This window comes from Pararobbsia alpina, assembly GCF_965118125.1.
Classification (GTDB): Bacteria; Pseudomonadota; Gammaproteobacteria; order Burkholderiales; family Burkholderiaceae; genus Pararobbsia; species Pararobbsia alpina_A.
The window spans coordinates 1,036,040-1,093,710 of sequence record NZ_OZ221287.1 but is presented as its reverse complement, the minus strand read 5'-3'; the positions used below and the strand labels follow the sequence as shown (position 1 = coordinate 1,093,710).

Here is a 57,671-nt window from a genome sequence, read left to right as displayed (position 1 = left end):
TCTCGCGCGTGCACGGCAACAAGATCACCGCGCGCAAGGAAATCCGGATCGCGTCGCTATTCAAGGATGTGCCGCCCGAATTCCTCGAAATGATCGTCGTGCATGAGCTCGCGCACCTCAAGGAAAGCGAGCACAACAAGGCGTTTTACCGGCTCTGCGAACATATGCAGCCGGGCTACGCGCAGTACGAGTTTGATCTGAGGCTGTACCTCACGCACCGGGACATGATGCGTGAGCGTGAGAGAGGGCAAGCGCCGGGCGAGAATCACAGCCCGGCTTAACGCGCCTTATTCGACGAAGAACCGCTCCTTCATCTCGTCGAGCGCGAGCGTCTGGAGGATGTCGTGCATGCGATCGGCCGGACGCTTGCGCGGCAGATCCTTGAAGGTCGCGACGATGAGTTCGTTCTTCATCGAGTGCTCCCAGCCGACCAGCTCGGTCACCGTCACCTGATAGCCGTGCGCCTCGAGCTGCAGACAACGCAGCACGTTCGTGATCTGGCTGCCGAACTCGCGCGTATGCAGCGGATGCCGCCACAGCTCCGTCAGCGGATTGCGCAGGGCCTGCTGCTTGTTCTTGCGCAGCACCGCGGCGACCTCGGCCTGGCAGCACGGCACCAGCACGATATGTTTGGCCTTCTTCTTCAACGCAAACTGAATCGCGTCGTCGGTCGCAGTGTTGCACGCATGTAGCGCCGTCACGATATCGACGGTCGCGGGCAGCTTGTCCGACGTGATCGAATCGGCGACCGACAGATTCAGGAACCCCATGCCCGGGAAACCGAGGCGCGTCGCGAGTTCGCGCGATTTGTCGACCAGCTCGTCCCGCGTCTCGATGCCGTAAATCATCGGGCCGGCCGGTAACGACTTGAAAAACAGGTCGTAAAGAATAAAGCCGAGATACGACTTGCCCGCGCCGTGGTCGACGAGCGTCAGGTCAGGGTGTTCCGCGCGCACGGATTCGAGCAGCGGCTCGATAAACTGGTACAGGTGATAGACCTGCTTGAGCTTGCGACGGCTATCCTGGTTCATTTTCCCGTCGCGCGTCAGGATATGAAGCTCCTTCAGCAGCTCGATCGACTGACCGGGCCTGATCTCGGGGGGCGTAGACATGATGGGACCTCGATGCGCGCGGGCCGGAACCGAAGCGGAACCTGATTCACCGGGCGGCGCGCCATGAATATTCTGCAGGGGGCCGATGATAGCAAGTTCCGGCGAGCCTTGCCCCGAGCCGCGCGCAGCAAGGCTTAGCGGAAGAAGACGCTTTTGAGGGCGTTCCGATATTCGGGCAAACCACTCAGACCGCCTGCGTACCCGGCGGACAGACGCACCCGTCACTGCACCCCGAAACGCCCGTCCCGCCTGCGCGACCCGGTGCGGAACGTGCCTGGACGCCCCATCCGCCCTATTTTCAGTGGCGTCCTGCGCCCCCTCCCCGGAGCCGGGCTCTCCGCTTCCGGTAAAATGCCGGCTTTCCTGCCGTTTCGTCCCCCTGCCGCGCCCAGCGCGCCGTGGTCTTCGTGACGCCGGCACGCCCACTATTCAACGCATTCGACGGTTTCAATGTCACTTTCAGAAGTCCAACGGCGACGTACGTTCGCGGTCATTTCGCACCCTGACGCCGGTAAAACCACGCTCACCGAAAAACTGCTGCTGTTTTCGGGCGCCATCCATATCGCCGGCACCGTCAAGGGCCGCAAGAGCAATCGCTATGCGACCTCCGACTGGATGGAGATCGAAAAGCAGCGCGGGATCTCGGTCGCGAGCTCGGTCATGCAGTTCGAATACCGCGACGCGGTCATCAACCTGCTCGACACCCCGGGCCACCAGGACTTCTCGGAAGATACCTATCGCGTGCTGACCGCGGTCGATGCGGCCGTCATGGTCATCGACGGCGCCAACGGCGTCGAAGAGCAGACGCTCAAGCTGCTCGAGGTCTGCCGCAGCCGCAAGACGCCGATCGTGACGTTTATCAACAAGCTCGACCGCGAAGTGCGCGAGCCACTCGATCTGATCGACGAAATCGAGCAGCATCTTGGCGTGTCGGCGATCCCGTTTACGTGGCCCATCGGCATGGGCAAGGAATTCCAGGGCGTCTACGACATCCAGGCCGATCAGGTTCGCGTATTCCGCCCGGGCGACAGCACGCTCGGCGGCGACGTGCAGACGCTGCAGGCCCTGAACGATGACGACGGCGTGGCGCGCTTTGGCGAAAGCTGGCGCAAGGCCAAGGAAGAGGTCGACCTGATCACCGGTGCGACACCGAGCTTCGATCGCGCCGCGTTTCTCGAAGGTAACCAGTCGCCGGTGTTGTTCGGTTCGGCGATCAACAACTTCGGCGTGAAGGAAATTCTCGACGCGCTGATCGATCTCGCACCGCCGCCGTCGGGCCGTATGGCCGCGCAACGTGAAGTGTCGCCCGAAGAGCCGAAGTTCACGGGCATGGTGTTCAAGGTCCAGGCCAATATGGACCTCGCGCACCGCGACCGCGTGGCCTTTATTCGTGTGTGCTCGGGCCATTTCGAGCGCGGCATGGCGCTGCGCGTATCGCGCTCGGGCAAGACGTTCCGCGCGAATAACGTGGTGACGTTCCTGTCACAGCGCCGCGAGACGGTTGAAGACGCGTATCCGGGCGACATCATCGGCATTCCGAACCACGGCACGCTGGCCCTCGGCGACACGCTCTCTGAAGGCGAAGCGCTGCAGTTCCTCGGCCTGCCCTTCTTCGCACCGGAAATCTTCCAGACCGTCGAAGCGAAAGACCCGATGCGCGCGAAGCAGCTCGGTGAAGCGCTCAAGCAGCTCGGCGACGAAGGTGCGATTCAGGTGTTCAAGCCGATGCTCGGCGGCATGACCGTGCTCGGCGCCGTCGGGCAACTGCAGTTCGAAGTCGTCTCGCACCGCCTGTCGAACGAATACAAGGTCGACGTGCGTATGGCTCCTGCGCGCTTCCGTCTCTCGCGCTGGATCACCGCAGAAGACCCGGCGCGTCTGAAGAAGTTTGTCGACTTCTACACCGACCGCCTCGCGCTCGATGCGTCCGACGCACCGACCTTCCTCGCCGGACACGTTGCGGAAATCAACGCCGCGAAAGAATCCTGGCCGGACATCGTCTTTAACGAACTGCGCGAGCACTCGGGCGCACCGTTTCAGAAGCGCCGGTAGTCCGCCTGCCAAGAGGTCCCACTCGCCGCCCGCCCGTGAGTCAGTTCGCATGCGCGACTCCCCGGCCAGGCGGGAGTGGTTCATCGCGACCGGCACTCGGATTCGCGATTCAATATCCAGCACCTGCCGGGACGCGCGTCGCCGAACCGAACACCCCTGCGTCAGCCGCGTGCGCTTCGGCAACCGAAGCGATGATGTCTATCGCTTGCTGAACCTGCTGACGCGATATGTTGAGGTACGGAATCGCGCGCACGCCATCCGCTCCTGACGGCAACACGTACAAGCCCTTGGCGTGCAGCGCTTCGACGAATTCGCCGGCGGGCAACGACGTAACGCCAAATCGCACGATATTGGTTTCCACCGTCGAGACATCCAGAGCGATGCCAGGCAACGATGCAATACCGCGTGCGAGCATCCGTGCGTGTTCATGATCTTCCTCCAAGCGAGCGCGATGATGCCTCAACGCGTAAAGCGCGCCGGCCGCGATGATGCCCGCTTGCCGGAACCCCCCGCCGATTTGCTGCTTGAAGCGCCGCGCCCGCGCAATGAAGTCGCGCGGGCCCGCAAGCGCGGATCCGACAGGCGCGCCGAGCGCCTTGGAAAAACATACGCTCACGGTGTCGAAATGTTTTGTGTAGTCTCGCTCGGGAATGCCGGTCGCCGCCGTTGCATGCCAGAGACGCGCTCCGTCGAGATGCAGTGCCAAGCCCATTGAGCGGCCCGCATCGCAAACACTGACCAGCTGATCAATCGGCCAGACTTTGCCCCCGCCGATGTTGTGCGTGTTCTCCAGGCAGAGCAGCTTGACGGGCGCAGGTATCGTGGCGGGGAAAAACCGATGGGGAACGCCTAGAGCGTCAAACACATCTTCCGGAGAAAACACGCCACGAATGCCGGGCAACAATCGCGGAAGCACGCCAGAAAACGCGGCGGGCGCTCCACCTTCGAGGATGTAGACGTGAGCGTTCTGATCGAACAGCACGGCGTCTCCCGGTTCCGTGTGAGCGCGGATCGCGACCTGATTGGTCATGGTTCCGGTCACCATGTACACGGCGTCTTCCTTGCCAAGCAGCTCAGCGACTTCCCGCTCGAGCTCCTTTACGGTCGGGTCGTCCCCGTAGACGTCGTCTCCCACCTGCGCGGCCATCATGGCCTCGCGCATCGCCGCTGTCGGTTGGCTGCAAGTGTCGCTGCGCAGATCGATCATGTCGTGCTCCCTCAGTACGTGACTCGTACTCGGAAGTCTGCGCGCTCAGACTTGTAGTCTTTTGGATAAAGTTGCGCCTTTTATCGCTGGGAACGGCTCGGAGGAACGCCAAAGAAGCGCTTGAATTCGCGACTCAGGTGACCTTGATCGCAGTATCCGACTTCGATCGCCACATGCCGAAGGGTCTGCCCTTTTAGCAGAAGATGCTTCGCCATCTCCACGCGCCTCTGAATCAGATACGCGTGGGGCGCGACACCCACCGTGCTTTTGAATGCGCGGATCAGGTGATACGGACTCATACCGGCGACTTCCGCAATCGCGTCGAGTGCCGGACTTTCAACGAAGTGCGCGTCGATGTAGTCTCGCGCCCGTTTGACAGCGCCCGGCATCAGCCACTTGCAGTCAATCCCACGAGCCGTCAGCGCATGACGATGAACGAGTTGAAAGAGCGCGGCCGTCAAACGAGAGGCCTTTTCTAACGGATGAACATCCGGGGACTCGGAGCACCGATGCGCCTCATACAGCAGCTTCATTGTCTGCGGATCATCGATCACCGTCTCAGGAAAATAGACTGACCCTGCGAACGGTTCGCCGTCTTGTTTGAGCGCGTCGATAAGATCACGCATCGGGATATACATCATCCGATAGTCCCAACCACCCTCAAGCGCCGGACGCCCTTCGTGCACGCTGCCGGGGTTAATGACGCAGATCGTGCGCTCCGGCATCACCAGACGATGCCCGCGCCCGTCGAGGAACGCTTGCGCACCGCGTTCGATGACACCCACGGCGAATTCGTCATGCGCATGAGGCGGAAAGCGATGCGTGCGGTACGTGGCTTGCAGCATCTCGATACCCGCAAACGCGGGCTCGCGCCAGAACTTCGCACGGTTCGGACGGCGAGTAGGCAGAGGTTCCATACGAGAATGTCTGTGAGCCGACGTCGGCTAATTAGCCGCAGCATACTCTCCGGTAAGGTACAACAGTGCCCCGAGCGAGCCCGAGTGCGCGTCAGGGACGAGTCAACTGCGCAATGAACGCCTTCGTAGCCGCGGTCAGCACGCCGCCGCGCTTCGTGCCGACACAAATCCGGCGAACGGCCCACGGCTCGTCTAGCGGCACCGTGATCACCTTGTCGAAGTCCTCTCGGGGCACCATGCTCTCGGGGTGAATCGTCACACCGAGGTTCTCTCTGACCAACGCACGCGCGGCGTCCATCGTGCCCACGCTGTATTTCTCCCGCAACTCACGGCCCAATGCCGTCGCCGCGTTGCGTAGCTGCTTCATCATCGACGTCGAGGGCGAAATGCCAATGACATTCTCTTCAAGCAGATCCGCGGTTGTTACGCTCGCGCGCTCGCCAAGCGGGTGACCGCGAGGTACCACGGCAACCAGATAGTCGGTGCGGTACTCGACAATGTCGAGCGTTTCGCTGTCGACATCATCCGAGTCGTAAAACACGGCCATCTCGGCATTGCCGGCCACGACAGCGTTGATCACGTTGACGTTCGCGTCTTCGTATAACTCGATATCCACCAGAGGGAAGTCCCGCTCGAACTCGGCAATTTCCCGTGCGAGAAAGTGAACAATGATTGTGCTGGTGGAACCGATGCCGATATGTCCGCGTACGCCCTCGGTGAATTGCGCGAGCTCGCCGCGCATCACATCGAGACCGGCGAACATCAGGCGCAGGTGCCGCGCCAACACGTCGCCTGCGGCGGTAGGCGTCATCCCGTTCGGGAACCGATCGAAAAGCGGAATGCCGGCGACCTCCTCAAGGTCCTGAATCCGCCGGGTCGCCGCCGACGGCGTGATGCTCTCGCGCGACGCGGCACGACGAATCTGCTGCTCCTCGATTACGGTCAGAAACAACCTCAAGGTGAACAGGTCAATCCGCCTCGTCAGAGTATGGACGCTGAGTCCGGTCATGGCTTCTCCTCGCTCCTTGCTCCGCGCTGTCGAGCGCCTCTCCCGTTGACAGAAAGTCAACGCAGCGTTCGAAAAACGGCAATCGCCTTTCGCAACGTCGCTTTCTACCATGGCAACAGACTCGGTGAGGATCGACAAACCCGATCTGGATCACCACTCACTGCCTGGATCCGTACCGCCATGAATGCCGCTTCATCACGCCCCCATTCAGTCGGGCCGTTGCCCTACGTGGTGGCTGCCACCTTTTTTATGGAGTATCTCGACACCACGGTGATCACCACCGCACTGCCGCAGATGGCCCACTCTTTTGGAGCGAACCTGAACGCGATCAGTCTGGGAATGAGCGCTTACATGATCGCACTCGCAATCTTCATCCCCGCAAGCGGCTGGGTCGCCGACCGCTTCGGGTCGCGCAGCGTGTACTTCGCCGCCATTGTCGCGTTCACCGTCGCGTCGTTGCTCTGCGCCATCTCGCAGAATGTGGCCGAGTTTACCGCCGCACGGGTGTTGCAGGGTCTCGGGGGGGCGTTGATGGTGCCGGTCGGACGCTTGATCGTCGTACGCACCACCGAGAAAGGACTTCTCATGAAGGCCATCAACACGATCACGTGGCCTGCGGTCGTCGCGCCCTTGATCGGACCGCCGTTGGGTGGATTCATTACGACGTACGCGTCGTGGCGCTGGATTTTCATGCTCAATCTGCCGGTCTGTCTCGCCGCAATGGCCGCCGTGCTCAGGTGGGTGCCGAATCTGCGCAACGCGCAGCGTCGCCCCTTCGACATGGTGGGCCTTGTGCTGAGCGGGCTGGCGTTGACGGCCATCGTGTATGGATCGGACATCGCGAGTCAGCAGGGCACGAATCCGTTCATGGGTCTGGGCGTTGTCGCAGCCGGGATCGTGGTCGGGTGCATTGCGGTCTGTCACGCGCGCCATCAGGCACATCCGCTGATCGATGTCACCACCCTCGACATCCCGACGTTCTCGGTAACAGTCGTGACCGGAACGCTGACGCGTATCGCGATCGGCGCGGTACCGTACTTGTTGCCGCTGATGTTTCAGGTCGCGTTCGGGCTGTCTGCATTCAACGCGGGTTTGCTGCTGATCGTCAGTGCCGTCGGCAATCTCGCCATGAAGGCGTTCACGACGCCGATCCTGCGGCGCTTTGGATTCAGGCGCGTCGCCACCATCGGCTGCGCGGTGGGCGGTGTGTTTATCGTCGCGTGCGGGCTGCTGACGCCAGCGTCTCCGCTGTCGTGGATCGCGTTGGTGGTCTTCGTGTATGGCGTAACGCGGTCGACGCAGTTCGCGATGCTGGCCATGCTTGCGTATGCCGATGTTCCGCCCGCACGCATGACGGCCGCCAACACGGTGTGGAATTCGGCCTACCAGTTGAGCATCGGTCTCGGTATCGCGTTCGGCGCGCTGGCACTACGCGCGGGTTCGGCGCTCGGTGGCGGCGACACTGCGACCCTGCAGACCTTTACGCTTCACGATTTCCGGTTCGCTTTTCTGTGCGCAGGAGCCTTGTTGACCGCATCGATATACGGGTACATGAAACTTCCGCGAGACGCCGGTGCCTCGGTGATCGGCGAGTCAGCGCCCGAGTCTTAGAGACACGGGCGTTCCTTGCGAATCGCCAGTGAACCGCTATTGAACCGCCTGAGAATCGTTTCTTAACCCGATAAACCGAAGCTTCACACCTCGGCGCCATGCTTTCGCTTCAAAACAGGCGTCATCGCGAGCGTCACCACGCTGACGATCAACAACGTCACGAACGAATAAGAAAACGCCCCGGTGTGGTCACGCAGATATCCGAATACAAACGGACCTAACGCGGCGATCAGATAACCGACAAACAACACCAGCATGGTCCATGCGTGTGCGTCTTCCGGTGTGTCGGCGAAGTCGAGCGGCAGTGTCATGCCCAACGCGAAACAGATTCCCTGACCGAACGCGATCAGCGCCACGAACACGACAGGGAATGAAGTCGGCGCGAACACCAGCCCCGCAAAGCCGATCGCCGTCATCCCGGTTCCGATCGCCAACAGGATTCGACGGTCCGGTGTCTTACGCGCCAGCGCGCCGGCAGCAAAGCTCCCTGCCGCCAGCAACAGCGTGAACGTGCCGAGCATCAGCCCACTCGGAATGCGACTCGCATGCACTTCAAAATTCCACGGTGCAATCCACGCTAAGCATGCGTAGGCGATGAACTGGCACAAGCCGAAGAAAATGGCGATCAGCCATGCCCGTCCGTGGGTCCACGGCAGTTTGATCGCGGCACGAGCGGTATTAGCGGTACTCGCGGTACGCGTAACCTGATGCGATGTGTTACCGGCATCCGCACTCAGTCTGCGACTCAGGCTCAGCCAGCTCAGAACCGCCGTCACGCCCAGAATGCACCATGTGCCAATGCCGATTCTCCAGCTGCCCGTCACGTTTGCGATCAGCCCCGTGCCTCCGGCCGCGACCGTCGCGCCGATGCTGAGTCCACCCGCATAGAGCCCCATAAACAGCGACGACTCATCAGCGAAGTGCTTCTTGATCCATCCGCCCATCAAGCCGCCCGCGATGGCGATACCCATGCCGACCATCGTCGTCCAGAAAAGCAGCGACGGTGTCGAATGGCTCAAGGCACGGCAGAACGTCGCCACGGTCAGCAGAAGCAGCGAAAACAATATCGTTCTGTCCACGCCCAGCCGTCGGCTGATGGCGGGTACGCAAAGCACAAACAAACCCATGCACACATCAGGGATCGACGTCAGCAGCGACGATTCAGAGTAGCTCAGCCCGAACGCGTGCTGGATCTGCGGCAACGCCGGCCCGATCGAAACGATCCCCGGGCGCAACGCAAACGACAGCACCAGCAGGCACGCAACGATGGCGAATCGTCCCGTATCCGCACGGCGGCTGGCAAAAGTAACGGAGTTCATGGAGTATTCCTCGTTAACACCACGCAACGGCCACGGCTCTGCTACCTAATGAGCCACGCCAGGCTTTGAGCGATCATAGGTTTCACGGCCGCACGAGGAAATCACGATGCCTGACAAGATTCGTCGCGGAAGTGACAAGCTGGGCCAGATGGGAAAGAGCATCGACCACACCGAGTATCAGACGGTGCCCCGGGTCATGACTGCCCTTGCGCGTGACGAGCCAACGGGTACGTACATCTCCCCGCACTCGCACCCGCGCGGTCAACTCCTCTATGCAACGACGGGCCTGATGCGTGCGGCGACGGAGTCCGGCATCTGGCTGCTGCCACCGCAACGCGGGCTCTGGATTCCGGCCGGCATCGTGCACGACCAGAAAATGCTGAGTCCGACTTCGATGCGCACGATCTATATCGAGGCCGAAGCGGCCCGGAGGCTTGGCGACACCTGCCGCACGATCGAGGTCAGCCCGCTGCTGAGGGAACTGATCCTCGCGCTATTGGCACAACCCATCGAATATCCGGCCGACGCCAGAAACGAACATATCGTCGCGTTGATCGCGCTCGAACTGGAAACCGCCAGGACGATGGACCTCGAAATTCCCTGGCCGCGGGATCGTCGTCTTGTCAGCATCTGCGAGGCGATTCTCGACAAGCCTCATGAGCCGATGACACTCGAGTACTGGTCAAAGATCGTGGGTGGCAGTTCGCGGACCCTGATCCGCCTGTTTATCAAGGAGACGGGGCAGACGTTTCGCCACTGGGTGCAGCAAGTCCGCCTCGCCGAAGCGCTGCGCAGACTCGAGAGCGGAGCCCCGGTCACCGAGATTGCGAACGACCTGGGCTACGCGAGCCCGAGCGCATTCGCAGCGATGTTCCGCCAGGCCATGGGACAGTCGCCGACGGATTACCTCGCCGCGAACGGATAAAGTAAAGCGGTCGCCACGCCGCCCGACACATGAGTGCGCAACGGCGTGACGACCTGCGGCAAGAACACGGCCTATCCCGGACACGAACCAACCGTCACGCGCGCAGCAGCTCCACCTGCCTGCCGGTCAGCATCGGAATGATGCGTCCGACGACAAGCTCCTGATAGTGAGCCGAGTTGCGATGGGCATCGATGGCCTCGGCGTCGCGATAGCGCTCGATCAGCAGCACCGTGCCGGTGTCTTCGGTGCTGCGGAACACTTCATAGCCAAGGCACCCTGGTTCGGCCAGCGAGTGCTGGCGCAGCGTGCTGACGATGTCGAGCACATCATTCACCTGGTCTTGCGCGACATGCCAGCGCGCGACGACGACAATCTGTTCCGATGCGTTCATCGTGTCACCCCCTGAAGTGCCTCGACCAGTGCTTCGCCGATTGCCGTACCGGAACCGGGGTTCTGTCCGGTGATCAAGCGCCCGTCGACCACGACCTTCGACTGCCACGGATCCGTCGACGAATAGTCGGCCCCCGCAGCGCGGAGCGCGTCTTCGAGCATGAACGGCACATCGGCCTTCGCATAGCCCTCCTCCTCAGCGTTCGAGAAGGACGTCAGCCGACGCCCCTTGACGAGCGGCGTGCCGTCTTCAAGTGTCACCCCGAGCAGCGCAACCGGACCGTGGCACACGGCCGAGACGATCTTGCCGGCGTTCCATGCCCGCAGCACGGCGCGCTTCACGTCCGGGTCGTTCGCGATATCGACCATCGGCCCCAATCCGCCCGGGAAGAAGATCGCGTCGTAGTCGAGCACATCGACTTCCGACAGCTTGCGGCTGTGGGCCATCCGGCGAATCGCCGCGCTCTGGCTGAATGCGCGCTGAACCGGATCGGTCTCGTCGTAGCCGTCGAACGGCGGGTTCCCGCCCAGCGGCGACGCGTACTCGACTGCGATGCCCGCCGCATCGAGCACTTCGAACGGATGCGCGACTTCGGGATAGAAGTAACCCGTGGCGCGCTTGTTGGGACCGATCTCTGCGGCGTTTGTCAAAATAAACAGCACATGCTTGACTGTCATGATGAGCTCCTTTGAGTATTCAGCTTCCCGCTCGGGTTGGTTTCTCACGGGGTTGAGTGAACTTTAAGGAGTGTTGGGCTGCGGCGGTAGATAGCTCCGGGTTGACGCATTGGCTCATCAAATTAGACAATCAGGACATGGACACCCTCCACCCGACCCTTCCCATCCTCGATGAACTCCGCGGGATGGCGATCTTCGCGACCGTCGTTCGCTGCGGCAGCTTTGCGGCTGCGGCCCGGTCGCTGGGTCTCACGCGTGCCGTCGTCAGTCATCACGTTCGCCTGCTCGAAGCCCATTTGGGCGTGCCGCTTGCGCAGCGAAGCACGCGCAGCTTCAGTCTGACGCCGGCCGGTCAGGCATTCCGGGTGCATTGCGAGCGCATGCTCGACGAGGCCGCCGATGGCTTGCGCAGCATGGAGCTGTTGCGTGCCGAGCCGCGGGGCGAAGTGCGCTTGACGTGCTCGCATCACTTCGGCACGAAATGGATACTTCCGGCGCTGGTGGCGTTCCGGCGGCGCTATCCGGCAGTCAATCTGCATGTAGCGATGTCGGACTCGAATGTGGATATCGTCCAGCACGGCGTCGAGCTGGCCGTGCGGGCCGGTCCGCTCGCGGACTCGTCGCTGCTTGCGCGTCCGCTGCTGCGCGAGGCCACGATGCTCTGTGCAGCGCCGGCCTATCTGCGCAAACAGGGTGCGCCGGCCTCGGTCGAAGAACTGGGTCGTCACCGATGGGTCGTCTATCCGCCGAGCCAGCGCAACGTCACTGTGCGCGTGGGCGAACAGAACGTGGATGTCCCCGTGCAGGGCGACATCGTCACCGATAGCGCGGCATCGCGCCTCGCTTTCGTGCTGGCCGGCGATGGCATCGCCAGACTGCCGGCCTACGATGCTGCGGCGCTCCTCGCTTCAGGTGATCTCGTACGTGTGCTTCCCGACGTTGAAACTGCACCGCTGGAAATCTTTCTCGTCCATTCGAAACGCATCGGGCCGAGTGCGAAACTGCTTCGCGACTTTTTGCTCGACACCGCGCATGAGGAACACGCATAGGGAACACGCGCGGGCCGTGTCGTGAAAGGTCCTAGCCTTTTGCGTCGACCAGCACCGCCATCAACAGCGCGTCTTCGGTTCCGCGATTGACCCATGCATGATTGGTGCCGCGCTGAACGACGCAATCGAGCGGCTGGAGGTCGACCTCTTCCTTGTCGAGCACCAGGGTGATCTGACCTTTGAGCAGGATGATGTAATCCGTCGTCTCGGTGGCATGCATCCCCGGGTCGCGACTCGTATCCGGCTGAGCACCGGACGCGTTCCAGCTTTTGAACAGGTCGCTCCAGATCTTCTGTTTTTCCTCGATCGAGAGATGGGCGCTGGCAGATTCCGGCGGGATCTGGAAGTAGCGGAACACCGTGCCGCGCGAGACCGGACCGAGACTCTTGGATGATGCACCCGCGTCGTCAGTTGTGGCATGCGTGTGGGGACCGCCCGCTGTGGTCCAAAGCTCCGTCAACAAGCCGATCGTATTCGTGGCGTGCCCATCCTTGAGCACGTAGGACTGCCCTGCTTCGTCGTTGTGCGTGACGATTCTGCGAACCGGAACCAACATGGCGTGTCTCCTGGATCGTGTTGTGGTCAACTTCGCGTTTTGCTAAACAGTTCCGCACGACCATTTGCCAGCGTCGGTCGCTGCGTCAGTCGCTGCGTCGGTCGCGGCCTCGATCGCCAGACGTCACGCGCGGCGCTTCTCCCGCATGGCCACCACGGCCAGCAGCACCACGGCGCCATAGACGATGCTCCGGGCGGCCGGAGGCAGCGTCGAACTCGATAACAAGGTCGCGAGCGCCGTGAGCATCAGCGCACCACCGAGCATCCCCGCGTAGTTGCCCCGGCCGCCTGTCATCAAGGTCCCGCCGACAACGACCACGGCAATCGAGGTCAGCAGATAGGGGTCTCCCATATCGTTGAACGCTTGCCCCGTGAACCCGCTCAACATCACGCCGACCAGGGCACTGCACAGACCACTCAACGCATACGTCGCGACAAGGATTCGCTTAACCGGCACGCCCGAAAACTCCGACGACACCGGGTTGCTGCCGACCGCAAAGAGCCGTCGTCCAAATACGGTCGAATGAACGACGAAATACGCGAGCACAACGAAGACTGCGAGAGCAAAGATCACGGGTGTCACGCCCAGGAGGCGCCCCGTCATCAGCCATCGCAAGGCGGGCGGAGCAAATCCGGTGGGTGCGCCATCGGTATAGACGAGCGCCGCGCCTTGCAGCATGCCGTTCATGGCGAGCGTCATGATCAGAGGCGAAATGCGCAAGTGCGCGACACCGAAGCCGTTGAGCGCACCGATACACGCGCCCAAGAGCAGAACCAGCGGTATCGCGATCGCGCCCGCTGCGTCGGAGCCGTTCGTCACACCCGTTAACACGACCCCTGCAAGTGTGATCGTGAACGGCACAGATAAGTCGAGCCCGCCGCTGAGTACCACCGCACCCTGCCCGAGCGCCAACACAGCGAGAAACGAGCCAAGAACCAGCAGCGACTGAAAGTACGCGCCGATGCTGATGCCTGCGTTGATGGCCAGCGTCAGGACCACGATCACCAGCAAGCCCACGAACGACGGCAACGCAATGCGCAGGGTGTCCATGCCGTAATGGATGCGCTGGCGCAGGCTCAGCGCGGGTACGGACGCCGAAGCAGCCGTGCGCACGCGGACGGCCGGCCGTCGCGGCACGCGCAAAGAAAAGCCATGCAAGGGATTGCGCAGATCCGATGAACCGAGCACGGCCAGGATCAGGATCGCACCCTCGACCACCGTGCTGTAGTACGTCGACACGTTAAGCACCAGCAACATGTTGGCGATCAGGGTGACGGAGAACGCGCCCGCTACGGTGCCCAGGCATCCGCCGCGCCCCCCACCGAGTGGCGTGCCACCGAGCACCACAGCGACGAAGATGGGCAGCAGCATGCCCGCACCGGCAAGCGGGTCTCCACCACCCGTCTGCGCGGAAAAGAACACGCCGGCAGCCCCGTAGAAGCATCCGGCCGTGACATAGACCCAGAATTTCACGGCGCGCGTCGGGATCGCCTTCAGATGCGCGGACGACTCGTCGCTACCCACGGCGTAGATCGCCGTCCCGAAGCGCGTCTTCCGGATGAGTAGCCAGATCAGCAGACCCACAGCAATCACGATCAAGGGCATCGGTACGTGTCCGCCCAGCACATCGCCGCCAAGCGCCGCAGTAAAGTCCTGCGGCACAGCGCCGCCCGGCTGCTTCATGATGAGCAGCGTGATGCCCTGTGTGATGAACATCGTCGCGAGCGTCACGACCACGGGCTGCAACCTGACATACGCCACAAAGAAGCCATTGACGGCACCCACCACGCCGCCCGCACCGATTGCGATCACCGCCCAGGCCAGGAACGAACCTGTGGAGTCGCCGACATGCGTGACGAACAAGCAATTGCTCAAGGAGAGCACCGCGCCAGTCGACAGATCCAGCCCGGCGCTCACGATCACGATCGTCTCGCCGATCGCGGCAAGCGCGAGACTGGCCGTGCTGGCGGCGGTCGAGCTCAGATCGCTATAACCGAATGGCTGTGCAAGGTTGATGTCGAGCGCAGCGAATACGAGCGCAAGGACCGCAAGCGCAACCCAAAGCCCCCGGTGAAGCCGAAAGTGAAAACGCATAGGTCGATAAGGACGATCGTGTCTCGCAAGCGAAGCCATCAGGCGTACTCCCCAGCCATAGGCGCATGCGCATGAGACGATGCGCCTCCGAGCATCGCGGCCGTGATTTCATGCACGGACGCGCGACGCCCATCCATCTCAGCCACGACCCGTCCCGCATACATCACGAGAATGCGGTCGCACAGATGCGCCACCTCGGGGACTTCCGTGGAGTGCAGCAGAATCGCCCCGCCGGACGACAGGTAGTCATGCATCACGCGATAGATCTCCACTTTCGCGCCGACGTCGACACCTCGCGTCGGATCGAACAGCAGCAATACACGGCTGTCGGCAAGCAGCCACTTCGCAATGACAAACTTCTGTTGATTGCCTCCGCTGAATGCCGATGCCGGCTCATACAGCGCACGCGGATTTCCGCTCACGCGTTGCAAGGCCTCGGAGACTGCGGCGGCTTCGGCCTTCTTGTCGATCCTTCCCCAGCGCGAGAACTGCGCGAGGGTCGGCAGCGAGATATTCGCGCGTCCCGACAGGTTGAGCGCCAGTCCCTCCGTCTTGCGTTCCTCCGGCACCAGGCTCAGGCCCACGTGCGCGGCGATCGCGTCCTGCGGAGAGCGGATCGTGACCGGCTTGCCATCGACCGCGATCGTGCCCGCCGTGCTTCGCTCGAGTCCGAATAGTGACTTGAAGAGCTCGAGCTGCCCCATGCCCTGCAATGCGACCACGCCGAGGCACTCACCAGGCCGGAGTTCGAACGAGACATCAACAAGGCGCTTGCCCGCGCCGAGCTTGTCGACCTTGAGGCGCGGTTGTGCCGTCGCCTCGGGAAGCGGAAGCCGCTGCGGAAATGCAGAGCCCAGCGTGCGCCCCATGATCAGGCGGAACACGTCATCGTCCGGGATCTCCGATGCATTGAAGGTGCCGACGCAACTTCCGTTACGAAGAATCGACAGGCTCGAGCACCATGCGCGCACCTCGGGCATGCGATGCGTGATCAGTACGATCGTGACACCTTGCCTGCTGCATTCGGCGATGCGTCGGCCAAGCCATTCAACGTCTTCGCTGGTGAGTGCCGAGGTCGGCTCGTCGAGCAGAAGCACGCTCGAATTGCGCGATATCGCATACGCGATCTCCAGCTTCTGGCGCACGCTCAGATCCAGTTCCTTGACGGGCATCGTCGGATCGATGTCGCCGAGCTCGAATTGATCGAGCAACGCCTGAGCACGCTTGAGGCACTCACGACCGCGCCGTATGCCGAAGCGCGATGGCTCGTCGGGCAAGAGCAGGTTCTGCGCGACGGTCAGATCGGGCACCTGCGACAACTCCTGGAACGCCGTGGCAATGCCGGCTCGCTGCGCGTCCTTGGGGCCGCCGAAACGGACGTCGGCATCCATGACACGGATCGTCCCTTCGTCAGGATGCGTCATCCCGCTCAGCACTTTGACGAGTGTCGACTTCCCCGCGCCGTTCTCTCCGAGAATGGCGTGAACCGCGCCGCGCCGGATCTGCATGCTGACGCGGTCGAGTGCGACGGTGGGACCAAAACGCCGGGTCACATCTTCAATCGCGATGGCGCAGGCGTCGTTCACTTCGGTTCCGGCTCGCGTTTGAGCGCAGCCGCGAGACCGGTCTCCGGCGTATCGGCGCTATAGATATTGGAGAACCAGCCCGGCGGCACGAGCGAAGGATCGAACGTGTTGCAGCCGTCCTTCATTTCTGCCCACGAGCCGGTTTTGCAGAGCTTCACCGTGTCGGGTGTGACTTCGACGAGCGGCATGACCGTCACTTTCGGCACAGTTCCGCCCTGCAGCACCTTGAGTGCGAGCTTGAGCGCCAACGCGCCGGCTGCCGGGTGGCTCTCGATCGAGATACCCGGTGCACCGTCCGGCACGTAGTCATCTTTGCCCGTCGTCTGGGTGCCGGGCTTGAGCATATTCACGCGCATGCCGTTCGTGCCTTCCGAACCACACGGCACGAGCTTGTCGGGCGATACGCCGGCTTCACGTTCCATCGACCACGAGACGTAACACGCGGCGCCACCCCAGATGCCGTTGATATCCGACCACTTGCGCGTCGACATGACCTCGGTCAGCGCCTTGCGAGCCACTGCGGCGGACCACATGCCGTTGGGCTCGGCAACGATCTTGATGTCCGGATACTTCTTGAAGACTTCATGCGCGGCATCGTTGCGCTCGGTATCGACGGTCGTACCGGGAACGCCGGTGATAAAGATCAGATTGCCTTTGTGGCCCATCTTATCGGCGACCCATTCAGCACTGTCCGTCGCGAGTTTCTTCTGGTCGGTGTAGACGTTGTACGCGCAGGGCTCGGTCACCTTCGAGTCATAGGCGAACACCACGACGTGCTTCGCGCAGGCATTCCTGATCGCCGTGTTCAGCGCGGTCGGCGAAATCGGATACACGATGATGGCGCTCGCACCGGCCTGGACCATCGCATTGATCTGCTGGATCTGGCGCTGCACATCCGTGCCGGCGATCTGCGTTTTCAGATCGACCTTGTCGCTGTTCGCCTTCGCCATGGCCTCGATCATGTTTTGCGCTTCGGTCTGCCAATCGTTTCCCGAGTAGCTCATGCTCAGGAAGATTTTGTATTTGTCTGCGGCGTGCGCTGTGCCAGGGATCGCAATCGCCACCGTCATGCAAAGGGCGCCTGCCACTACCAAGACCTTACGAAAGAGTCGCATCGATGTCTCCGTGTGTCGTTGTTCTTGTCGAATCGCTCACGGATGCTGCGCGCGCCGTGTGCATGCGATTCCCCTCGATCACGATCGATGAGGTACATCGATGGTACGAAGCGCTCACGCGACAAACGAGGTCATTTCCGGCCAGCAAAATGTCCGATGTGGACAGACTGCGTGCAAAGCTTTATTGGGCCTGGTTTTGATCACGGATCAGTGCTTTCCCTACAGCGATGCGCTTTGAATTAACAAGCCGCAGACATCTGCTATTAATGAACGAACGTGCGTTAAGGAAGGTCCATTCAGAGCGTCGCTCAGTGCATCGCAAAGGTCATCAGTAACGTCATCATTAAGGTCATCCATCAGATTGTCGTTACAGTCGTCGCTAAGGACATCCACGCAGGATCGTCTATTCACGAACAGGAGACAGCAGTGCAGAACACGTTGAACGTCGCGGTCATCGGCGCCGGGCTCATGGGCCATGGCATCGCGCAAGTCTTTGCCGCTGCGGGCCATCAAGTGGCCATCACGGATACGAGTGCCGAAGTGCTGGCGGCCGCGCCCGCGTATATCGCCCATAACCTCGAGCAGATGGGTCTGGCAACCGATCCGGTGCTCGCACGCATTGAGCGGTTCGATCAGCTCGCCGACACGGTCAGGCACGCGGACCTCGTGATCGAAGCAGCGTTGGAGAAAGTCGAACTCAAGCAACGGATCTTTGCCGAGCTTGCGAAGTTCGCGCCGGCTCACGCAATTCTTGCGAGCAACACCTCCGTGATTCCGATCATCGACATCGGCCTGAAGCTCGACGATGCGGCACGCTCACGTGTCGTCGGCACGCATTGGTGGAATCCGCCGCATCTGGTTCCGCTGGTCGAAGTCATCCGCACGCCGTTCACGTCCGACGAGGTGTTCGAGAAAGTATTCGGAATCCTGGAGAGCGTCGGCAAGTGCCCGGTGAAGGTCAACAAGGACGTGCCGGGATTTATCGGTAACCGTCTTCAGCACGCACTCTGGCGTGAAGCAATATCGCTCGTCGAGCGCGGCGTGTGCGATGCGCAGACCATCGACACCGTGGTCAAGCAAAGCTTCGGCATGCGGCTGCCGGTGCTCGGGCCGATGGAGAACGCCGATCTTGTCGGGCTGCCGCTCGCACAGGATATTCACCGGCTCGTGTTCCCGGACCTCGACTGTTCGAAAACGTCGTCACCGCTGCTCGACAAGCTGATTGCACAAGGGCATACAGGCATGCGCGCAGGTGCGGGATTCCAGACGTGGACGGATGAAGAAGCCAACGAGGTCCGGCGCAGGCTTGCCTTGCACCTGATCAAGGTCACCAGGGGGTGAAGCGACGCGCCCAGACCGTACGAGCCGCAGTTCGCGGCGGCCCGTGCGGACTCGTGCTCACTTGCGTGCTAGCGGACGTAACGCGACGCTGCTCCGCTGTCGCGCTTTGCCGTCCCGCGCGAGGTCGCAGCGTGCTCGTACACTACAGGTATTCGACGTTCCCGCAGACGCTGATCGCCTGACCCGAGATGTTGTGCCCCGCCGGCGAAGCGAGGAACAGCGCCATCGCTGCGATATCGTCGACGGTCACCATGCGTCGCAGAGAGATCTTGCGCAGATACTCGTCGCGCATCGCTTCGAACGTCACACCCGTCGATTCGGCTCGCGCGGCGATGACGCGGTCCATGCGCTCGCCCTGCACGACACCCGGCAGAATCGCATTGACGCGGATATTGCTCGGTCCGAGCTCGATCGCAAGCGACTTCACCAGGCCGACGATCGCCCATTTCGTCGACGAATACGGCGTGCGATACGCGTAGCCGAGTCGGCCCGCGACGGAAGAGATCGCGATAATGGCCGGCGCGTCCGAGGTTTCCTTGAGGATCGGAACGGCCTTGTTCAGGAAGTAGTACTGGCTGTTCAGGTTCGTCGAAATCGTCCGCTCCCAATCCGCGGCCGCGATGTTCTCGACTTCACCCGTTGGCCCTGCGATACCCGCATTGTTGATCAGGAGATCGAGGCCACCGAGTTTTTCGCGCGCGTCGTCGACAATAGCGTCGACTTGCTCACGCACTGCCACGTCGGCGACACCCGTATGCAATGCCGGGTTCTTCTGCTTCAATGCTTCGAGCGCCGACGGCACCACATCGCAGACATAGACGTTTGCGCCCGCCTGCAGGAACGCCTCCGCCATGGCAGCACCGATGCCCGCTCCCGCACCGGAAATCAGCACGCGAAGTCCGGGTCTGGGTTTGAGCAGTTCAAACGTATTCATGCTTCACACCATTCAGGCTAGTCAGATAAAGAAATTCCCGCCGGCGCGCTTACCAATGGACCATCGGCAAACCGGCGACGGGTGATTCGAAATACGGCACGTAGCTCTTCTTCAAGCTGCCGAGATAGACGGTCTTGAGATCCGGGCCGCCAAACGTAACGCTTGTGATCCAGGTCGCAATATTGCCGCCCGTGGCACCCATCACATCCCCGGGCACCACTTCACCCGTCGCAAACGCGGCTTCGAAGCGGGCCGTCGCATCCTTGTCGCCGTCGTCCATCAAGGTCAGCACATCACCATTCGGTTCGATCGCGACGATACGGTCCGAAAAAATCATCGCGCACCACAGGTTGCCGTAGGCATCGAATGCAATGCCGTCAATGAGTCCCACACCCAGATCACTGGGCCCGTAGGTTTCGCGCGGGCCTAACGTGCCGTCGTCCAGCACCCTGAACCGGCTGACGCGCTTGCCCGTGGTCTCCGCAACATAGAGAAATTCTTCGCGTGCATCGAGGCGCACTTCGTTCGTGAATGCGAGGCCGTCGGCCACGACGCGCGCACCGCGCTCATCGATCAGCACGATATAGCCGTCGGCGAGATTGTTGCGAATCGCATTGGGCCACGGATTGACGCACGTCGAGACCGTCACCCACAGCCGGTCCTTGCGATCCCGAAGCACGAAGTTGACCTTGCCCATCGGCTTGCCGTCGATGCGGTCGAGCAGCACGCTCAGGTCGCCCTTGCGCGTGAGCATTTCGACCTTGTCGGTGCCGATGTTTGCGATGATGACATTGCCCTGTTTGTCGAACGCCAGACCGTTCGGCAATGAACCGCTGGTCAGCCCGTCGCTCGCGCCCGGCTGTGCCGCGTCCTTCGGCAACACCAGCGTCTGTTCGCCGTTCGGTAACAGATGCACCAGACCGCCACGCGCATCCGCTGTCCAGATCGATCCGTCGCGTTCGGCGAGAATGCACTCGGGACGTTTCAGGTCCTTCCCAATGGTCTTGATGGCCGATGCGTCGACTACAAAATGCTTGAGCGGATTCATCTGTCGTCTCCATGACACCCTCGCCCGACGTCGAGAAGGGACAATTTTTTGCGTGCCGCCTGTTTCGCTGATTACGCCGCATGCACCGAATGCGTCGATTACGCGTTCAGGACCTGCGCTCGCGCATCGACACTACAGCGTCATCCCGCCAGACGCCTCGATCACGGCACCATTGATATAGCTGGCTTCGTCGCTCGCCAGAAAGGCGTAGATGTTCGCGATCTCTTCAGGCGTGCCGAGCCGACGCAAGGGTACCTGGCTTCGCATCTTGTCGAGCACTTCGTCGGGCACGGTCGACAGAATCGGCGTATCGATAAAGCCCGGTGCAATCGCGTTGACGCGGATGCCCTTCGGACCGAGTTCGCGACTCCACGTCTTCGTAAAGCCGATCACGCCAAACTTCGCAGCCGCGTAGTTCGTCTGACCGTAATTGCCATAGATACCCACCACCGAGCTTGCATTCAGGATCACGCCCGATTCCTGGCTGACCATGCAATCGACGACGGCCTGCGCTGCATGGAAGACGCCTCGCAGATTCACGTCGATCACATCATCGAACTGCTGCAGTGTCATCTTCTGAAGCCGCGCGTCGCGCGTGATGCCGGCATTGTTGACGAGGATGTCGATGCGCCCGAACTGCCTCTGCACCTGCTCGACCATCTCCGACACCGCTTCGCGATTCGCGACATCGATGGCGTACCCCGCTGCAGTCGCACCCGCATCCCGGCAAGCGTCCACCACCGCGGATACCGCCAGCGCGTTCAGATCGCACACCGCCACCACCGCGCCTTCGCGTGCGAACTTGAGTGCGGTTGCGGCACCGATGCCCTGGCCCGCCCCCGTGATGATGGCCACTTTACCTTCGAGTCTCATTGCTCTTACACCCTGGTGAATATTGACGTTGAATCAAGCGCTCAGGCCCGTGCGTTGAGCACGCGGTTGCCCGCACCGGCCGGATGATCCGCGGCTCGAATGGCCCTGGCCAGCAGCGGAACCAGACACAGCCCGAGGATCGACGCGACGACGACGACATTGAAGCCCGCGTCGCTGCGCCCTGTCATGGTCTCTGCGAGGCCGAAGAGGTAAGGCCCGACAAAGCCGCCCAGCAGTCCGACCGTGTTGATAAATGCCAACCCGGCCGCAGCCTGGATGCCCTGAAGCCGCTTCATCGCGACGTGCCAGTAAGACGGCAGAATCCCGCCAGCGAAGAAACCGGTCACGGCAAGCAAGACGATCTGCACATCCTGATTGCCGCTCGATGCCATAAACGCCAATGCGCTCGCGACCAGGCCCGCCGTCAGTACGCCGAGGAACATGCAGCCACTGGTCAGACGACGATGAATGCGCGGCAGCAGCAGCACACCAATCAGGAAGCCGATACCCACGCTGCTCGACAGCACGCCGACAAGCAGCGGCGACCTCACATGCATCTGCGCAACGATCGACGGCGTGAAGAAGTAAAGCCCGACGAACGCGACCTGATTCAGAAAGTAGATGAGCGCGATGAGCAACGTCGTCGGTCGCTTGACGGCTGCAACCCAGTCCGACGAGAACAGCTCGACGTGACCATGTGTATCGATGACCGCGTGCTTCTCGAGCGTTTGTGCCTCTTGCGTTGAGAGCCACTTTGCATCGGTCGGCCGATCCGGCAGCACGAAGAACAGCACGACGCCGTACAGGATGGTCGGCAGGCCTTCGAGCAAGAACATCCATTGCCATCCGTGCAAGCCGCCAACACCGTCGAATTGCATCAGCGAAGCGCCGAGCGGTGTTCCGAGGCTCAACGCCACAGCGGGCGCCGTATAGATCCAGCCGACCACGATCGCACGGTCTTTCGGCGCGAACCAGAGCGTGACCATATACATCAGCGCCGGAAAGAGCCCTGCTTCAGCAATGCCGAGCAGCACGCGCAGCGCGTAGAAGGACATATTGCCCTGGACGAACATCATCGCGGTCGACAACACGCCCCACGTCACGGCGATTCGCGCGATCCAGCGACGCGGCCCGAAACGGTGTGCGGCAAGGTTGCTCGGCACTTCGAGCAAGGCGTAACCGATAAAGAAAATCCCCGCGCCAAGTCCATACGCCGCGGCGCTGATACCGAGGTCGGCGGCCAGATGGATCTTGGCCAACGCGACGTTGGTGCGGTCGATAAACGACAGGAAGTAAATGGCGACCATCAGCGGAATCAACCGCATCATGGCCTTGCGTGTCGCAAGCCGATGCGCCTCGGCCATTACAGGGTCTACGGTAGTGGTACTCATGATGTCTTTGTCTCTGTTCGCACTCTGCGATGTCGTTGTTATGTGTAGCCCGTGAGGCGTTCTCACGGCGCGGCATGGCGGCCGCTTCAAATCTACGATCAACGTCATGCGTCGGATCAAGCCCTCCGGCGGAAGCGCATGACAATCGAAGCCTGCGCGCGACGATTCAATACGCCGCGCGCCGAGTTCGTTACAGCGAGACCTTGTCGCGGCCTTTCAATCCGAGCATGGCTCGCGCATCTGCCGGCGTGGCAATCTCGAACGACAGCTCTTCGAGAATCCGGCGGATCTTGCTGACTTGCTCGGCATTGCTTTTCGCCTTGACGCCCTTCGACAGATAGACACTGTCTTCGAGGCCCACGCGAACGTTGCCGCCGAAAATCGCGCCCATGGTCACGAGCGGCATCTGGTGACGGCCCGCGGCGAGAATCGAGAAGTGGTAGTTCTCGCGCCCGAACAGACGGTCTGCGGTCGAGCGCATGACCGATACGTTCTCGGGGTCGGCGCCGATACCGCCGAGAATCCCGAACACGGACTGGATAAAGAACGGCGGCTTGATCAGCCCCTGATCGATGAAATGCGCGAGGCTGTAGAGGTGGCCGACGTCATAGCATTCGAACTCAAAGCGCGTGCCGTAGTCGTCGAACTCGGTCAGGATGTTTCGGATGTCCCGGAAGGTGTTCCGGAAAATCATGTCTTCCATCCCTTCCAGATAGTCCTTTTCCCAATCGAAGCGCCAGGACGGGATCTTGGCCGCGATCGGATGCAGCGAGAAATTCATCGAGCCCATGTTCAGCGAACACATCTCGGGCTTGGCGACGCGTGCGTAGGCAAGGCGCTCGTCGAGCGTCATCCGCGTGCTGCCACCCGTCGAGATATTGATCACGGCATCGGTCTGCTGCGCGATCGCGGGCACGAACTGGCGAAACACGTCGGGAGACGGTGTCGGGCGCCCATCTTCGGGGTTGCGTGCATGCAGATGAAGAATCGCGGCGCCAGCCTCGGCGGCCTCAAGCGCTTGTGTGCGGATCTCATCAGGGGTGATCGGCAAATACTCCGACATCGAAGGCACATGGGCCGACCCCGTGACGGCACACGAAATAATGACTTTGCGATCTTTGGCGGCGCGCTCTTGCGTCGGCGCGTCTGTGATGGAACGGCTCATGCTGTCTCCGGATAGTCGTGAGCCGTCCGATCATCAGACGGACTCATCTCTTGTGCCGTCGATAGTAGTGCGATAGGCTCGCGTTTATAAGGTTATTTTCGGACAAGAGAATGTCCCATGCGGACATGGTGCGGAGGTGCAATGTCATCGAGATATCCGCTGCTTAACGAGCGCATCTACGCGCCGTACAAGATCGCCGCTTTAGTCGAGGTCCTCGCGGAGCAAGGCATCCCCGCGGAGAAGAGTCTTGACGGCAGCGGCATCGAACCCGATCAGATCTACGATGCGTCGGTCATGACGTCGGTCCGTCAGTACATGACCGTATGCCGCAATGCGATCGAACTGTCGACGGATCCGGCCACGCCGTTCAAGACGGGCTCGCGCCTGCATCTCGCCGCATATGGCATGTATGGCTATGCGCTGATGTCGTGCCTGTCGCTGCGCGACTACTTCCGCCTCGGCGTGAAATACCATCGTCTTGCGACGCCGACGCTCATCATCGAATGGACCGAATTCCCGGACCGCGCGGTCTGGACGTTTCCGAATGCGTTCGCTTCAAACCCTTCGCGTGAAGTGCAACGGTTCTTGCTCGAGCAGCAATACACGCAGCACGTCAATCACTTGCAGGATGTCGCGGGACACACCAGCCCGCCGATGCTCGCGCGGTTTTCTTATCCGGCGCCGGCGCATGCATCGATCTATTCCGAGTATCTCGGCTGTCCGTGTGAATTCGACGCCGAGCAGTGCGAGCTGGTCTACGACAGCGCGATCCTCGAGCAAAAGCCTCAGCTCGCTCACAAGCATTCCGCGGCCATGCTGCAGGAAACGTGCGACCGCCTGATCGGACAGTCGAAGACGTCGGTCGGTGCGTCGGGCGAGGTGTATCAGGTGTTGATGAGCAAGCCCGGTGAGTTTCCGGACATGGAACGCGTCGCGGCGACGCTGAAGATGACGAGTCGTACGCTACGGCGCCGGCTCGAGTCGGAGGGAACGTCGTTCCTCGCGATCCTCGACGATGTCCGGTCGTCTCTCGCGATGGAGTATCTGAGAACGACCAAGTTGACGACCGAGGACGTCGCGATGTTGCTGGGTTTCAGCGACACCGCCAACTTCCGTCGCGCATTGAAGCGCTGGACGGGGAAGGCGGCGACGGAGATCAGGGAGCAGTAGCGTTACAGCCCTTCAGGGCTGCGGCGCCACGGGCACGCCGGAATCTCGGCCTGCGGCAGGCGCGAGTCGGGCAACTCGAGTTCAATAACCGACTGCCGTTCGCAGGCCTTGTCCAAACGATGCACGCTGTGCCGAAGTCTGCGCGGCGCCCGAACCGGGGTTCGAGACGCGGAAGGTGTTGACCGCATCACGCAATTCATTTGCCTGCTCCTCAAGCGATTTGGCAGCCGCGGCGGCTTGTTCGACCATCGCGGCGTTCTGCTGGACAGCTTCGTCCATATGGGTGATGGCGAGATTCACTTGCCCGATTCCGGTGCTCTGCTCTTCAGAGGCGGCGGAGATCTCGCCCATGATGTCGGTCACGCGGCGCACGGCTTGCACGACCGACTCCATCGTCGTGCCCGCCTGCTCGACGAGCGATTCACCGTCGTGCACTTGCTGAACCGAGTTTTCGATCAGCGACTTGATTTCCTTCGCGGCATCGCCACTGCGGCGAGCCAGTGAACGCACTTCGCTTGCGACGACCGCGAAACCGCGGCCTTCTTCGCCGGCACGCGCAGCTTCCACAGCGGCATTCAGCGCGAGGATGTTCGTCTGGAATGCGATGCCTTCGATCACGCCGATGATGTCGACGATCTTCTTCGAGCTCGCCGAGATGTTGTGCATCGTGTCGACGACCTGTCGCACCACCGTGCCGCCTTCGAGTGCAATGTCGGAGGCGTTGGCTGCCATCTGGCTCGCCTGGCGCGCGTTGTCGGCGTTCTGTTTGACCGTCGCGGTCAGCTCCTCCATGCTCGACGCGGTTTCCTCGAGCGAAGCCGCTTGTTGCTCGGTGCGGCCCGACAGATCGTCGTTGGCTGCTGCGATTTCCTGCGACGCAACCGTGATCGCGTCCGTGCCCATACGAATGCGTGAAATCGTCGATGCGAGCGTCTGCTGCATGCGGCTCATCGAGAAGAGCATCGAATGCTCGTCGCTGCCGTTGAGCGCCACGGTGCCCGTCAGGTCGCCGCCCGCAATCGTTTCAGCGATCTGGCCGGCATAGTCCGGTTCGCCGCCCAGGCTACGCCGCACGCTGCGAATGATCAGCATCATGGCGACGGTGATCACGCCGCCGATCACGAGGACCGTCAGCAGGTACTGCACGAGCATGGAGTAGAACGCGGCGCTGACGTCGTTCAGATAGAGACCGGATTCGATGTACCAGTCCCACGGCTTGAATTGCTTGACGAAGGTGACTTTGGGCGCGGGCACCGTGCTGTTGGGCAGGCGGCCGACGTAATCGACGTAGCCTTCGCCGTGGGTCTGGGCGACCTGCACCATTTCGACAAACAGCACCTTGCCCGAGGCGTCCTTATAGGCGCTGACGTCCTTATGCCGGAGATCGGCGAGCGTCGGATGCATCAGGACCGTCGGATGCGAGTCGGTAATAATGAAGTAACCGTTCCCGCTGAAGCGCATGACGCTCAGGCGCTCCATGGCTTGCTTCTGCGCCTCGTCGACGCTGAGTTCATGGCGTTCGGCGCGGCCCGCGTAATCGGCGACCACGCCGTATCCGCTTTCGACCACTTGCTTGATCGCCGCCTTGCGCTCGTCCAGCATGGTCGAACGAGACTGGAATGCGGCCCAGCTCCCCAACACGATCAGCCCGACCCACATGACTGCCAAAGCTGACCACAGCTTTGCATTCAGACTCAACCGATTCAATTCAGTCCCCTTCGCCAGCGTTCCGCGAACGCTTAATACGCTTATTTCACTTCGGCTTTCGTCTGCCTTCACCTGGTGTAACGGCGTGCACAAGCGACGGCTTTAGAGAAAGCTCCGTGAATTTTTAGCGACTCTGACTGAGGAATGGACCCGGCAAGCGTATAGGCCGCGGCTAATGCGGCTCGCTTGCAAATCGATAGGGATAAATGCTTAGGGAATGATGCAACGCACAGGCGAAGAAGACGACGTCGGTTACGACTCGCCGCGCGCCGCGATCAGTCGGCGCACGATGTCGACAAGCGCGTCCATGGACACGGGCTTGCGCAGGAACACCGCGTTGGGATGCGGCACGGAAGGTTCGTGCCACGCTGCACTGGCCAGGATCAACGGGATCACGGCCAACGCGGGGTCTTTAGCCAGCATCCTGCACAGCTCGAGGCCGTCCATCACCGGCATCATCCAGTCGGTGATGATGAGGTCGGGCGGCGTGCTGCGCGCGATCTCGAGTCCGATTTTTCCGTTCGGCGCGGTCAGCACCGTAAAGCCTTCGAGCTGAAGCACCATTTGCCACGTGGTCAGGATGTCGAACTCATCGTCGACCACAAGGATCACTTTCATTGCGAGTGTCCCGGCGGCGCCGTCACGACGGCAACGCTTTGACCCGAGAGCAGCCCGCTGACGCCGACAAAACTGTCGGTCACCCTGAGGCCGGACGAGTCGATCGTCAGCGCCCGAATCGACGGATCGTGTGCGCTTTCGCGCAGCTTGATCACCGAAATCAGCCGCTGCATGCGCGCGCCCGCTTCGACATAGCGCATCAGCACGATGTTTTCCGTCATGGCCGATGCACGCAGCGGATTCGATTGAATCGACTCGGCCCACAACGGCAGTTCTTCGGTCATCAACGTCGTGACGCCGGCTTCACGTAACCGGTGCGTGAGCGCGTTGAGGAACAACCCAATCCGGTCGGAGCGCAATGCGGAGTCGCGAAACGCTTCGACGCCATCGATCACGAGTCTCGATGCCTTGACGTTGACGACGGTGTTCAGCAACTGATCGGCGAGTTCGTCGATCGCCTGCTCGATCGCGGGGTGCCATTGCACGATAAATCGCCCGTCGGCCATCGCTTCGTTCAAGTCGATGCCGACCGATTCGGCTTTGCCGAGCAAACGTCCCGGTGATTCGTAGAAACCGAAATACACGCACTTTTCGCCCTTGCGCACGCCGGCTTCCATAAACTTGAGCGCGAGCAGCGTCTTGCCGATCCCTGACGGCCCGAGCAATGTCGTCGTCGAGCCGCGCACCAGGCCGCCGCCGAGCATCTCGTCGAAACCAGGTACCGCGAAACCGGAACGCGTCTTGAGGTCGGGCAGGCCCGGCGGATCGGTTTCCATCGACTCGATCCGCGGAAACGCGACGAGGCCGTGATCGGTGATCTTGAAGAAGTGCTTGCCGAGAAGGTGATTGCGCGAACGCAACTTGTGCACTTCAACTTCACGCGAACGCCGCATGCCGACACTGATCCGGTTGAGTTCGATCAGCCCGTCGACCAGTGTGTGTTCGGGGCGCGGCTCATTGCCCGAGAGCGGTGCGAGCAGCAGTGTCGTGCAGTTCGCCGCAGTGACCAGCGCATTGAGTTCGTGGATGAACTGCGAGAGTTGCAGATCGGTCGAGCTGAATTCGCGCGCGCTTCGGAACCCATCGACCACGAGCAGTGCGGGACGGTGCGCGCGCAGCGTGGTGGCGATCACACGCAGAAAGCCATTCAGGCCCGCGGTCATCAGCTCGTGGTAGCCGCTCACGAACAAAAGTTGGTCAGAAATCGCGCGCTCGTCGTAAAACGACAGCGGCTTCAGATGCGCGAGTAATTTCGAATGCGATTCGGCGATCAGCGTCATGTAAAGCACGCGCTCGCCCTTCTTGATCCGGTGAAATGCGATCTGGCTCGACAGAATGGTTTTGCCGGCGCCGGCCATGCCCTCGATCAGATACAGGCCTCCGGCGACGAGCCCGCCGCCGAGGATGTCATCGAGACCCTTCACGCCCGTCGTTATCGGGCCAGGAGAGGTTTCCGCACCGTCGTTTGTCATGATTGTGTGTTCGGTCGTTCAGGCTCGAATCGCGCGGCAACGTGTGGCGCGATCGTTCGGGACACTGGCTCCGTCCGCCCTCGCCGCCCATGCGCCCGGGCCATCGTTTGTCAGCAAGTCAATCCGGCCGGAGTATAGCTGCAAGCAAGATTCGCACGAAGCGCCCGATCCGACGCACATCGGCCCGCGTCGGGGCTCAGCGGGCCGAGTGCAATCGCATCGCATACAGTTCCGGTTCAAGATTGCCACGTTTTGCAGAAGTTACGTGCGCACATGTCGGGCGGTACGCTCACGCTGCCCGGATCATTTTTCCTGCGGTCCGATACAGCTCCGCAATGCGTGCTCGACGAGATGCTCGAGTTCGACAAGCGCGGCATCGCGATTCTCAAATCCTTCATCGCCGTTGATCGCGACCGCGGCCTTCATCAAGTGCTGGACCACGCCTGCGCGCGCGTCTGCCTGTACGGCGGTCTGGCCCGGTGCAAACGCCAGCAGCACCGCTCCGATTTCCGCACGGATACGCCCGCGGATGCCGCCCGAGCCCGGCACCACGCTGCCATAGCCTTCCGACAGCATCGCGAAAGCAGGATGCTCGCCGCGGAACCGGATAAAAGTCCGCGTGAGTCTTGCTGCAAAGCCGGCGATCGCCGAGCCTTCCAGCTCCGATGCCTCGTTGCGCAACTGGTGCAGACGCTCCATCAACGCCTCGACGTAGCGCTGAAGCAGCGCCTGTGCAATTTCATCCTTGGTCGGGAAAAACTGATAGAGCGAGCCGATCGACGACCCGGCGCGCGCGGCAATCGCCGTCATGGTGGCTGCGTCGTAGCCCTTCTCCGCAAACACCTGCCCTGCGGCTTCGAGCAAGGCGGCCACGCGCGCGCGCCCGCGCTCGCGCTGCGGCGCCTTGGCGCGCGCCGGTGTGCCGACCTCGATCGTGTCACTTGCATTTTGTGAGGACATGCTCATATACTCCAATACGAGGCCACCCTCATATTAATACGTGCTGCGTGCTGTTTTTCGTGCCGCTTTATTTGCCGCCCCTTCCGGGGCAAAGGTCCATCTTTATGCAAAACCTCGATCCTCGCACAACAGCGCTCGTTCTGATCGACCTTCAGAAAGGCATTCTGCCGTTCGCGAAAGGCCCGCGCTCCGGACAGGAAGTCGTCGACGCCTCGGCCCGCCTCGCAAAACGGTTTCGCGAACTCGGCGGCCTCGTCGTACTCGTACGCGTGGGCTGGCATGACGACTATGCGGATTCGCTGCGTCAGCCGGCCGATCAGCCGACGCACCTGAAGCCCGGCATGCTGCCCGAGAACTGGCTCGAGTTCGCGGACGGTCTCGACGTGAGCCCGAAGGACATTCAGATCGTCAAGCGCCAATGGAACGCGTTCTTCGGCACGGAACTCGATCTGCAACTGCGCCGCCGCGGCATCAAGACCATCGTGCTCGGCGGTATTTCGACCAATATCGGCGTGGAATCGACCTCGCGCTCGGCCTATGAGCTTGGCTACGATCAGGTGCTCGTCGAGGACGCCATGTCCGCGGGGGCGACCGACCATCACGAGGCATCGGTGAAGTTCATCTTCCCGCGCGTCGGCTTCGTGCGAAACACCGACGAAGTCATTGCGGCGCTCGGCGCATAAAGCCGACGCGAGTGCGCGGCTGGGGCGGAAACCTGTGAGGCCAATCCGCCAGCCGCTTCAGCAACGGTCCCGGCCACGCCCCGAGTAGCGACCGGGGCGATCACGCTGCGTGGTCTACTGATTCGCTCGGGTCCGAATGAATCCCCTAACGCAGGAGGCGTCCCGGCATCATCGGGCGCGGTAGCATAAGCGTCCCATCTTCGATGAGGCGACCGCGCCGATGATCACCGTCCACCACCTGAACAATTCGCGCTCGCAGCGCGTGCTCTGGCTGCTCGAGGAACTGGGCCTAGAGTACGACATCCAGCGCTACCAGCGTGACCCGAAAACGATGCTCGCGCCCAAGGAACTCCGCGCCGTGCATCCGCTTGGCAAGTCACCCGTGATCACCGACAACGGCCTGACCATCGCGGAATCGGGTGCGATCATCGAGTACCTGGTGGATACCTACGGCAATGGCCGCTTCGTCGCTGAGCGCGGCACGCCCGCCTATCTGAAGCAACGCTACTGGCTGCACTATGCCGAAGGCTCGGCGATGCCGGTGCTGTTGCTCAAACTCGTCGCGGCCCGTATCGGCGCCACACCGATGCCGTTCTTCGCGCGCCCCATTGCCCGGAAGATTTCGTCCGGCCTGCAAGGTGGATACATCGATCCGCAACTCGAAACCCACCTTAAATACATTGAAGGTGAACTCGCTGCCACCGGTTGGTTCGCAGGGAACGACTTCACGATTGCCGACGTGCAGATGAGCTTCCCGCTCGAGGCTGCCGCCGCGCGTGGCGGAATGGGATCGCGATTTCCGGCGATCGGCGCCTTTCTCGAACGCATTCATTCGCGCCCTGCCTATGGTCGCGCCCTTGAAAGGGGCGGCGAATACGCACTGCTGCGTTGAATACCCGTGCGCCTTTGCGCGCCGGCGTACTCGCGCGCTGTGGGGGGCGCGTCGAAGCGCCGCTGCTTCGGCTTGCCCGTCCGCAGCAATGCGGACGCGGCAGCCGACACACTGAGCTAGCCTCCCTAAAGGCCCACGCGTCCACATGGCAAAGCGATTTGCACGCGAAGTGAGTTACGATCGGTGCGCAACGAAAGGAGGAACCGCGTGGATCGTCTCCAAGCCATGCAAATCTTTGCACGCGTCGCCGAACAAGGCAGTTTCACGCGAGTGGCCGAACAAATGCGGCTGCCGCGGCCCACGGTCACTCACGCTGTCCAGTATCTCGAGTCGCGCATGCACGTGCGGCTGCTTCAGCGCACGACACGCAAAGTCACCTTGACGGAAGAAGGCGCCGCTTTTTACGAGCGCTGCCTTCGCATTCTCGGCGAGCTCGACGACGCCGAAGCGATGTTCTCCGAAATCTCGGCCGTGCCCCGCGGCACGATTCGCTTCGAGCTGCCCGAGCGCATCGCGCATCGGGTGGTGGTCCCCGCCCTGCCCGCGTTTATGGCGCAGTATCCGGACCTCCGCATCGTGCTCAGCGCATCGGATCGGGTCGCCAACCTCATCGACGAGGGGATCGATTGTGTCGTGCGCGTGGGCGAACTGGTGGACTCAAGTCTCGTTGCGCGGCGCATCTGCACGTGGCCGCAGATCGTTGTGGCCTCTCCTTCTTATATCGAGGAGCACGGTGCGCCCGAGACCATCGAAGATCTTGCCGAACACGTCGCTGTCGGCTTCTTTTCGAGCCGCACCGGACGCGACTTCGACTGGGAATTCATCCAGGACGACAAGGTGCGCCTCGTCAAGATGCGCAGCAATGTGTCGGTCAACAGCGCGGAATCCTATCTGCAATGCTGTCGGCAGGGCCTCGGGCTGATTCAGTTTCCGAACACCGGCATCGTCGACCTGGTCGGTACGGGCGAACTCGTGCAGGTGCTCGAGGATGTCGAAGCCCCCGCCACGCCCGTCTCGTTGCTGTATCCGCACGGCCGGCATCTGCCGCCGCGTGTACGCGTATTCGCCGAGTGGGTTCGCGAACTCATTGCCGAGCGGAAATAGCGGCGATTGCGTTCCCGACAACGTCGCCGGTTTCATTGTCGGTTGCATAGCGGTCGTCGTGCCGAATAGCGCTTCCAGCAGGCTGGCCAATCGTATGCCCGCCCGTGTCAGTTGCTTCGCCACAGCGACCTCCGCGCGCATCACGTCCCGCTTGCGAAGGCGATACGTGACGCGATGTGGATGCTCGTCTTCTTGAAGAGAGCCCGCCTCGTTCGACCTCGCGGTTGAGCCAGGGTCCATGCCTGTGCCTGTGCTCTGGTTCGAGCTTGCACCCGACCGCGCTCGCCCGGGACGTCGAGGTCGCACGGGCCGCAAAGGTCGATAGGCATAGGTACGCGCCATCTCGTACGACTCTCGCGCCCATGATTCGGGATCGAATCGCGTGAGCAAAGCGGGCTCGCTGCTTTGCTGAGCGGCGGCATCGATATCCTCAAGCAACGCATCGGCGATCGCATGCGCCATCGCCGTTCGATCTCTGGGCACCTGATGTTCCCCGAGCGCCCGACCCAGCCGCTCGACCAGCGTCGTGTCCCACAGATGATGAAGCGATTGCGTTCGGGCGCGACCGTGCCCTCTTGCAGGCGACACGTTAGGCGGGAGCGACGGGAGCGACACATGCGTGTCGTTGCCACCCGCGTCATGATCGGTGATCGCGTGCATCGGCTGATGAATATCGCCGACCAGATGCAGCACGAACTGCAACGCGCGCAGTCGCTCCTGTTGCGGCGTCGACGCGTTGGCCAACACCTCGCGAAACTGAATCAGCTTGTCGACGATGCACATCGAATCCGGACCCAACGATGCGGGCATCGCCGGATCAGGAGGCTGACGCCCGAAACAGGCCTTCCTGATGTCGGGGCTGCGTCGATCGAGATCGACGAAGTGCCATTGCCGCGTCACGCGATGCACATCACCCGCCGCGTCGACGTGTGTGTACGCATCACGGTAACGGTCAGCCCATGAGGCCTGGTCACCCATGTCGAGCGGATCCGCGAGCCCGCTTCGATCCGTTGCGAGCCACTGTGTCACACGCTGATGCGCTTCGGGCGAAAGGCGTGCTTCGGCGATGTAGGCAATCACGGCATGACCGGTCCAACCCCATGCGGATGCGGACAGGGGCATGGCGGCCGCCGAAACGAAGACAAGGGCCGAAACCAGCGCAACAACCATCGACCGGCGCCGCCCAAGAACCCGCTCAAGCATCCACTTGGGAACCCGCGCGGATCCCTTGTCGGCCATCGCGGTCGCCCGATCCTCATCGTCGCACCGATTGCACGATCCTCCAACGCGCAAGCGCGCAGCCCTGGCGCGCAAGCAGACCCCTTCAAGGCATGACGCACTGGCCACGAGTGGCTCCTGACTAAGAAGCAAACTCGATGTTATCGACCGAACCACTTTCGCGCTTGATGATTCCGATCCACTTGCGGCGAGCGTGCGCCGCGTTGACCTTAATCGGGGAATGGAGATCGGGAGACGTACATTTCAGAGCGATTGACCCCTGCATCAACCGTGGCAAAAGACCTCATCCCGCAACGGGGATTGTGGCCATACCAAGCCCCCGAATAAGACGTAAGCCCTTGGCGTAATTAGGATTTATTGAAAACATCGAAGAGCCGGAGATCGATCGTGCCCGACTCTGTTGCGAATTCCTGAACAGTGATTACCAGTTTCAGGCATTTATCAAAGTGGGGCTCGCGCGAGACAATCCGTGCCATAGATCAAAATCAATATCAATAGGGTCTCGCCATGAACGCCTCACTTTACTGTCCACTAGCTCCCCCGGCCACTTCGCCCGCCAAGGGCAAGGACCAATCCGACGCGCCGCGCAAGCAACGCGAACCGAAGCTCGAACCGGAACATCACGCCGCCGTCCATTCGCATGGCCCGGTGCCGACGCGTCTGATGCTCGCCGTGACCGCGACGTTGATGGTCGCCTTCCTCGGCATCGTCAGCGCGATCATGCTGGATGACGCGGTCAAGGGTTCGTCGTTCTCGACGGAACCTGCAGGTGTATCGACGGATGCAGCGCTGCCGGCTGCCGAAGCAATCGCCAACTGGATCGACACCGACCCGGTCGCGCAAAACGCGACGCGTGCGGTGCTCGTGACGTATTCGCACTGATCTGTACGAACGCGCACAATGCCTCGCATGCGTACGCTTGCTGAACTGAGCCTGACCTGCATGACTTCGCCGCCTGACCTTCCGTCACGCGCACTTTCGTTGCACCCGTTGTTGCCCAGTCTGATTGCCCTGACCACGCGTTGAGCGTGAGCCAGGCCGAGCCCATGCGGACCCCGGCCAGGCGCATCTGAAGCAAATTCAAAGCAAAGGTACGGATACCGGCGAGATCTTCCAGATCTTGGTGGCGTAGTCTTCGATCGAACGATCCGACGAGAACTTACCCGAGCGCGCGACGTTGAGCACGGACATGCGTGTCCATCGTGCGACGTCCCGGTAGGCTTCATCGACTTCGAGCTGACACGCCGAATACGACGCATAGTCTGCCGCGAGCATGTACGGATCGTGCCAGACGAGGCTGTCGACGATGGGCTTGAACAGCTCGGTGTCGCCGCGCGAGAACAAGCCGTTGCGAATCAGTTCAACGACGGCATAGAGCTCCGGATTGGCGTCGATCACGTCCCGCGCGACATAGCCTGCGCGGCGGCGTGCGTCGACCTCCGCAGCCGTCATACCGAACGTGAAGAAGTTCTCCGAACCGACTTCCTCGCAGATCTCGATGTTCGCGCCGTCCATCGTGCCGATCGTCAGCGCACCGTTCATCGCGAACTTCATATTGCCGGTGCCCGACGCTTCCTTGCCGGCCAGCGAGATCTGCTCCGAAAGGTCCGCGCCCGGATAGATGCGCTGACCCGTCGTCACGCTGAAGTTCGGCATGAACACAACCTTGAGCCGGCCTCGCACCTCAGGATCGTTGTTGATCACGTCGCCCACCGCCGTGATCATCTTGATCATCAGCTTGGCCATGAAATACCCCGGCGCGGCCTTGCCACTGAAGATGAACGTACGCGGCAGGATATCGGCACCGGGGTTCGACTTGAGCCGGTGATACATCGCGATGATCTGCAAAACTGCCAGATGCTGGCGCTTGTATTCGTGGATGCGCTTGACCTGCACATCGAACATCGAGTCCGGGTTCACTTCGATGCCCGTGCGCTTGCCGATCAACTCGGCGAGCTGGGTCTTGTTGGACCGTTTGATCTCGCGCCAGCGCGCACAGAATGCCGGATCCTCCGCGTAGCGCTCGAGCTCGCGCAAACCATCGAGGTCGCGAATCCATGCATCACCAATCGTGTCGTGCAGCAACTCCGTCATGCGCGGGTTGGACAAGGCGATCCAGCGGCGCGGTGTCACGCCATTGGTCACCGAATGAAACTTGTTCGGCCACAACGCGTAGAAGTCGGCGAGCACATCCTGCTTGAGCAGGTCCGAGTGCAGCGTCGCCACGCCATTGATCGCGTAGCTGCCCACGCTGGCCAGATGGGCCATGCGCACATAGCGCTCGCCGCTTTCATCGATCAGCGAGAGGGCTCGCACCTTTGCATCGTCACCGAGGAACGCGACGCGCACGTCGTGAAGGAAGCGGTCGTTGATCTCGAAGATGATGTCGAGGTGACGCGGCAACACGCGGCGGAACAACTCGAGCGGCCAGCGCTCGAGTGCTTCGGGCAACAGCGTGTGATTGGTGTAGCCGAACGTGCGTGTGGTGATCGCCCACGCCTCGTCCCACGGCATGACGTATTCGTCGACAAGGATACGCATGAGCTCGGCCACACCGATGGCCGGATGCGTATCGTTGAGCTGTACCGCGAACTTCTCGTGGAAGCGATCGATCGAGATGCCCTGCCCGCTGAGAATGCGGAACATGTCCTGCAGCGAGCAAGCCACAAAGAAGTATTGCTGCTCGAGGCGCAGTTCCTTGCCTTGCGGTGTCTCGTCGTTCGGATAGAGGATCTTCGACAGATTCTCCGACGTGACCTTCTTGTTGACGGCGCCCATATAGTCGCCGCGATTGAACACTTCGAAGTCGAACGACTGCGTCGCCTCCGCGCTCCAGAGCCGCAAGGTGTTGGCCGTGTTGACGCGATAGCCGAGTATCGGTGAATCGAACGGCACGCCGACCACCGTCTTGGCCGGCACCCAGCGCACGCGAAGACGATCCTCTGCATCGGTGTACGTTTCCGTATAACCACCGATCTTCACTTCGACCGACCACTCCGGACGCCGGATCTCCCACGGGTTGCCGTAGCGCAGCCAGTTATCGGTATTCTCGACCTGCCATCCATCGCGCAGCGTCTGGTAAAAGATACCGTGCTCGTAACGGATCCCGTACCCAAGCGCAGGTAACTCGAGCGCCGCCAGCGAATCGATAAAGCATGCGGCCAGACGACCCAGGCCACCGTTGCCGAGACCGGGTTCGGCCTCCTGCTCGAGCAGTTCATCGAGATCGAGGCCGAGTTCGGCGACTGCCTGGCGGATTTCGTCGAAGATGCCGAGGTTGATCAGGTTGTTGCCCAGCGACGGTCCCATGAGGAACTCGGCTGACAAATAGCTGACCGTTCGCGATGCATTCTCGGTGTAGGCCGAGGCGGTGCTCACCCAGCGATACAGCAGACGGTCTCGCACCGTGTACGACAGCGCGAGGTAGTAGTCCATCTGCGTGGCGACCTGCAGGAATTTGCCCTGTGTATAGAACAGGTTATCGAGGAACGCGCGCTTGAATGAATCCTTGCTCAGCGACGTTCTATCGTTCTCACTCGTATGCGCGAGGTCTGCCGACAATTCGGTAGGGCTCATCAAGTAGCTCCTGCGAAGTGGGGGGACTGTGACCGGACACAGGGTCTGCCGGCACGAGACGCCTATCGTAGCGCGTCATATTCCGTAACGTCGAATTTCATCGTCAAGCAGCACGGTTCGGGCCGGGAATCGTAATTGCTTGTTCAAGCTGGCTTATTTCGTCAAAGCGTCAATCAAGAGTGCAACACTTGTAACGCCCGTCAACGTGAGAGTCCGCTCACGCGTCAAACGGCGCAAGGGGCGGAGATTATTTTCAGCCCCCGACGGTTCGGCGCGAATGGTGAGCCGGGTGTCGCAACCCCTGCATATGCGTGCAGGAATTGCATCCCCCGGCCGGCAGTTTCCAGTCGCGTCACGCACGTTGAAGCGCGGCGATGCCGCCGGCACCGGACGCAACAACTGCAACTCTTGAAGACCATCCAAGAAGGAGAATCCATGAAACTGGTACTCGCAACTCTCGCCGCCGCATCATCCCTCGCCTTTGCATCGGGCGCATTCGCTCAAACAGCGGCGAGTGCACCGGCTGCAGCTTCGGGCGCACCGGCGGCCACCGCCGCCAAGATCGCCAAGTTCGATCAAAAGGCCGACAAGCACATTGAGGACCGGATCAAGGAACTGCATACGAAGCTCCAGATTACGCCTGCGCAAGAAGATCTGTGGGGCAAGGTCGCCGACACGATGCGCTCGACATCGCAACATATGCGCGAACTCTATGAACAGCGTATGGCACAGACCGACAAGTTCAATGCGGTCGATGACCTCAAGTCGTACGCCGACCTGGCACAAGCTCACGCCGATAGCGTGAAGAGCGTCGAGACGGCATTCGAGCCGCTGTACGCCGCCCTGTCGGATACGCAAAAGAAGGCAGCGGATGAAGCCTTCCATCACACGGGTGAGCATGGCATGGGCAAGCCGGCCAAGCATCCGATGAAGCCGAAGGCCGCGCCGGCCGAGGCTGCTTCGGGCGCCGCGAAGGCTCAATAAGGCGGCACGCCTGTTGAGCGTTTCGGTGGCTCGCGGTCACGACATCCGTAAGGGAGATTGAATATGAAGAAGTGGATAGTGCTCAGTGCGCTTGGCATTGCGGCTGCCGGGGCAAGCCTGGCCGCATCGGCGCACGTTGACCTCAACATCGGCATCGGCTTGCCGGGTGTCGTGGCGGCCCCGCCGCCGGTGGTGTACCAGCCGGCGTATGCACCGCCGCCCCCGGTGGTCTACTACGGTGGCGACCGCTGGCACAACCCGCCGCCGCGCGACTGGCACCACGATCATTGGGATCATGGCCATGACCACGGTCACTGGGACCACGATCGGCACTAAGCTGTGGTTAAGTCGTGGTTAAGTAGTGATTAAGTCGTGAAGCAGGCGGAGGTATGTACCTCCGCCTGTTACGTATCACCGCGATGACATGCAGCACATGCGGCCCCTCGCGTGTCGCGACGCCTCTCAAGCTGTGGCGTCCCACGCGCACTCCTCCAGACACATCGTCCCGCCACCCGCGCCTGCCGGCGGCAACCGTATGTCTTCAGTCAATCAGGTGGTTGGCGCGTGAGAGTTCGGTCAGCTCGAACACGGACCCCGCTTCGAGCTTCTTCATCAGCCGCATCTTGTAAGTGCTGACGGTCTTGTCGCTGATCAGCAAGCGATCGGCAATATCCTTGTTGTTGAATCCCCTCGACACGTACCGAAGCACCTCGAGTTCGCGCTGCGACAAATCCCGCAGCCTGAGATCCTTGTCGCTGAGCCGGTACTCGTAGATGCACTGCGAGAAACACTGGTAGCCCGAAATCACGATGCGCATCGAGGTCAGCACCTCTTTCACGTCGCGCAGCTTGCTCACGAAACCATTGGCGCCTGCGGCACGCACGCGCGTGCCCATCACGCGTTCGTCCTTCGCCGACAGCACAAGGATCGGCAAGCGGCTCCCCTGGGATCGTAAGCGCTCGAGCACCGACAGCCCGTCGAGTTTCGGCAATTCAAGATCAAGCACCATCATGTCGGGTCGACACCGCGCGATCAGCCGCAGCGCTTCTTCGCCATCGGGAGCCTGCCCGACGACTTCGAACTCCCCGCTGCGCTCGAACTCGCATTCGAGCGTCATCCGAATGATCGGATGGTCATCGACGACGATGACTCTCTTTTTCTTCGTGGCATTCATGGCGTTAAGCGTCCTATAGCGTGTCCGATGGTGATGTCACCTCGCGTCCCGCGCGGGCTGACGCACTCTTGCCTCCGCTGCGGCGGTCCTTTGGGCAGTGGATCGGCCAATTCCTATGACTTAAAGCAGCACGATTTTTTGCTCCGCCCGACATGACGCAAAAAAGAGAGAACACCTCGACAACGCTCGGGCGAGTCCGATTACTCGGCGCGACATTTCCTAATTCGCGCTCAGTCAAATGCCACGCGCCTCAGACTCGCCTGATTCCGGCGTATCGGCTTGCTTAAATAGGTGATGGGATGAAGTCGGCGGTCGGGGAAGGTGTCCGTGCGCGCCACGGAAGGGGTTGAACAAGCGGGATGTTGATATTGCGCCACGCTCCCTGCCGCAATGCAGCATTCATGCAGCAAACGTTTAACTCATCCCGTAGAATCGCAGGCGATGCGCGCATTTCCGCGCGTCCGGCCAATCATCCGCTCGCCGGCGGGGCCGCCTTCCCTGTTTGCTGCCATGCCCCTCGCCCTGATCGCCCTCGCCATCGCCGCCTTTGGCGTCGGCACGTCTGAATTCGTCATCATGGGGCTGCTGCCCGATGTCGCTCAAAATCTGGGCGTCTCGATTCCGTCGGCCGGAATGCTCGTGACCGGGTATGCGCTCGGCGTCACGATCGGAGCGCCGATCGTCGCGATGGCAACGGCAAACGTGGCGCGCAAGCGCGCGCTGATGGGTCTGATCACGCTGTTCATCTTTGGCAATGCGCTCTGCGCGATCGCGCCGAACTACACGATCCTGATGCTCGCGCGCATCGTCACTGCTTTCGGACACGGTGCTTTCTTCGGTATCGGCTCGGTCGTCGCGGCGAGCCTCGTCGCACCGAACAAGCGCGCGCAGGCGGTTGCGCTGATGTTCACCGGCCTGACGCTGGCCAACGTGCTCGGCGTGCCACTCGGCACGGCACTGGGGCAATACGCGGGCTGGCGCGCGCCGTTCTGGGTGGTCAGCGTCATCGCGCTGCTCGCCGCGGCGGCCGTCGCGTTCTGGGTGCCGTCGAACATCGAGATGCAGCGCACGAGTCTCAAACGCGAATTCCGGGTGCTGCGCGACCCGCAAGTGCTGATGGTCCTCGGCGGGAGCGCGCTGGCTTCCGCGAGTCTCTTCTCGGTGTTCACGTACATCACGCCGATCCTCGAAGATATTGCAGGCCTGACACCGCATGCGGTGACGCTCGCCCTGCTTACCTTCGGCCTCGGGCTGACCGCGGGCAGCACGCTCGGCGGTCGGCTCGCCGACTGGCGCCTGATGCCGTCGCTGCTCGCGTTCCTCGGCGCGCTCGCGGTCGTGCTCGTGGTCTTCACCGTGACGATGCACGAACCCCTGTCCGCCGTGGTCACGCTGCTCGTCTGGGGCATGTTCGGCTTTGCCATCGTGCCGCCGCTTCAGCTGCGTGTAGTCGACAAGGCCAACGACGCACCGAACCTCGCCGCCACGCTCAACCAGGGCGCGTTCAACCTCGGCAATGCGACCGGCGCGTGGCTCGGCGGCGCGGCCATCACGGCCGGCGTCTCGCTGACGTCCCTGCCATGGGTCGGCGTCGTCTGCGTGCTGCTCTCGCTCGGCGTCATGGGCACGTCGGCGTGGATGGAACGTCGCGGCACCGCCGTCGCACCGTCAAGCGCGTCGTAACAGCGGCGCCTGCAGCAGCCGACGACTACCGGGTATCGCGTCGCCCATCGCCAGCGCGCGACGCGCCCCGTCGGCCCCGCATCACTGACACACCGGTTGGCTGAATCCGACACCTCTGTCAGCCGCGTGTCGTCATCCACGTATACCCTTAAACAGCCCCCATTTGTATTTGACGCCTTCTTGCTGCATTGCGATTGGGGATAACGTGGCCCCTTGCGCATCGCAGCCGCCGTCATGAGCTTCGCGGGTGGCGGCATCGATGCATATTCGTAAAAAGTTGCGGCACACAACGGCGGCGCTGCTAGGATAGGTCCCCTTTGCACGTCCGTTCCGCACGCCCGTTCGTGCCCTGATCGCGCTCCATGACCATTCATTCCACCAGCGAGCTGCTTGAGCTTGCCGCATCCCATCCGCAACTCGCCGGCGCCCTGCATGCGGGCGAGAACGGGAGCGTCGAAGCGAGCGCGCAGGGCGTCGAGCTGAGCAGCGAGTACCTCGCGATCTACGACCTGGCCTCGTACGCGTCGTCGGGCGCGCCGGCCATGTCGGGTGTCGGAGAGTTCGGCGACGAGGTCGGCTTTGAGGCGAAGCTCAAGGCGCGCGACTCGGCGACGGGTCAAATCCTGTCGCTGCCCGACCTGTTCGCCACGATCCGCGACGACCAGCAACTGGTTTCGCTGGACCGTCTGGCCCGCGCGCTTCACGCGATCAATTTCTTTGGACAGCACCGCAACGGCCTGCTGTTCCTCAACGTCCACGAGCGCCTGCTCAAGAGCGTGCGCTATGACCACGGACGGTATTTCTCGCTGGTGTTGCTCTCGTTCGGTTTAAACCCCGGACGCATCGTGATCGAGATTCCCGAAGCGGCATCGGCGCACAAGACCTTCCTCGGCTATCTGACCAAGAGCTATCAAAGCTATGGCTTCAAGGTCGCCGGCAATCTCTCGAATGCCGGGCAGATTCTTTCCGCCGCCGAGAGCCGGCTCGATTTCGTGAAGATCGATACGTCCGCGGCCATTCGCGATTCGATGGTCAAGCCGCTCGTCGGCTATGCGAACCGGCTCAAGGTGCCGCTGATCTTCAAGCGTATCCGGGATGAAGCCCAATTCAGGCTGCTGCGCCAGTACGACGTGCGCTACGTCGAGGGCGACTACCTGTCGACGCTGGCCACCGACGATCACGGTCCGCACGATCTCAGCGAGTGGATGTAAGAGTCCGGCCCGCCTGACGCTTCGGGCATCGCTCGCTGACCTCCTTCCAAAGTGAGCGGCTTGCATCGGCGTCGCACTCCGGCATCGCGTCATTGCCGGTTGCCTGCTCGCCCTCTCGGTCGCCGGCGCCGAAGGTCCGAGAGATTGCATCGGTGTCGGATCTGACGACGCAAACAACCCACCCTTCGCGTTTTCCGCGTCTTCCATTCGGGTAAGTCCGCTTGGCGAGTGCGATTTGCCTCAGCAAACTGGAGCCCGCGCCGGGCCGGATTCAGAGCGCCTCTATCCGTTCAGCCATATAGGCGGAATTTGATCGCATGGCCCGCAGCTTGCTTTGCCTTTCGCGCTGTTTGCGGCACGGCCGCGTCGCGGGGACAACGGGGCGATGCGCGCGGGGTGTCCGCTGCCACAACGACATATATCACTCGACCGGAGATCGGAATGACAAGAAAGCTTCACAAGATGCTCGCGGCCACGACGGCCGCACTCGCGCTCGGCGCGCTCGCGCCGGCTGCCAGCGCCGCACCGGTGGGAGTGGCGTTCGCTTACCTCGGCAACCCGGGCGACGCGGGCTGGACGTACGCGCACGAACAGGGCGTCAAGGAAGTCGAGAAGAAGTTCGGCGACAAGATCAAGGTGACCCGCGTCGAGAACGTGCCCGAATCGGCCGACTCGGAACGTGTGTTCCGCGACCTCGCAACGAAGGACAACAAGATCATCTTCGGTACGAGCTTCGGCTATCAGGACTTTGAACTCAAGGTCGCACAGGACTTCCCTGACCAGGTCTTCCTGCACGCGACGGGCTTCAAGAAGGCGCCGAACTTCGGCACCTATGACGTGCGCACGTATCAGAGCGCCTACCTCGCCGGCGTCGCCGCGGGCTACACGACCAAGTCGAACGTGCTCGGCTTCGTCGCGTCGGTTCCGGTGCCTGAGGTCGTGCGTAACATCAACGCGTTCACACTCGGCGCGCGCTCGGTCAACCCGAAGGTCACGACCAAGCTCGTGTGGATCAACAGCTGGTTCGATCCGGGCAAGGAAAAGCAAGCGGCTGAAACGCTGATCGGCCAGGGTGCCGACGTGCTGATCCAGAACACGGACTCGACGGCGACGATGCAGACTGCCGAAGAGAAGAAGATCCATGCGATCGGCTGGGATTCGGACATGAAGAAGTTCGGCCCGAATGCACAGCTCGGTGCGTGCGTGAGCCACTGGGGCGTCTACTACACGTGGGTGATCGAGCAGGTGCTCGCAGGCAAGTGGAAGAACACGCCGATCTGGTGGGGCCTCAAGGAAAAGGCACTCGACTTTGAAGACATCAACACCGATGCCGTTTCGTCGAATGCGCAGAAGGCCATCAGCGACAAGCGCAATGACATCGCGGGCGGGAAGTTCGACGTGTTCGCCGGTCCGATCAAGGATCAGTCGGGCGCCGTCAAGATCGCCAAGGGCGCGACGCTCACCGATCCGGAACTGCAACGTCTGAACTGGTTTGTTGAAGGCGTCGAGGGTTCGCTGCCGAAGTAAGCCTGCGCCGCCGGCGCACGTCCATCAAGACCTGAGTCGTATCCAGGCCGCCACGCTCAAACGTGGCGGCCTTTTCTTTGGCACAAACGTGGTGCAGCGCAAGTGCGTCTCGCGTTGCTTGCGCACGCGCGTGGCGCATGCCAGTGAAAGGCGCGCCGCGACAGCGCATGCCGTTCTGGCGCTCCGATCGGCTTGCTGGTTTAGAATGCCCTGCCGCACGTCTGCCTGACCGGTCTGCCTGATCGACAGCGACAGACGCGCAACGCCCCACTCTCCCGACACTGCACGAAGACGATGCCCAACTTCCGCTCCCGCGAATTCCTGGTCGACCATATTGCCCGCACGATGGCGTTCTACCATCCGTCCTGTATCGATCCGGCGGGCGGATTCTTTCACTTCTTCCGTGACGACGGCAGCATCTATGACCGCGCCACGCGTCACCTCGTGTCGAGCACGCGCTTCGTGTTCAACTACGCGATGGCCTACAAGCAGTTCGGTCTCGACGAGTACCTCGGCGGTGTGCGCCACGGCGTCAATTTCCTGCGCGAAGTGCATCGCAATCCGCAAACGGGCGGGTATGCGTGGCAGCTCAAGGACGGCGAGGTCGAAGACGGCACGAATCACTGCTATGGCCTCGCGTTCGTCGTGCTCGCTTATTCGAAGGCCATCGAAGCGGGTATCGTCGAAGCGCGCGAGTACTTGAGCGAAACGTGGGATCTCATGGAGAAACACTTCTGGGATCCGCAATACGGTCTCTACGCCGACGAAGCGACAGTCGACTGGCAAGTGTCGGACTACCGCGGCCAGAACGCGAACATGCATGCGTGTGAAGCCATGCTCGCTGCTTACGAGGCGACCAATGAGGCGCGTTATCTCGAACGTGCGAAGCTGCTTGCAGACAATATGGTCAACCGGCAGGCCAAGCTCGCCGATGGCCTCGTCTGGGAGCACTACAACAAGGACTGGTCGGTCGACTGGGAATACAACAAGGGCGATCGCTCGAATATCTTCCGTCCTTGGGGCTATCAGCCGGGTCACCAGACCGAATGGGCGAAGCTGCTGCTGATTCTCGATCGTCATGCCCCGGCTGACTGGCACGTGCCGCGTGCACGCGAGCTGTTCGACCGCGCAGTTGAACTCTCGTGGGACTCGCGTCATGGCGGACTCGTCTACGGCTTCGACACCGAAGGCCAGTTCTATGACGAAGACAAGTACTTCTGGGTGCAGGCCGAGTCACTCGCAACGGCGGCGTTGCTCGCAGACCGCACGGGCGACGAAGCTTACTGGCAGTGGTACGACAAAATCTGGGACTACTCGTGGACGCACTTCGTCGACCACAAGTACGGCGCGTGGTACCGGATCCTGACGCCGGACAATCGCAAATACAGCGACGAAAAGAGCCCGGCGGGCAAGGTCGACTACCACACGATGGGCGCGTGCTACGAGGTCATGAACGTCATTCGTTGAGCCATCCGGGTCGGAGGGCAATGTGTTGTGACTTCACCCCAACGAACCGCGTCGCGGCAAGGCGTTCCTGCGCGACGCATCGACTTTTGAGTGCAGCCACGATGGATTCGGCTCAAAGCATTGAAGTTTCGGCGGAGGAATCGTTCCGCTGAATACAGGCTTCAGCCGCGCCGCGCGAGGCTTTCAACTCGCGCTTGCATGCGGCCAACCGATCAGGCCGATACCGCGATCAACGCTTCGACTTCGGCGTGCGTCGGCGCATAAGCGCCCGTGTGCGAGCAGACCACCGCGGCAGTCGCGGCGGCGAATTGAAGGTGCCGCTGCCAGCCCGCATCTGGCTGCTGCAGCATGCTCGTGATCAGACCGCCGATGCATGAGTCGCCCGCGCCGACCGTGTCGGCCACCGTGACACGGCTTGCCGGTTGAACATATTCGCCATCCGGCGTGTAGAGCGTGATGCCTTCGCTGCCGCGCGTGTACACGATCAACGCCTTCGGCGCGATGTTGCGCAGACGAGCGAGCGAATCGGCCGGCGTGGCATCAGGATAGATGCGCAGAATGTCTTCGTCCGACAGCTTGATGATGTCGGACAGGCCGGCCATGCGCTCGACGAAGGCCGGAAAGTCCGGTCCCATCAGGTTGCGCCAGTTCGGATCGAAGCTGATCTTTGCGCCGTGGGTCTTGAGCATCTCGGCAATCGTCACGAGGCGTGCGGCCAGCGGCTGACGCACAAGGCTGATGCAGCCGAAGTGGGCGATCTCACACGCGTCGAGCCAGCCCTCAGGCAGCTTGCGTTCGTCGAATGCGAGGTCTGCAGTATCGGTGCCGAGGAAAAAGTATTCGGGCGGATTCGCGTTGTGGACGATGGCCATGAATGGCGGCTTGTTCACGACCTGCAGGAAGCGCATGTCGAGGTTGGCCGCGACCGACTTCTCGACGATCTCCTTGCCAAACAAATCGTCGCTGACCGCGCCGCCCCAGCCCGTCGGCAAGCCCAGCGTCGCCGCGACACGCGCTACGTTCCAGCACGAACCGCCTGCCGCGCTCTGCCAGGTGTTGTCACCCGTGCGGACGAAATCGGTCAGGGCTTCGCCAAATACGAGCAGGCGGGGCAAGGCTGCAACTGTGGTCATGGTCGGGAGTCGGAAGCGATCGATGGATAAAAGCGCGAATCACGCGTAGGCAAGATGATACCAAGCAGGCCGGTGTGCACGCTGTCGCATACACACCCGACGGCTCACCATCGCGTTTGCCCGGTACACGCAGTCTTCGTCGCAGTGCAGCGGACGAATGCGATTCCCCGCGTCAGGGGCCAGTGATGGTGATGATGGTGACGTGTGCGCGCTACCGATTAACTTCTGCCTCGCATGGGCAAGCTGATGCCATAGGCCAGCGCGGAAAGCAGCGTGATCCAGAAGCTGCTCGGCCAGTCGGTATAGAACGCAAGCGTGATGCCGAGCCACGCCTCGGCTAGCGCGAGTACCGCGGCCAACACGATGCCCGTCGACAAACGGGTCGTCATGTTCTGCGCGGCGGCGGCCGGGCCGACCATCAGCGTGAAGACCAGCAGCACGCCGACGATCTGCGCGCACTCCGCGACGGCGACCGACACGATCACGAGAAACAGAATCGACACCGTGCGCAGCGAAACGCCCTTCGCTTCGGCAAGCTCGGGCTGCAACGTCGCGAACAACAAGGGCCGGCCCATCGCGGCCAATGCAGCAAGACACAACACGCCGAGCGCGACGAGTATCTTGAGCGTGTCGCGGCTCACACCGAGCACGTTCCCGAACAGCAGCGCCGTGACCTGCGTCGCGTACGCCGTGAAGAAATGCAGAAACAGCAAACCGAAACCGAGCGACAGTGACAGGATCATGCCGATCGCGAGATCCCTGCCGGCGAGGCGCTCGCCCAGCGCGCCCATGCCGATGCCGGCGAGCACGGTGAAACCGATGAGGCCCCAGAGCGGCGATACGCCAATCAACACCGCGCCCGTCGCGCCGGTAAAGCCCACGTGCGACAACGCATGACCCGCGAAGGTCTGTCCGCGCATGATCAGGAAAAAGCCCACGATGCCCGCCACCAGCGCGACGATGCCCGCCGCCGCAAAGGCGTTCACCATAAAATCATAGGCAAACATTCGGCGCCCTTTTTAAATCGTTATCGAGCTCGAATAATCGAATATTCATTGGCAGCAATAAATGGATTTGAGCCAGTTATTTTTACGGTGTTGTGCTGATTGAGCGTTTTAGCGTATCCGGCGTATTCACTTAATGCGAGATGCAAGAACGTGAAACGCCGAACACCATCATTCAGGCCACGCCGATGCGCTCATGCGCCGTCTTCCGGATTCGCATTATGAGGCCCGGGCCTCTTCAATGCCGATGGACATGATGATGCGCGGGGTGATGCACGGCATCGTGCGCAGCACCATGCTTGTGGCCATGCGAATGCGCCGGACCGTCACCATGAGAATGATCGTGGCCGCAGTCGCCTTCGTGCCGATGCTCGTCGTGCTCGAGATCCGCCGCGCCCGACATCACGAAGATCCGGCCACCCAGACGCATGACGTCGATCCGCGAGCCGTAGAGTTTGGATAGCACGGGCCCGTTGATCACTTCATCCACCGTGCCGAGCGCAGCCTGCCCGCGCCCGAGGTAGAGCACGCGATCGAGCGTGTGCAGCAAAGGATTGAGTTCGTGAGCGCTGAACAGCACGGTGATGCCGAACTCACGTTGCAATTGATAGACGAGGTCGACCGTGGCCTGCTGATGATGCGGATCGAGGCTGATCAGCGGCTCGTCGAGGAGCAGCAAGCCAGGCTCGCCGAGCAGGCATTGCGCGAGCAGCAAGCGCTGTCGCTCGCCGCCCGACATCGAAACGAGCGGCCGTTCGGCGAGATTCATCGCGCCGACGCGCTCGAGCGCTTCGTCGACAACGCGGCGCGTACGCGCGCCGCCGCCGATGGCGAAGCCCCAACGATGACCATCGAGCGCACACGCTACGAAATCGCGGCCGCGTAATCGGCGCTCAGCCAGCGTCGCGCGAATTTGCGGCATATAGCCAATCGCCGGATTGCCTTGCGAAGCCGGCTTGCCGAGGATGCGGATCGAGCCGCTGACGGGCTCGATCAAGCCCAGCAACGCACGCATCAACGTCGTCTTGCCCGCGCCATTGGCGCCGAGCACGCCGATGAACTCGCCCATGCCGATCGAGAGGCTCACGTCCTCGAGCACTCGCCGTCCGGCGAGTTCGATGGTCACGCGGTCGAGTTCAATCGCTAAGGTCATTGCTTCGTTCCACCCGTTTGTGTAGCCACGGCACCCGTTGCCGCCTTCGATGCCGAACCCTGCGCCGTCTGCGCAGCGAGTGCCGCGTCAAGCGCATCGAGCTGATGCAGCATCCAGGCCTGATACGTCATGCCATGCGGCTCCGTTTCGGTCACGCTGACCACCGCGACCCCCGACTTCTTCGCAATCGCAAGCAGCTTGCGCGTCAGTTCATCCGAGACCTGCGCGTTGTAGAACAGCACCTTCACGCGCCGCTCGCTCAAATCCTTCTCGAATGCGGCGAGATCCGTGGCGGTCGGCTCCGTGTCGTTCATGACTGCGGTCTGGAAGCGCAGATTGCGCATGTCCAGGCCGACTGCATCGGCCATATAGCCGAACACCGGCTCGGTCGCCGTCACGGGCACGCCTTGATACTTCGCGCGCATCGCCGCGATTTTCGCATTGATCGGGTCAAGAGATGAGAGGAACCCTGCGAGCTGACGGTCGACGTCGGCCTGGCTCGACGGATCGGCCTGCTTGAGCGCGTCGGCATAGGCCTTGGCAACGGCCGGCATCGTCGCCGGCAGGTACCACAGGTGGGGATTGTCGCCGCCCTTCTTGCCCACGAGGTTGGCGGCTTCGATCTGGACGCGGCCGGCGCGGGGCGAGGCGCCCAGCAGCTTGTCCATCCACGGATCGTAGGCGGCGCCGTTGAATACGACGATTTTCGCTGCCGACAGCTGACGGGCCGTCGACGGACTGGTCTCGAACAAATGCGGATCCTGGTCCGGGTTGCTCATGATGCTCGTCACCGCGACATGGCTGCCGCCGATCTGCGTCGCGACATCGCCGTAGAAGTTCTCGGCCGCGACGACCGGCACGGGGCTCGCAGCGAGGGCGTGTTGGGCCATCAACCCACCCACTACGGTGCTGACGGTCAGCGACAACAAGGCAAAGCGGCGCAGGCGGGCAATGCGGAACAGACGCGACATCGGGGTCATCGGTGATCTCCGGCACAGCGGGGCCGCCATCGCGGCACCTTCGGTTCAAGTGAGGAGCCGATGGTATAACATAACACTCGAATCACGCTACTCTGCGGGTGTCAGGGCGATGTTTTGCGAAGCAAATAGCGTTGATCGAAGTCGGACCCCGCCCGGCGGATCGAATATGGCGTGCGCCCGCACCGTCAACAGCGCCGCCCCGGCACGCAACCGGCGCATCACCCGATGCTCCCGCCCGACCGTACGCGAAAAAATTCTACTCGTTGAAGTGCGAGTTCAGGCCCGAGATCAGACCCGGAAAATAAATCGCCCCAGAAACTGGACTACTGTCCAGCATCTGGGGCGTGTCTGCGAACGACGAAGCCATACCCCGCCGTTCGCTCGTCTTTACGCGTAGCGTCAGCCCGCCGTCGTAGCCGAAGCCGGAGCGGCCGGCGCAGCCGGTTCGATCGAATACTCGACATCCGACGGACGCGGCGTGTCGCCGGTATGCTCGATCCAGCCACCGCCAAGCGCCTCGTACAAATCGACGAGATTCGTCTGGCGAGCCAGCTGCGCGGTGATCAGCGACAGCTGAGCCTGATACAGATCGTTCTGCGCCGTCAGCACGTTGAGGTAGCTGTCGACACCGCTCTTGTAACGCAGGTTCGACAGATCGAGCCGGCGTTGCGTCGTGGCGGTGAAGCGCGTTTGCGCCTCGATCTGCGCGTCATACGTGCCACGTCCGGCCAGGCCGTTCGCGACTTCCGTAAAGGCCGATTGCACCGCCTTTTCGTACTGCGCGACCGCGATCTTCTTGTCGGCGTTGACGACTGCCAGGCCGGCGATATTCGCACCGCCATCAAAGATCGGCAACGAGATGCTCGGCGTGAATGCCCACTGACCCGACCCGGCCTTGAACAGGCTGCCGAGCGTCGGGCTGATCGTGCCCGCGTTGCTCGTCAGCGTGACCTTCGGGAAGAATGCCGCACGCGCCGCACCGATATTCGCGTTGGCCGACTTCAGCTTGGCCTCGGCTTCCATGATGTCCGGACGACGTGTGAGCAGATCCGAAGGCAGCCCCGCCGGGATATCCGTCATCAGCTTCTGCTCGCCGAGCGTCGTTCCCGCAGGCAGATCGTCGGGCAGCGGCTCACCCACCAGCAGCACGAGGTTGTTGATCGCTTGCTGGCGCAGGCGCACCTGCGTCTGCAGGTTGGCCTTCGCGGTTTCCACAACGCCTTCCGCCTGGCGCAAGTCGAGTTCCGAGCCCGTGCCGACGTCGAACTGCAGCTTCGCGAGGCGGTACGACTCGGTCGCGGTCGCCAACGTGTCGTTGGTGACCTTGAGTTCGTCGTCATACGCGAGCAGCGTCAGATACTGATCGGCCACTTGCGATACGAGCAGGATCTCGGTCGCCTTGCGCGCTTCGGCCGTCGCGAAGTAGGTCTGCAACGCAGCCTGCGACAGGCTGCGGATGCGGCCCCAGAAATCGAGTTCCCACTGCGATTCCGTGAAGTTGACCTGATACACGGAGCCATAGCGCGTGCCCGACTGCGACAGCGCCGGCGGCACCGACTGACGCGTGCCCGTGCCCTGGAGATCGATCTCGGGCATCAGCGCGGCGCGCTGGATCTGATACTGGCCGCGCAGCTCATCGACCTGGAACGCAGCAGCGCGCAGGTCGCGATTGTTCTTGAGCGACAGCTCGATCAGCTTCTGCAGCCGCGGATCGGTGAAGAAATTACGCCAGCCGATATCCGACGCCGCGGGGATGCCCGACGTGCTGTTGCCCATCGCCTTCGCGGCATCGCCTGCCGTCGGGTACGTGCCGGCGACTGATCCGTCGGGCCGGTCGTAGTGCGGGATCATCGTGCAGGCCGCGCACAGCGCGAGCGCGGCGAGCGACGACGCCTTGAGCGCAATACCCGGCAAATGACGCTTGCTTGTCTTTTTCATATCAGTGTCCTTGCTCCGGCGCGGTCACGGGCACAGCCTGGCCAGTACCCGCTGCCCCCTTGCCCTTGCTGAACCGATCGCGAATCACGACGAAGAACATCGGGATCATGAAGATCGCGAGGAACGTCGCGCTCAGCATCCCGCCGATCACGCCCGTGCCGATCGCGTGCTGGCTGCCCGAGCCTGCACCGTTGGACACCGCGAGCGGCAGCACGCCGAGAATGAACGCGAGAGACGTCATCAGAATCGGTCGCAAACGCAGTCGTGCTGCTTCGGTCGCCGCGTCGAACGCGCTCATGCCCTCGTTCTGCTGAAGGTCCTTCGCGAACTCGACGATCAGAATCGCGTTCTTCGCCGACAGACCCACCGTGGTCAGCAGGCCGACCTGGAAGTACACGTCGTTCGCGAGGCCGCGGCCGGTCGCCGCGAGCAGCGCGCCGAGAATACCGAGCGGCACCACCATAATCACGGCGAACGGAATCGACCAGCTCTCATAGAGCGCGGCCAGGCTCAGGAACACGACGAGAATCGAGATCGCGTAGAGCGCAGGCGCTTGCGAGCCCGAGATCTTTTCCTGCAGCGACAGGCCTGTCCATTCGAAGCCATAGCCCGGCGGCAGCTTGGCGGCGAGCCGCTCCATCGCTGCGATGGCGGCACCCGTGCTCTTGCCCGGCGCTGCCGCACCCTGGATTTCGACCGCCGAGATACCGTTGTAGCGCTCAAGCTTCGGCGACGAATACGTCCATTGACCCGTCGTGAACGAAGTGAACGGAACCATCGTGCCCGACGCATTGCGCACGTACCAGTGACCGACGTCTTCCGGGTTCATCCGGAACGACGTGTCGCCCTGCACGTAGACGCGCTTGATCCGGTTATCGGTATCAAGGAAGTTGTTCACGTACGCCGACGCCCATGCGATCGAGAAAGTCTGATCGACATCGGTGGTCTTGAGACCGAGCGCGCTGGCCTTCTCGCGGTCGACAGTCACCTGGTACGACGGCTGGTCGCTCAGGCCGTTCGGACGCACGAGCGCCAGATCCGGGTCCTTCGCGGCCATGCCGAGCAACTGGTTACGCGCGTTCATCAATGCCGCGTGACCCGCACCCGTGCGATCCTGCAGTTCGAAGTCAAAGCCGGCGGCGGTACCGAGCTCAGGAATCGGCGGCGGGTTGATCGGGATGATCATGCCGTCCTTGTAGCTCGCGAAGTGCATGAACAACCGACCCACGAGTGCCGGAATCTTCTGGTTCTCGTGTGTCCGCACCGACCAGTCCTTCATCCGCACGAACAGCAGACCCGAGTTCTGGCCGCGGCCCGCGAAGTTGAAGCCGTTCACTTCGAACACCGACTCGACGATGCTGCCTTCGTCGTTGAGCAGGTAATTGTTGACCTGGTCGAGCGCGCGCTGCGTGCGCTCCTGCGTCGCACCCGGCGGCGTCTGGATCAGCACGAACATCGTGCCCTGGTCTTCGTCAGGCAGGAACGACGTCGGCATGCGCACGAACAGCAGCCCCACGGCCACCACGAGCACCGCGTAAATGATCAGCCAGCGACCCGAGCGGCGAATCACGTGGTGCACGCCGTCGTGATACTTGTTGCGGCTGCGCTCGAAAGTCCGGTTGAACCAGCCGAAGAAGCCTGTCGTCTTCTCGTGATGACCCTTCTCGATGGGCTTGAGGATCGTCGCGCAGAGTGCCGGCGTCAGAATCAACGCGACGAGCACGGACAGCACCATCGCCGCCACGATCGTCAGCGAGAACTGTCGATAGATCGCGCCGACCGAGCCGCTCGAGAACGCCATCGGCACGAACACGGCCGACAGCACGAGCGCCACACCGACCAGTGCACCGGTGATCTGGTCCATCGCCTTGCGGGTCGCATCCCTTGGCGATAACCCCTCCTCGGCCATGACCCGCTCGACGTTTTCCACCACCACGATCGCATCGTCGACCAATAGCCCGATCGCGAGCACGAGCCCGAACATCGACAGTGTATTGATCGAGAAGCCCACCGCGGCCATGACCGCGAAGGTGCCCAACAGCACCACTGGCACCGCGATCGTCGGGATGATCGTTGCCCGCAGGTTCTGCAGGAACAGATACATCACGAGGAACACGAGCACGATCCCTTCGAACAGCGTCTTGACCACTTCCTCGATCGACAGGCGCACGAACGGCGTCGTGTCGTACGGGTACTTGACGACCAGCCCGTGCGGGAAGTTCTTCTGGAGATCGTTGATGCGGTCGCGCACGGCCTTCGCTGTCGCGAGCGCGTTGGCGCCCGTCGCGAGCTGGATACCGAAACCGGCGGCCGGCTTGCCGTTGTACTTCGTATCGAAGACGTACGTTTCCTGACCCAGGCTCACGCGGGCGACGTTCTTGATGCGGACCTGCGATCCGTCCGCATTGACCTTGAGCAGCACGTTGCCGAATTCCTCCGGCGTGCGCAGCAGGGTCGCTTCGGTGATCGTTGCAGTCAGCATCTGGCCCGGCACCGGCGGCGTGCCGCCGAGCTGGCCGGCCGGCACCTGCACGTTCTGGCCGCTCAGCGCGTTGGTCACATCGACCGGCGTCAGCCCATAGTTATTGAGCTTGATCGGATCGAGCCACACGCGCATCGCGTACTGCGAGCCGAACACCGTCACCGTACCCACGCCGTTCACACGGCTGATCGGATCCTGGATGTGCGACGCGACGTAGTTTGCGAGGTCAGTGCGGGTCATGCTGCCGTCGTCGGACACGAACGCGAGCACGAGCAGGAAGCTGCTGCTCGACTTCGTGACCTTGATGCCCTGCTGCTGGACTTCGGTCGGCAGCAGCGGCGTCGCGAGCGACAGCTTGTTCTGCACCTGCACCTGCGCGATGTCCGGGTTGGTACCCGCGGCAAACGTCAGCGTGATCGTGGCTGTACCCGAGTCGTCCGAAGTCGAGCTCATGTACATCAGATGGTCGATCCCGTTCATCTGCTGCTCGATGACCTGCGTGACGGTGTTTTCCACCGTGCTGGCGCTGGCACCGGCGTAGCTGGCGCTGATCTGGATCGACGGCGGAGCGATCGTCGGATACTGCTCGACCGGCAGGCGCCCAATGGAGAGCGCACCAGCAAGCATCAGGACGATCGCGATCACCCAAGCAAAGATCGGGCGATCGATAAAAAACTTTGCCATGAGACGGGCTCCTGATTACTGCGCCTGGGCGCTCGAAGCATTACCTGCCGATGCCGCTGCGACGCCGCTGGCCGGCGCGCCCGACGACGCACCGCTTGCACCGTGGTTCACGTTCTGGTCGGTACCGGTCACACCGGCGGCGCTGGCCGCTGCGGCTTCTTCACCGGCGGCTGCGGCCGGCGGCAGTTGCGCCTCGATCGTCTTGACCGTCATGCCCGGCTGCACCTTCAGCGTGCCCTGCACGATGACCTTGTCGCCCGGGTTCAGGCCGCTTTCGACGATCCAGTTCGGACCTTGCGTGCCCGCCACCTTGAGCGGACGCGGCTCGACCTTGCCCTGTGCGTCGACGATCAGCGCGACCGGATCACCCTTCGGCGTATGCGTGATGCCGACTTCCGGCACGAGCATCGCCTTCGAGTTCACGCCTTGAGCGAGCTTGGCGTGCACGAACATGCCCGGCAGCAGCGTGTGATTCGGGTTCGGGAACAGCGCGCGCAGCGTGACCGTGCCCGTCGTCTGGTCGACGGTGACATCGGAGAATTCGAGCTTGCCTTGCTGGGCGTACTTCGTGCCGTCTTCGAGCGTCAGGCTGACCTTCGCGGCATGCGAATTGGCCGACTCGACCTGGCCGTTTGCCACCGCGCGGCGCAGCTTGAGCAGGTCGGTCGTCGACTCGACGACGTCGACGTAGATCGGATCGAGCTGCTGGATCGTGGCCATCAGCGTCGCCTGGCTTGCCTGCACATAGGCGCCCGGCGTGACTTGCGAGATGCCGACAATGCCGGTGATCGGCGAAACGACGTCGGTATAGCCGAGGTTGATCGATGCCGTCTGCACCGATGCCTTGCCCGAGCCGACATCGGCTTCGGCCTGGCCTTGCGAGGCCACGGCGTTGTCGTAGTCCTGCTTGCTGACCGCGTTTTGCTGGACGAGGACCTTATAGCGTTCGGCCTGGGCCTTCACCGACACGACGTTCGCTTCGGCGCGCGCCAGCGTGGCCTTCGCGCTGTCGAGCGACGCCTGATACGGCGCCGGATCAATCTTGTACAGACGCTGGCCAGCCTTGACCTCGGCGCCTTCAACGAATTCGCGGCGCAGCACGATGCCGTCGACCCGTGCACGCACCTGCGCGACGAGATAGGCATTGGTACGACCCGGCAGGTCGGCGACGACCTCGACCGGTTGCGGCTGCACCGTGATCACCCCGACTTCCGGTGTCTGGGGCGGCGGCGGCCCTTCCTTCTTCCCGCAGGCGGACAGTGCGAACACTGCCAGCACTGCAGCCGCGGTGCCCGTAACACCGAAAAATCGTGCAGATACCCGATCGACGTGCATGAACGACCTCTATTAACTGAGAATTGATCTTCGGACTGAGACGCCTTCGTGAGGCGATCCGTCCGGTTTTGCGTTCTTTCCGGCAGCGCAGTGAGTGCTCACGCGCAGGTCTCGCCGCCTTTCCCGTGTTGCAGTTCCGGGAAAAATGGGTGTGATATTACCGCGCAAAAAGCAAATGTTTGCGTGAAATTCCTGCCAGGGCAGATTTTTCAAGATTCGCATTATAGATACAATCACGGATGTATGTATCTATCCGAATATTACTAAGCTTTCGGGTTCGAAGAACAATTAGGTCGAATAGCCGGCCACAGGGAGAAAAATGGCACGTCGAACCAAAGAAGAAGCGCAGGAAACACGTAGCCGAATCCTGGACACCGCGGAGCAGGTTTTCTTTGACAAGGGCGTCTCACGCACCTCTTTGACAGATATTGCCGAGGCAGCGGGCGTCACACGTGGTGCAATCTACTGGCATTTTCGCAACAAATCGGACCTGTTCGAGGCGATGTTCGCCCGTGTCAAAACCCCTTTCGAGGAGCTGATCGAGGCGACGATCGACACCAACGAGCCGGACCCGCTTGCTCGCATCCGCGAGTTGCTGATGCTGATCTTCGAAGGCACGGCGACCAACCCGCAACGCGCGCGGGTGCTCGACATCCTGTATTTCAAGTGTGAGTTCACCGAGGAGATGGGCGCGGTGCTGTCGCGCCATACGGACGCAATGCGGGATGCGCGCGAGAAGATGGCGGCGGGTCTGCGTAATGCGAGCGCCAAAGGGCAATTGCCGGCAGATCTCGACACCCGGCAAGCGGCGGTCATGCTGCATGGTTTTCTCAACGGCATGCTCGCCGACTGGCTGCTGTCGCCCGACCACATCGATCTGGGCAAGGACGCGGGCGTCTATATCGACGCCCTGTTCGACATGTTCCGCAATTCAGCCGCGCTACGCGTGCGAGGAGGGGTCGGACGCTGAGGGATCGGCTGCCGATGCGGCCGCGACCTCATCGGGGTAGCGTTCCCGGATCAGCGTATCGAACGCCGTAAAGAACTCGGCTGCGAGCCTGCGTGCGGCGCCGTCGATAAGCCGCGAGCCGATCTGGGCGATCTTGCCGCCGACTTGCGCGTG

48 protein-coding genes and 1 pseudogene (2 of these 49 running past the window's edge) are annotated in these 57,671 nt (G+C 62.0%); 18 read left to right on the top strand and 31 right to left on the bottom strand.

The window, feature by feature from the left end; all coding sequences use genetic code 11:
- Positions 1-281, top strand: partial view of a YgjP-like metallopeptidase domain-containing protein gene (locus ACMFWR_RS04665; RefSeq protein ID WP_413193850.1) — the 3' portion only. 259 nt of this gene lie to the left of the window's left edge; the window shows 281 of its 540 coding nt (coding positions 260-540); its start codon lies off the left edge, out of view; it ends in the stop codon at positions 279-281.
- Between the two features lie 6 nt (positions 282-287).
- Here ACMFWR_RS04665 and ACMFWR_RS04660 read toward each other — a convergent pair whose 3' ends face one another.
- Complete coding sequence (locus tag ACMFWR_RS04660) at positions 288-1,112, bottom strand: class I SAM-dependent methyltransferase (RefSeq protein ID WP_413193849.1); 825 nt, start codon at positions 1,110-1,112, stop codon at positions 288-290.
- Positions 1,113-1,562: 450 nt separating this feature from the next.
- On the opposite strand from ACMFWR_RS04660, the gene ACMFWR_RS04655 reads away from it, so the two are divergent.
- Positions 1,563-3,164, top strand: coding sequence for a peptide chain release factor 3 (locus ACMFWR_RS04655; protein ID WP_413193848.1), 1,602 nt, complete (start codon positions 1,563-1,565; stop codon positions 3,162-3,164).
- Between the two features lie 109 nt (positions 3,165-3,273).
- Here the strand turns inward: ACMFWR_RS04655 and ACMFWR_RS04650 are convergent, their stop codons facing one another.
- The 3 genes from ACMFWR_RS04650 to ACMFWR_RS04640 all read right to left on the bottom strand — a co-directional run bounded on the left by ACMFWR_RS04650 (position 3,274) and on the right by ACMFWR_RS04640 (position 6,297).
- Positions 3,274-4,371 carry a threonine aldolase family protein gene (locus ACMFWR_RS04650; RefSeq protein WP_413193847.1) on the bottom strand — a complete coding sequence of 366 codons (1,098 nt, stop codon included), beginning with the start codon at positions 4,369-4,371 and terminating at the stop codon, positions 3,274-3,276.
- 80 nt (positions 4,372-4,451) lie between these two features.
- Positions 4,452-5,288, bottom strand: coding sequence for an AraC family transcriptional regulator (locus tag ACMFWR_RS04645; protein ID WP_413193846.1), 837 nt, complete (start codon positions 5,286-5,288; stop codon positions 4,452-4,454).
- 91 nt (positions 5,289-5,379) lie between these two features.
- On the bottom strand, positions 5,380-6,297 hold the full coding sequence (locus ACMFWR_RS04640) for a LysR family transcriptional regulator (protein WP_413193845.1): 918 nt from the start codon (positions 6,295-6,297) through the stop codon (positions 5,380-5,382).
- Between the two features lie 180 nt (positions 6,298-6,477).
- Between ACMFWR_RS04640 and ACMFWR_RS04635 the strand changes: the two genes are divergently transcribed.
- Positions 6,478-7,908, top strand: a complete 1,431-nt coding sequence (locus ACMFWR_RS04635) for an MFS transporter (protein WP_413193844.1) — start codon at positions 6,478-6,480, stop codon at positions 7,906-7,908.
- Positions 7,909-7,991: 83 nt separating this feature from the next.
- Here the strand turns inward: ACMFWR_RS04635 and ACMFWR_RS04630 are convergent, their stop codons facing one another.
- Complete coding sequence (locus tag ACMFWR_RS04630; protein WP_413193843.1) at positions 7,992-9,227, bottom strand: CynX/NimT family MFS transporter; 1,236 nt, start codon at positions 9,225-9,227, stop codon at positions 7,992-7,994.
- A gap of 106 nt (positions 9,228-9,333) precedes the next feature.
- On the opposite strand from ACMFWR_RS04630, the gene ACMFWR_RS04625 reads away from it, so the two are divergent.
- Positions 9,334-10,152 (top strand): AraC family transcriptional regulator, encoded by an 819-nt coding sequence (locus tag ACMFWR_RS04625; RefSeq protein ID WP_413193842.1) that lies wholly within the window; start codon positions 9,334-9,336, stop codon positions 10,150-10,152.
- 94 nt (positions 10,153-10,246) lie between these two features.
- Here ACMFWR_RS04625 and ACMFWR_RS04620 read toward each other — a convergent pair whose 3' ends face one another.
- Entirely contained in the window at positions 10,247-10,543 is a 297-nt protein-coding gene (locus ACMFWR_RS04620) for a putative quinol monooxygenase (RefSeq protein WP_413193841.1), read from the bottom strand.
- On the bottom strand, positions 10,540-11,220 hold the full coding sequence (locus ACMFWR_RS04615; RefSeq protein ID WP_413193840.1) for a type 1 glutamine amidotransferase domain-containing protein: 681 nt from the start codon (positions 11,218-11,220) through the stop codon (positions 10,540-10,542). The genes ACMFWR_RS04620 and ACMFWR_RS04615 overlap by 4 nt, the downstream gene beginning before the upstream one ends.
- A 137-nt stretch (positions 11,221-11,357) precedes the next feature.
- Between ACMFWR_RS04615 and ACMFWR_RS04610 the strand changes: the two genes are divergently transcribed.
- Positions 11,358-12,269 (top strand): LysR family transcriptional regulator, encoded by a 912-nt coding sequence (locus ACMFWR_RS04610; RefSeq protein WP_413193839.1) that lies wholly within the window; start codon positions 11,358-11,360, stop codon positions 12,267-12,269.
- A 31-nt stretch (positions 12,270-12,300) separates the two neighbouring features.
- Here the strand turns inward: ACMFWR_RS04610 and ACMFWR_RS04605 are convergent, their stop codons facing one another.
- From ACMFWR_RS04605 to ACMFWR_RS04590, 4 genes are all read right to left on the bottom strand, one after another.
- A complete protein-coding gene (locus ACMFWR_RS04605; RefSeq protein ID WP_413193838.1) occupies positions 12,301-12,825 on the bottom strand; it encodes a cupin domain-containing protein in 525 nt (174 codons plus the stop codon).
- Between the two features lie 123 nt (positions 12,826-12,948).
- Positions 12,949-14,919, bottom strand: coding sequence for an ABC transporter permease (locus ACMFWR_RS04600; RefSeq protein WP_413193837.1), 1,971 nt, complete (start codon positions 14,917-14,919; stop codon positions 12,949-12,951).
- Positions 14,920-14,957: 38 nt separating this feature from the next.
- Positions 14,958-16,505, bottom strand: a complete 1,548-nt coding sequence (locus ACMFWR_RS04595) for a sugar ABC transporter ATP-binding protein (RefSeq protein ID WP_413193836.1) — start codon at positions 16,503-16,505, stop codon at positions 14,958-14,960.
- Positions 16,502-17,620, bottom strand: a complete 1,119-nt coding sequence (locus ACMFWR_RS04590; protein ID WP_413193835.1) for a sugar ABC transporter substrate-binding protein — start codon at positions 17,618-17,620, stop codon at positions 16,502-16,504. The genes ACMFWR_RS04595 and ACMFWR_RS04590 overlap by 4 nt, the downstream gene beginning before the upstream one ends.
- A 426-nt stretch (positions 17,621-18,046) precedes the next feature.
- On the opposite strand from ACMFWR_RS04590, the gene ACMFWR_RS04585 reads away from it, so the two are divergent.
- A complete protein-coding gene (locus ACMFWR_RS04585; protein ID WP_413193834.1) occupies positions 18,047-18,961 on the top strand; it encodes a 3-hydroxyacyl-CoA dehydrogenase family protein in 915 nt (304 codons plus the stop codon).
- A gap of 142 nt (positions 18,962-19,103) precedes the next feature.
- On the opposite strand, the gene ACMFWR_RS04580 is transcribed toward ACMFWR_RS04585, so the two are convergent.
- From ACMFWR_RS04580 to ACMFWR_RS04560, 5 genes are all read right to left on the bottom strand, one after another.
- Positions 19,104-19,895, bottom strand: coding sequence for an SDR family oxidoreductase (locus ACMFWR_RS04580; protein WP_413193833.1), 792 nt, complete (start codon positions 19,893-19,895; stop codon positions 19,104-19,106).
- Between the two features lie 49 nt (positions 19,896-19,944).
- Complete coding sequence (locus ACMFWR_RS04575) at positions 19,945-20,943, bottom strand: SMP-30/gluconolactonase/LRE family protein (RefSeq protein ID WP_413193832.1); 999 nt, start codon at positions 20,941-20,943, stop codon at positions 19,945-19,947.
- A gap of 132 nt (positions 20,944-21,075) precedes the next feature.
- Positions 21,076-21,816 carry a 3-oxoacyl-ACP reductase FabG gene (gene fabG, locus ACMFWR_RS04570; RefSeq protein WP_413193831.1) on the bottom strand — a complete coding sequence of 247 codons (741 nt, stop codon included), beginning with the start codon at positions 21,814-21,816 and terminating at the stop codon, positions 21,076-21,078.
- 41 nt (positions 21,817-21,857) lie between these two features.
- Entirely contained in the window at positions 21,858-23,207 is a 1,350-nt protein-coding gene (locus tag ACMFWR_RS04565) for an MFS transporter (RefSeq protein WP_413193830.1), read from the bottom strand.
- 190 nt (positions 23,208-23,397) lie between these two features.
- On the bottom strand, positions 23,398-24,372 hold the full coding sequence (locus ACMFWR_RS04560; protein ID WP_413193829.1) for a 3-keto-5-aminohexanoate cleavage protein: 975 nt from the start codon (positions 24,370-24,372) through the stop codon (positions 23,398-23,400).
- Between the two features lie 141 nt (positions 24,373-24,513).
- On the opposite strand from ACMFWR_RS04560, the gene ACMFWR_RS04555 reads away from it, so the two are divergent.
- The gene (locus ACMFWR_RS04555; protein ID WP_413193828.1) at positions 24,514-25,542 is read left to right on the top strand and encodes an AraC family transcriptional regulator; all 1,029 of its coding nucleotides are present in this window, start codon (positions 24,514-24,516) and stop codon (positions 25,540-25,542) included.
- A gap of 81 nt (positions 25,543-25,623) precedes the next feature.
- Here the strand turns inward: ACMFWR_RS04555 and ACMFWR_RS04550 are convergent, their stop codons facing one another.
- From ACMFWR_RS04550 to ACMFWR_RS04535, 4 genes are all read right to left on the bottom strand, one after another.
- A complete protein-coding gene (locus ACMFWR_RS04550) occupies positions 25,624-27,249 on the bottom strand; it encodes a methyl-accepting chemotaxis protein (RefSeq protein ID WP_413193827.1) in 1,626 nt (541 codons plus the stop codon).
- A gap of 252 nt (positions 27,250-27,501) precedes the next feature.
- Positions 27,502-27,867 (bottom strand): response regulator, encoded by a 366-nt coding sequence (locus ACMFWR_RS04545; protein ID WP_413193826.1) that lies wholly within the window; start codon positions 27,865-27,867, stop codon positions 27,502-27,504.
- Complete coding sequence (locus ACMFWR_RS04540; RefSeq protein ID WP_413193825.1) at positions 27,864-29,339, bottom strand: RAD55 family ATPase; 1,476 nt, start codon at positions 29,337-29,339, stop codon at positions 27,864-27,866. Before ACMFWR_RS04540 ends, ACMFWR_RS04545 begins: the two co-directional genes overlap by 4 nt.
- Before the next feature lie 303 nt (positions 29,340-29,642).
- Positions 29,643-30,299: a TetR/AcrR family transcriptional regulator gene (locus tag ACMFWR_RS04535; RefSeq protein WP_413193824.1), complete on the bottom strand. Its 657-nt coding sequence runs from the start codon at positions 30,297-30,299 to the stop codon at positions 29,643-29,645.
- A gap of 104 nt (positions 30,300-30,403) precedes the next feature.
- Between ACMFWR_RS04535 and ACMFWR_RS04530 the strand changes: the two genes are divergently transcribed.
- The 3 genes from ACMFWR_RS04530 (at position 30,404) to ACMFWR_RS04520 (ending at position 32,978) form a co-directional block, all read left to right on the top strand.
- On the top strand, positions 30,404-30,982 hold the full coding sequence (locus ACMFWR_RS04530; protein ID WP_413193823.1) for a hydrolase: 579 nt from the start codon (positions 30,404-30,406) through the stop codon (positions 30,980-30,982).
- Between the two features lie 220 nt (positions 30,983-31,202).
- Entirely contained in the window at positions 31,203-31,874 is a 672-nt protein-coding gene (locus tag ACMFWR_RS04525) for a glutathione S-transferase (protein ID WP_413193822.1), read from the top strand.
- A gap of 207 nt (positions 31,875-32,081) precedes the next feature.
- Complete coding sequence (locus ACMFWR_RS04520; protein WP_413193821.1) at positions 32,082-32,978, top strand: LysR family transcriptional regulator; 897 nt, start codon at positions 32,082-32,084, stop codon at positions 32,976-32,978.
- A 378-nt stretch (positions 32,979-33,356) separates the two neighbouring features.
- On the opposite strand, the pseudogene ACMFWR_RS04515 reads toward ACMFWR_RS04520, so the two are convergent.
- Positions 33,357-34,100: pseudogene (locus ACMFWR_RS04515) on the bottom strand (S1/P1 nuclease); the annotation flags it as partial.
- 624 nt (positions 34,101-34,724) lie between these two features.
- Between ACMFWR_RS04515 and ACMFWR_RS04510 the strand changes: the two are divergent.
- Positions 34,725-35,099, top strand: a complete 375-nt coding sequence (locus ACMFWR_RS04510; RefSeq protein ID WP_413193820.1) for a hypothetical protein — start codon at positions 34,725-34,727, stop codon at positions 35,097-35,099.
- Positions 35,100-35,297: 198 nt separating this feature from the next.
- Here ACMFWR_RS04510 and ACMFWR_RS04505 read toward each other — a convergent pair whose 3' ends face one another.
- A complete protein-coding gene (locus tag ACMFWR_RS04505; RefSeq protein WP_413193819.1) occupies positions 35,298-37,793 on the bottom strand; it encodes a glycogen/starch/alpha-glucan phosphorylase in 2,496 nt (831 codons plus the stop codon).
- Positions 37,794-38,228: 435 nt separating this feature from the next.
- Between ACMFWR_RS04505 and ACMFWR_RS04500 the strand changes: the two genes are divergently transcribed.
- Both ACMFWR_RS04500 and ACMFWR_RS04495 read left to right on the top strand, forming a co-directional pair.
- A complete protein-coding gene (locus tag ACMFWR_RS04500; RefSeq protein ID WP_413193818.1) occupies positions 38,229-38,777 on the top strand; it encodes a Spy/CpxP family protein refolding chaperone in 549 nt (182 codons plus the stop codon).
- A gap of 63 nt (positions 38,778-38,840) precedes the next feature.
- Positions 38,841-39,113: a hypothetical protein gene (locus ACMFWR_RS04495; protein ID WP_413193817.1), complete on the top strand. Its 273-nt coding sequence runs from the start codon at positions 38,841-38,843 to the stop codon at positions 39,111-39,113.
- 205 nt (positions 39,114-39,318) lie between these two features.
- Here the strand turns inward: ACMFWR_RS04495 and ACMFWR_RS04490 are convergent, their stop codons facing one another.
- Positions 39,319-39,951: a response regulator gene (locus ACMFWR_RS04490; RefSeq protein ID WP_413193816.1), complete on the bottom strand. Its 633-nt coding sequence runs from the start codon at positions 39,949-39,951 to the stop codon at positions 39,319-39,321.
- 510 nt (positions 39,952-40,461) lie between these two features.
- Here ACMFWR_RS04490 and ACMFWR_RS04485 point away from each other — a divergent pair.
- From ACMFWR_RS04485 to ACMFWR_RS04470, 4 genes are all read left to right on the top strand, one after another.
- Positions 40,462-41,634 (top strand): MFS transporter, encoded by a 1,173-nt coding sequence (locus ACMFWR_RS04485; protein ID WP_413193815.1) that lies wholly within the window; start codon positions 40,462-40,464, stop codon positions 41,632-41,634.
- Between the two features lie 362 nt (positions 41,635-41,996).
- Complete coding sequence (locus ACMFWR_RS04480) at positions 41,997-42,845, top strand: EAL domain-containing protein (protein ID WP_413193814.1); 849 nt, start codon at positions 41,997-41,999, stop codon at positions 42,843-42,845.
- 441 nt (positions 42,846-43,286) lie between these two features.
- The gene (locus tag ACMFWR_RS04475) at positions 43,287-44,372 is read left to right on the top strand and encodes a BMP family ABC transporter substrate-binding protein (RefSeq protein WP_413193813.1); all 1,086 of its coding nucleotides are present in this window, start codon (positions 43,287-43,289) and stop codon (positions 44,370-44,372) included.
- Between the two features lie 294 nt (positions 44,373-44,666).
- Complete coding sequence (locus tag ACMFWR_RS04470; RefSeq protein ID WP_413193812.1) at positions 44,667-45,839, top strand: AGE family epimerase/isomerase; 1,173 nt, start codon at positions 44,667-44,669, stop codon at positions 45,837-45,839.
- Between the two features lie 212 nt (positions 45,840-46,051).
- Here ACMFWR_RS04470 and ACMFWR_RS04465 read toward each other — a convergent pair whose 3' ends face one another.
- The 7 genes from ACMFWR_RS04465 to ACMFWR_RS04435 form a co-directional block, all read right to left on the bottom strand.
- Entirely contained in the window at positions 46,052-46,972 is a 921-nt protein-coding gene (locus ACMFWR_RS04465; protein ID WP_413193811.1) for a carbohydrate kinase family protein, read from the bottom strand.
- A 218-nt stretch (positions 46,973-47,190) separates the two neighbouring features.
- Complete coding sequence (locus tag ACMFWR_RS04460; protein WP_413193810.1) at positions 47,191-47,979, bottom strand: metal ABC transporter permease; 789 nt, start codon at positions 47,977-47,979, stop codon at positions 47,191-47,193.
- A gap of 235 nt (positions 47,980-48,214) precedes the next feature.
- Entirely contained in the window at positions 48,215-49,129 is a 915-nt protein-coding gene (locus ACMFWR_RS04455; RefSeq protein ID WP_413193809.1) for a metal ABC transporter ATP-binding protein, read from the bottom strand.
- Positions 49,126-50,100 (bottom strand): metal ABC transporter solute-binding protein, Zn/Mn family, encoded by a 975-nt coding sequence (locus ACMFWR_RS04450; protein WP_413194784.1) that lies wholly within the window; start codon positions 50,098-50,100, stop codon positions 49,126-49,128. The genes ACMFWR_RS04455 and ACMFWR_RS04450 overlap by 4 nt, the downstream gene beginning before the upstream one ends.
- 408 nt (positions 50,101-50,508) lie before the next feature.
- Positions 50,509-52,047: an efflux transporter outer membrane subunit gene (locus tag ACMFWR_RS04445; protein WP_413193808.1), complete on the bottom strand. Its 1,539-nt coding sequence runs from the start codon at positions 52,045-52,047 to the stop codon at positions 50,509-50,511.
- Between the two features lies 1 nt (position 52,048).
- Positions 52,049-55,213, bottom strand: coding sequence for an efflux RND transporter permease subunit (locus tag ACMFWR_RS04440; RefSeq protein ID WP_413193807.1), 3,165 nt, complete (start codon positions 55,211-55,213; stop codon positions 52,049-52,051).
- 15 nt (positions 55,214-55,228) lie between these two features.
- Positions 55,229-56,548 carry an efflux RND transporter periplasmic adaptor subunit gene (locus ACMFWR_RS04435; RefSeq protein WP_413193806.1) on the bottom strand — a complete coding sequence of 440 codons (1,320 nt, stop codon included), beginning with the start codon at positions 56,546-56,548 and terminating at the stop codon, positions 55,229-55,231.
- 319 nt (positions 56,549-56,867) lie between these two features.
- On the opposite strand from ACMFWR_RS04435, the gene ACMFWR_RS04430 reads away from it, so the two are divergent.
- Positions 56,868-57,518 (top strand): TetR family transcriptional regulator, encoded by a 651-nt coding sequence (locus tag ACMFWR_RS04430; protein WP_413193805.1) that lies wholly within the window; start codon positions 56,868-56,870, stop codon positions 57,516-57,518.
- Here the strand turns inward: ACMFWR_RS04430 and ACMFWR_RS04425 are convergent.
- Positions 57,489-57,671 carry the 3' portion of a CoxG family protein gene (locus tag ACMFWR_RS04425; protein WP_413193804.1) on the bottom strand. It continues 375 nt past the right edge of the window, so 183 of the gene's 558 nt are visible here — the last part of the coding sequence; its start codon lies off the right edge, out of view — the gene reads right to left on this strand; its stop codon occupies positions 57,489-57,491. The two genes, ACMFWR_RS04430 and ACMFWR_RS04425, sit on opposite strands and share 30 nt — an antisense overlap.

What these genes read in the sequence shown, in the direction of transcription:
- ACMFWR_RS04660 (WP_413193849.1), bottom strand. Translation starts at nt 1,112, where the DNA reads ATGTCTACGCCCCCCGAGATCAGGCCCGGTCAGTCGATCGAGCTGCTG.
- ACMFWR_RS04655 (WP_413193848.1), top strand. Translation starts at nt 1,563, where the DNA reads ATGTCACTTTCAGAAGTCCAACGGCGACGTACGTTCGCGGTCATTTCG.
- ACMFWR_RS04650 (WP_413193847.1), bottom strand. Translation starts at nt 4,371, where the DNA reads ATGATCGATCTGCGCAGCGACACTTGCAGCCAACCGACAGCGGCGATG.
- ACMFWR_RS04645 (WP_413193846.1), bottom strand. Translation starts at nt 5,288, where the DNA reads ATGGAACCTCTGCCTACTCGCCGTCCGAACCGTGCGAAGTTCTGGCGC.
- ACMFWR_RS04640 (WP_413193845.1), bottom strand. Translation starts at nt 6,297, where the DNA reads ATGACCGGACTCAGCGTCCATACTCTGACGAGGCGGATTGACCTGTTC.
- ACMFWR_RS04635 (WP_413193844.1), top strand. Translation starts at nt 6,478, where the DNA reads ATGAATGCCGCTTCATCACGCCCCCATTCAGTCGGGCCGTTGCCCTAC.
- ACMFWR_RS04630 (WP_413193843.1), bottom strand. Translation starts at nt 9,227, where the DNA reads ATGAACTCCGTTACTTTTGCCAGCCGCCGTGCGGATACGGGACGATTC.
- ACMFWR_RS04625 (WP_413193842.1), top strand. Translation starts at nt 9,334, where the DNA reads ATGCCTGACAAGATTCGTCGCGGAAGTGACAAGCTGGGCCAGATGGGA.
- ACMFWR_RS04620 (WP_413193841.1), bottom strand. Translation starts at nt 10,543, where the DNA reads ATGAACGCATCGGAACAGATTGTCGTCGTCGCGCGCTGGCATGTCGCG.
- ACMFWR_RS04615 (WP_413193840.1), bottom strand. Translation starts at nt 11,220, where the DNA reads ATGACAGTCAAGCATGTGCTGTTTATTTTGACAAACGCCGCAGAGATC.
- ACMFWR_RS04610 (WP_413193839.1), top strand. Translation starts at nt 11,358, where the DNA reads ATGGACACCCTCCACCCGACCCTTCCCATCCTCGATGAACTCCGCGGG.
- ACMFWR_RS04605 (WP_413193838.1), bottom strand. Translation starts at nt 12,825, where the DNA reads ATGTTGGTTCCGGTTCGCAGAATCGTCACGCACAACGACGAAGCAGGG.
- ACMFWR_RS04600 (WP_413193837.1), bottom strand. Translation starts at nt 14,919, where the DNA reads ATGCGTTTTCACTTTCGGCTTCACCGGGGGCTTTGGGTTGCGCTTGCG.
- ACMFWR_RS04590 (WP_413193835.1), bottom strand. Translation starts at nt 17,620, where the DNA reads ATGCGACTCTTTCGTAAGGTCTTGGTAGTGGCAGGCGCCCTTTGCATG.
- ACMFWR_RS04580 (WP_413193833.1), bottom strand. Translation starts at nt 19,895, where the DNA reads ATGAATACGTTTGAACTGCTCAAACCCAGACCCGGACTTCGCGTGCTG.
- ACMFWR_RS04575 (WP_413193832.1), bottom strand. Translation starts at nt 20,943, where the DNA reads ATGAATCCGCTCAAGCATTTTGTAGTCGACGCATCGGCCATCAAGACC.
- fabG (WP_413193831.1), bottom strand. Translation starts at nt 21,816, where the DNA reads ATGAGACTCGAAGGTAAAGTGGCCATCATCACGGGGGCGGGCCAGGGC.
- ACMFWR_RS04565 (WP_413193830.1), bottom strand. Translation starts at nt 23,207, where the DNA reads ATGAGTACCACTACCGTAGACCCTGTAATGGCCGAGGCGCATCGGCTT.
- ACMFWR_RS04560 (WP_413193829.1), bottom strand. Translation starts at nt 24,372, where the DNA reads ATGAGCCGTTCCATCACAGACGCGCCGACGCAAGAGCGCGCCGCCAAA.
- ACMFWR_RS04555 (WP_413193828.1), top strand. Translation starts at nt 24,514, where the DNA reads ATGTCATCGAGATATCCGCTGCTTAACGAGCGCATCTACGCGCCGTAC.
- ACMFWR_RS04545 (WP_413193826.1), bottom strand. Translation starts at nt 27,867, where the DNA reads ATGAAAGTGATCCTTGTGGTCGACGATGAGTTCGACATCCTGACCACG.
- ACMFWR_RS04540 (WP_413193825.1), bottom strand. Translation starts at nt 29,339, where the DNA reads ATGACAAACGACGGTGCGGAAACCTCTCCTGGCCCGATAACGACGGGC.
- ACMFWR_RS04535 (WP_413193824.1), bottom strand. Translation starts at nt 30,299, where the DNA reads ATGTCCTCACAAAATGCAAGTGACACGATCGAGGTCGGCACACCGGCG.
- ACMFWR_RS04530 (WP_413193823.1), top strand. Translation starts at nt 30,404, where the DNA reads ATGCAAAACCTCGATCCTCGCACAACAGCGCTCGTTCTGATCGACCTT.
- ACMFWR_RS04525 (WP_413193822.1), top strand. Translation starts at nt 31,203, where the DNA reads ATGATCACCGTCCACCACCTGAACAATTCGCGCTCGCAGCGCGTGCTC.
- ACMFWR_RS04510 (WP_413193820.1), top strand. Translation starts at nt 34,725, where the DNA reads ATGAACGCCTCACTTTACTGTCCACTAGCTCCCCCGGCCACTTCGCCC.
- ACMFWR_RS04505 (WP_413193819.1), bottom strand. Translation starts at nt 37,793, where the DNA reads ATGAGCCCTACCGAATTGTCGGCAGACCTCGCGCATACGAGTGAGAAC.
- ACMFWR_RS04500 (WP_413193818.1), top strand. Translation starts at nt 38,229, where the DNA reads ATGAAACTGGTACTCGCAACTCTCGCCGCCGCATCATCCCTCGCCTTT.
- ACMFWR_RS04495 (WP_413193817.1), top strand. Translation starts at nt 38,841, where the DNA reads ATGAAGAAGTGGATAGTGCTCAGTGCGCTTGGCATTGCGGCTGCCGGG.
- ACMFWR_RS04490 (WP_413193816.1), bottom strand. Translation starts at nt 39,951, where the DNA reads ATGAATGCCACGAAGAAAAAGAGAGTCATCGTCGTCGATGACCATCCG.
- ACMFWR_RS04485 (WP_413193815.1), top strand. Translation starts at nt 40,462, where the DNA reads ATGCCCCTCGCCCTGATCGCCCTCGCCATCGCCGCCTTTGGCGTCGGC.
- ACMFWR_RS04480 (WP_413193814.1), top strand. Translation starts at nt 41,997, where the DNA reads ATGACCATTCATTCCACCAGCGAGCTGCTTGAGCTTGCCGCATCCCAT.
- ACMFWR_RS04475 (WP_413193813.1), top strand. Translation starts at nt 43,287, where the DNA reads ATGACAAGAAAGCTTCACAAGATGCTCGCGGCCACGACGGCCGCACTC.
- ACMFWR_RS04470 (WP_413193812.1), top strand. Translation starts at nt 44,667, where the DNA reads ATGCCCAACTTCCGCTCCCGCGAATTCCTGGTCGACCATATTGCCCGC.
- ACMFWR_RS04465 (WP_413193811.1), bottom strand. Translation starts at nt 46,972, where the DNA reads ATGACCACAGTTGCAGCCTTGCCCCGCCTGCTCGTATTTGGCGAAGCC.
- ACMFWR_RS04460 (WP_413193810.1), bottom strand. Translation starts at nt 47,979, where the DNA reads ATGTTTGCCTATGATTTTATGGTGAACGCCTTTGCGGCGGCGGGCATC.
- ACMFWR_RS04455 (WP_413193809.1), bottom strand. Translation starts at nt 49,129, where the DNA reads ATGACCTTAGCGATTGAACTCGACCGCGTGACCATCGAACTCGCCGGA.
- ACMFWR_RS04450 (WP_413194784.1), bottom strand. Translation starts at nt 50,100, where the DNA reads ATGTCGCGTCTGTTCCGCATTGCCCGCCTGCGCCGCTTTGCCTTGTTG.
- ACMFWR_RS04445 (WP_413193808.1), bottom strand. Translation starts at nt 52,047, where the DNA reads ATGAAAAAGACAAGCAAGCGTCATTTGCCGGGTATTGCGCTCAAGGCG.
- ACMFWR_RS04440 (WP_413193807.1), bottom strand. Translation starts at nt 55,213, where the DNA reads ATGGCAAAGTTTTTTATCGATCGCCCGATCTTTGCTTGGGTGATCGCG.
- ACMFWR_RS04435 (WP_413193806.1), bottom strand. Translation starts at nt 56,548, where the DNA reads ATGCACGTCGATCGGGTATCTGCACGATTTTTCGGTGTTACGGGCACC.
- ACMFWR_RS04430 (WP_413193805.1), top strand. Translation starts at nt 56,868, where the DNA reads ATGGCACGTCGAACCAAAGAAGAAGCGCAGGAAACACGTAGCCGAATC.